Genomic DNA, 57,671 nt, shown 5'->3' with positions numbered 1-57,671 from the left:
AAATATATAATTAAGTAAGACTTTTAAAACAAGTACCCACTTAAAATAAAAATTTTAGAACATGAATGGAGAGTGAAAATATTCACTATGTTTTTCAAAAAAAGGTATATTTTAAGAGGTTTTGCCTACTATGGACATTTTTTTTTGTAAAAAGACATTTTTTTTTCAAAAAAATTGGATGGGAATGCCTGAAAGGGTTGATTTTTCCTAATCAAATCGTTTATACTAGTGCGTGGGACAGAATAAGACTTAAAACAAGATTTGGATACAGTCAGATACTGCACTTCCTAATCTGCTAGGGACAGGGCTAACCATGGCAGAGAAAGGGGGTAGTGTCTTTGTCTATTTATTAACTAAGGATATGTGTTTGGAATCTTGTGGTCAGTCGGGTTTTGTTATTCCGATCAAAAGGTCGGGCGGAAATAATATCTTAAATACATGAAGAAATAATTCAAAAGAGAATCAGGGGGATTTAATCATGGAAAACTTGATGTACTTGGCGCCTGTATTTGGTGTACTCGCGCTGGTGTTCGCCTTCGTTCTTGCGGGGAAGGTTAACCGTGAAGAAGAAGGAACAGAACGTATGGTAGAGATTGCAACTGCCATCAGAGAAGGTGCAAATGCTTTCTTGAAAGCAGAATACCGTATCTTAGTTATTTTTGCAGTGGTTTTATTTGTTTTGATTGGTTTTGGTGTAGACTGGATGACAGCTGGTTGTTTCGTATTTGGTGCACTCCTTTCTACCCTTGCTGGCTACTTTGGTATGTCAGTTGCTACAAAGGCAAACGTTAGAACTGCAAATGCAGCCAGAGTTGGCGGCATGAACAAAGCCCTTTCTATCGCTTTCAGTGGCGGCGCCGTTATGGGTATGTCCGTAGTTGGCCTTGGTTTGCTTGGTGTTGGCACAATCTATGTATTGACACAAAATGCAAACATTTTATTTGGCTTCGGTTTAGGTGCTTCTTCTATCGCTTTGTTCGGCCGTGTTGGTGGTGGTATTTATACAAAGGCTGCTGACGTTGGTGCTGACTTGGTTGGTAAGGTTGAAGCAGGCATTCCAGAGGATGACCCTCGTAACCCTGCGGTTATTGCTGATAACGTTGGTGATAACGTAGGTGATGTTGCAGGTATGGGTGCCGACCTTTTCGAATCTTATGTTGGTTCCGTTATTTCCGCAATTACGCTGGGTGTTATTTACTTCCAGGTGGAAGGTGCAGTGTTCCCATTGGTTTTGGCGGCTGTTGGTATTTTGGCTTCCATTATCGGTACATTCTTTGTAAAGGGCGATGAAAAATCCAACCCTCATAAAGCACTGAAGGCTGGCTCCTACTCTTCCGCAGTATTGGTTGCCATTGCTTCTTTGGTATTAAGCTATTTATTCTTTGGTGATATGAAAGCCGGTATCGCAATTATTTCCGGTTTGGTCGTAGGCCTTATGATTGGTGTTATCACTGAGGTATATACATCAGGTGATTATAAATCCGTAAAGAAAATTGCGGATCAGTCTGAAACAGGCCCTGCAACAACAATTATCAGCGGTTTGGCTGTTGGTATGGAATCTACAGCAATTCCCGTTATTTTAATTGTAATCGGTATTTTTATTGCCCATGCAGTATCAGGTCTTTACGGTATTGCATTGGCGGCAGTTGGTATGCTTTCCACAACAGGTATTACCGTAGCGGTTGATGCTTATGGCCCCATTGCAGATAATGCAGGCGGTATTGCAGAAATGAGTGGTTTGGATCATTCCGTAAGAAATATTACAGATAAGCTTGACTCTGTTGGTAATACAACAGCAGCCATGGGTAAAGGTTTTGCAATTGGTTCTGCTGCATTGACAGCATTGGCGTTGTTTGTATCCTATGCAGAATCCGTTGGTTTGACAGAAATTTCTATTCTTGAGCCAAGAGTAATCATTGGTATGTTTATTGGTGGTATGCTTCCTTTCCTTTTCTCTGCATTTACAATGCAGTCCGTTGGTAAAGCAGCATTCGAGATGATTGAAGAAGTAAGACGTCAGTTCCGTACAATTCCCGGAATTATGGAAGGAACAGGCAAGCCTGACTACAAGAAATGTGTTGAAATTTCCACAACAGCAGCATTGAAGGAAATGTTGGTTCCAGGTATTATGGCTGTAGCCGCACCTTTGGTTGTTGGTATCCTTTTGGGTACATCCGCTTTGGGCGGTTTGTTGGCTGGTTCTTTGGTGACTGGTGTATTGATGGCTATCTTTATGTCCAATGCAGGTGGTGCATGGGATAATGCGAAGAAATATATTGAAGAAGGCAATCATGGTGGCAAAGGCAGTGAAGCACACAAAGCAGCAGTTGTTGGTGACACTGTAGGTGACCCTTTCAAAGATACTTCCGGCCCTTCCATCAACATTTTGATTAAGCTGATGACAGTTGTGTCTTTGGTATTTGCACCTCTGTTTATGTCAATTGGTAGCATTCTGTAATTAATCATTTAATTTTTATTGGAAAGGTTTGGGAAAAAAGTCCTTTCTCAAATGTATCCTCTGTGGCTTAAATGAGCTTTTTCACAGGGTGGCGACTTTGTCGCCACCCTGTTTTGTATGGTTTTAGTTTAGAAATATAGTCAATTTGTAATTGCACAAGCACTCAGGCATTCTTGGAAAGGATAGGAGAACTGTGGGAATTCGATTTTTTTCTACCCATAAAAAAGGGCATATGCTATAATCGGTAATAAGGGGAGTTGAGAAAATGAAAAAATTTACCGGTTTTTTACCTGAGACAATAGATTTTTTATGGGAGCTTAGAATGAACAACAGCAAGGAATGGATGGATCAAAACAGGGAGCGTTACAAGGGTGTATTAAAAACACCCTTTGACCAATTCTCTGCTGTGATTTCTGAGGGGTTTGCTGAGGCCACAGGGGAAAAAATGGACTGGTCAGTATCTCGAATTAATCGTGACATTCGCTATTCCAAAGATAAAAGTCCTTACCGCTCATGCCGTTGGGTGGTCTTGAAAGAGCAGCTTCTGGCAGGGACGGATTGGAAAATGCGTCCTGCATTTTATTTTGAAGTATCACCTGAGGGCTATAACCATGGTATGGGGGTTTATGAGGCAACCCCTGCCTATCTCAATGCATATCGGGAGAAAATACGAAATAAGCCCATTGATTTTTTGAACATTGTTGGGGAAATTGAAAAGAAGAAAGAATTTATTTTGATGGGTGAGGATTATAAAAAGGTGAATGCCTCGGCGTTACCCAAAGAGATAGGCCCATGGTACATTAAGAAAAATTTTTATGTGAGTGAAACAAAAAATATTGAGGATATCATATTTTCGGAAGCACTGCCGCAGATGATTGTTGAAAAGTGGAAGGATTTAGTTCCTCTATATCGGTATTTGAAAGAAATCAAAAGTGAATAAAAAACAAAAGTTCCCTCGGACATGCAAATCGCCAACCGAAGGAACTTTCTTTTTTATTACCCAAAAGCTTTTGCTAAGGATGCAACGGCATTTGCTTTAATCATTGCTTCGCCATGCTCCAGAAGAAAATATTTCGACAAAGTAGTGGAAATGTGTTTTTGACCGAATTCATCTAAAATAAGTTCAATATAATCGTTGTTTTCATCGGCGGTATATGTATCCGCCTGCAAAACGAGGAAAAATCTTTCATTGCTTTTAAATAATGCACTTTCCCCTCTGTAGCAGTCGTCTAAACGCAGGCTGGCATCAATGGCATCGTCCAATGTTTGGAAAGAGAAAATGAGTATATCCTCACCTTCAAGGTCTTTTGTTTCAACCAAATCTAAGGGTTTCTTTTTCCATTTATGCGCCTCTTTGTTTTTAAACAGCAAATCCATAGGATTTTCACTTTTGTTTTTTTGATCAATTTTTGTGACGATAATCATAATGCCGTCAATACCCACTGGTACGGCCTCAACCATCAGAGGGGTGCTTTCATTAATAAAATCGTATTCATCCAAGGCCTGCTCCATAATATCTCGGAAAAGCTTTTGTGTTTTGTCCGAAGGATTGATCAAATCCTCCAGTTTTAAGTCTCGCTCCACTAAGTCGGCCCTAGTAAGGGTTAACTTTAATTGATTTTCACTTACACGTTCTATTTTCATTTAAATCACTTCCTTATCTTTTCAATTAGAAAAACGGGTCGTGTTTTGAATTCCACTATACTTTTTACTTGAAATATAGTATAGTATAATGAATTGGAGAGAAGATGTAAAGAGGGTAATACCGCCATATTTTATTAATTTTAACAAAGAAGGAGTGATAGCTGTAATGAAAAAGCGGCTTATTCCAATAATATTGACTGTTCTTATTTGGGCAGGTATGTATTATTATTACTTACCTCCGTTAAATATTCATTCTCGTGACAGTTGGGTGTTTATTTTAACGATACTTGTGGTAGGGATTATAATTAACTTTTGGACCATATTTCGCGCGGTTTTTTTGGATAGAACAAGTCCCGAGCGGGCGGCGAACAGGAAAATAATGAAAAAGCTTTTGATCGTTCCTGTGGGACTGGCAATATTTTATGTTGTGGGGACCTTACTCTCCTCGCCTATTATTAGGGCGTCTGCATACAATCGACTTTTGACGGTGGAAACCAGCGATTTCGCGACAGATATTCACGAGGTCGACTATAACAAAATACCCATTTTGGATAGTGATTCTGCCGCAAAGCTTGCGGAGAGAGAAATGGGAAGCATGGTTGATATGGTTTCCCAATATGAAGTAAGCTCCTATTTTAACCAAATAAATTATCAAGGCAAACCTGTAAGGGTTACCCCTCTTCGCTACGGTGATTTGATTAAATGGATCACAAACCGCAATACAGGTCTTCCTGCATATATTCAAATTGATATGACAACACAGAATGTTGATCTGGTTAAGTTGCAGCAGGGGATTAAATACTCTCCTTTTGAGCACTTTGGACGAAACTTATATCGTTATGTTCGATTCCGTTATCCAAATGCAATGATTCGCACCACTAATTTTGAAATTGATGAAAGCGGCGTTCCTTATTGGGTCTGTGCTGTTCAGGATAAAACCATCGGTTTGTTCGGCGGTACGGATATCAAAGGTGCTATAGTGGTTAACGCTGTAACAGGCGAGCATGTTTATTATGATATTGCCGATGTGCCTCGTTGGATTGACAAGGTATATGACGCCAACCTTCTGATTGAACAGTACGACTATTACGGCACCTTGAAGAAAGGCTATCTCAATAGTATCTTTGGTCAAAGAGAGTGCTTGAAGAGCACGGAAGGCTACAATTATATCGCTCTTGATGATGACGTTTGGGTATATACCGGTGTTACCTCCATTGGTGGGGATGAATCCAACGTTGGTTTTGTGCTGATGAATTCCAGAACGAAGGAAACGAAGTACTATCAGGTTTCCGGTGCCAAGGAAATTTCCGCTATGTCTTCTGCGGAAGGTCAGGTTCAGCATTTAGGCTATAACGCTACCTTCCCGATTTTATTGAATATTGCCAACGAGCCAACCTATTTCCTCTCCCTGAAGGATGCAGCAGGTCTGGTTAAGAAATATGCTATGGTGAATATCCAAAAATATCAAATTGTTGCTATTGGGGATACCGTGGCTGAATGTGAAAAGGTATACCGCAATTTAATGACCGGCAACGGGATTAATACGATTGATTCTGGCAAGGCTTTGAAAATTAGTGGCACTATTACCATGATGAAGGATATTGTAGCAGACGGAAACACCTACTATTATTTGATGCTGGATGGCAGTGAACAGCTTTTTGAAATTGAGGTAAAAAATCAGCTGGGGATTTTGAAAAAACAAGCCGGAGATACTATTTCTTTAGAATATGTGGCAGAGCCAAACGGTGTGAATGCTGTTATTGATTTAAAATAAATAATAAAAAGTAAGGAAAGCAGCCACTATTCCATTGGTGGCTGTTTTACTGCGTTTATTATATTTTTCTGAAAAAGTTTCCCTTATGTTGACACTTTAATAGGAAGAATGTAAAATAATAAGATATAATGTGATTCTTATGAGCAAAAGTAGGAATCTCCTAATCCAGCGGAGGTAAATTATGAGCGGTGATAAAAACAGCAATACAAACCCAGGTTCTCGAGGTTTGAACGATAACGAATACTATGAAGATTTATATAACGATCTGCCAAAGGAAGTGGTGGATATTTTAATGCAGACACACCCATTAATGAGTAAGGACGCAGACACAGAAGTCAGTCGCTCTAAAAGACGTCCTTCCAGAGAAGATATTGAGGAGGTTCGGGAGGCAAGAATGCAACAGGTAAGCAGCGAAATCAATGAAATTAGAAAGGCGCCTCAGCAAGAGGGGGACCCTACCAGATATGTTTCACGACGTACAAGAAATAATTATGATCCTTCGGGAGAAGATACGAATAATATGACATCTTCAGGGCATAAAATGGAACAGGACGAGTATGACGATGGCATCCAGTATGTAAGTGTAGTGCCTGCTCGCAAAAAGTCAAAAATGGTGGAAGAAGCTTCTCAGCAAACCTTTGTGCCTGCAAAGCGCAAAAAGTTTAGAAAAGAAGAAAACGCTTTTGAGGATTTTACACCCAATGGCAGAGGTCGCTATGAGGAGCTGGATTTTGCAGAGAAAGCCAAGCAGGAAAACTTAGACAGCCTTTATGATGATTATGATGAAGAAGAGGATTATCGCGGCGGGGTTAGTAAGCTGGGTATAATTTTAGGTATCATTGGGCTAATATTAATTGTGTTCCTGATTTTTAAATGTGTCAGCCTAAGCAGTAAGCTGGAGGAGGCACAGAATCAGGTGACTGCCAATGGAGATTTGAGCAGTAAGTATGAAAAAATCCAGCTTGAAAAAATGCAATTGGAAGAAGAATTGGCAGACTTGAAAGGCACAAACCCAGAAAAAAACACGTCTAGCACAGACAATTCCAATACAAATACCCCTAGTGCAAACAATTCTAGTACAAATAAGCCCAATACAACAAACAACAGCTCAGGGAATAGCACAAATGCATCAGAATATGTTGTGCAGGAGGGTGACACTGCGTGGAGTATTGCCCAGAAGGTATTAGGCAATGGTGCTCAATATCAGAAAATTTTGGATGCAAATAACTTAAAGGAAACAGATACCATCAGCGTTGGAACAAAGCTGAAAATTCCTAGATGATAAAAGATAGGAGAATAGAACATGGAAAACGATCTGCAGAAAAAAACTCTGGCAGAATTGAGAGAGATGGCGAGGGAAATGGATGTTAAGTCCATTTCCTCTCTTAAAAAAAGTGAATTGATTGAAAAGATATCAGAAAAGCAGTCTCAGGCGGAACGTGTTGCCGTTAAGCGTGTGACTGCTTATGGTTTTTCTCTGCAGGAGAATCAGGAGCCGGTGAAAAAACCCGAAACGCCCATTGAGGGGAAAGACGAGGGTTATACCCACAGGGAAAGAGTAGTCCAAAGGGAAGAAAAGGCTACGGTAATGGAAAACAGCGTACCCGGCGAGGGAATACTGGAGGTAATGCCCGATGGGTTTGGCTTCCTTAGAACGCAGAATTTTCTTCCCGGGGCTGGAGATATTTATGTGTCTCCTTCCCAAATTAGAAGGTTTAATCTAAAAACAGGGGACGCAGTGAAAGGAAATATTCGAACAGCTAGGGAGGGCGAGAAGTTTGGTGCCCTTTTATTCGTAAAATCGGTCAACGGAGATTTCCCTGATCAGGCGGCGAAACGCCCCAATTTTGAGGATTTAACACCCATTTACCCTGAAGAAAAGCTGCACTTTGAGGTTAGCCGAGAGGAGCTTTCGGGAAGAATTATCGATCTCTGTGCCCCCATTGGTAAGGGACAAAGAGGAATGATTGTGGCACCTCCTAAGGTGGGTAAAACTGTTCTTTTGACACAAATGGCTAATGCCCTAACAAAAAACCACAAAGAAGTACATCTTATCGTACTTTTGATTGATGAACGCCCTGAAGAAGTAACAGATATTCAGCGCTCCATTGAAGGTGAGAATGTTCAGATAGTATACTCTACCTTTGATGAACAGCCCGAGCACCATAAACGAGTGACGGAGATGGTTTTGGAAAGAGCAAAGCGTCTCGTGGAGCAAGGGAAAGACTTGGTTATTCTGTTAGACAGCTTAACAAGATTGGCCAGAGCCTACAACTTGACCATTCCGCCCAGCGGCAGAACCCTTTCCGGCGGTTTGGATCCCGCGGCATTGTATATGCCAAAGCGTTTCTTCGGTGCTGCCCGAAACATTGAAAATGGGGGCAGCTTAACCATATTGGCAACGGCGCTGGTGGATACGGGAAGTAAAATGGACGAGGTTGTCTTTGAAGAATTTAAGGGTACAGGCAATATGGAATTGGTGCTAGATAGAAGACTTTCTGAGCGGCGTATTTTCCCCGCGGTAGATATTAACAAGTCAGGGACAAGACGAGAAGAGAAGCTTCTGACCGAGCAAGAGTTGGAATGCAACTTTACCCTAAGGAAAATGGCATCTACCATGAGCCAGATGGAGATGGTAGAAGGCTTTTATGATTTGATGAGGAAGACCAAAAATAACCAAGAGTTTATGGAGCGCTTACCCTTCTGGGAAAAGACCTTGGGGCTGTTTGATAAGTGATTTGTTTTTTGGAATTTTTTATTGCAAAGGGAAAGAACTTATGATACACTACTGGTGTTGTCTATAAATAATAAAAATTATTGATCAACAAATTTAAAAAATGAGGTGAAAGAAATGAGAGAAGGAATCCATCCCCAGTACAATCAGATTAAAGTAAGATGTAACTGTGGTAACGAATTTGTAACAGGTTCTACAAAGGAAGAAATCAGAGTCGAAGTTTGCTCTAAGTGTCATCCTTTCTACACAGGCAGCCAGAAGTTGCTTTTGGAAGCTGGCGGTAGAGTAGAAAAATTCAACAAAAAATACGGCAGAAAGTAATTTCTGCAAAATTGAAAGAGAAAAGGGATACTTGCTTTCTCTTTTGAATTTAATGAGAATGAGAAATGTGCAGAGAGTTTATCCCTGCACTTTTTTATTTATTTATTTGAGAAAAAGCTGATTTAAGAATCTTTTAGACGAACAGCTACAACTGTTCACGGTATTTCCTTAGAAAAAAACGTGTATTTGAATTTATTCCTTTGAAATGGACAATAAAAAAAGTACCGTATAGTTTCTTGTACCCATCCTTATATAGATAAAATAGTATAAAAGGTTTTGAGGACCTGTAAAGCCATTTTTCTACACAAATTTGACAATTTCAGGTAAATACAGTTTATAATTCTAAAATAATTTTCAGTTTTCTACCTTTTATGATATAATATTTAATTGCAATATAAATTTACAAACGAAAAGAGTTGATACAGTGTCAAATCATGATATGGAAAAGAGAGTGCGCCCCACAAGCATTGGCGGTCAAGCAATCATTGAGGGTGTTATGATGCGTGGGAAACGAATTTATGCCATGGCAGTGAGAAATCCCGCAGGAGGAATTACCATAGAGAAAAACGAATGGGGTGGAATTGCCAACAAAGGCATATTCAAATATCCTATTTTTCGTGGAATTGGGGCTTTTGTGGATTCCCTGATTACAGGTACAAAAATATTAATGCATTCTGCGGAAATTGCCGGGGAGGATTGGGCGGAGGAAGAGCTTTCTCCCTTTGAAAAGTATTTGCAGAACAAATTCGGCGATAAAATTAACGATATTTTGATTTATTTTAGCGTTACCGTATCTTTAATTTTGGGTATGGGCTTGTTTTTTGTACTTCCTGTATGGCTGGGCAGTTTTTTTAAAACGATTGTACCGGTATGGGCATTAGGCGTTATCGAGGGACTTTTGAGAATCGCCATATTTTTGTTGTATTTATTTTTGATTTCAAGAATGAAAGAAATCAAAAGAGTTTTTCAATACCATGGTGCAGAACATAAGACCATTAACTGTTTTGAAAGTGGTAAGGAATTGACAGTGGAAAACATAATGCCTTGCACACGACTGCACAAGCGTTGCGGAACCAGTTTTTTGCTATTTGTTATGATTATCAGTATGATTGTGTTCTTTTTTGTGCGGACTGACTCTGTGGCATTACGATTGGTTTCTAGGATATTTTTAGTACCCTTTATTGCGGGTATTTCCTATGAAGTCATTCGATGGGCAGGGAAATCCGAAAGCAAGCTTGTTGCAGCAATCAGCTATCCCGGGCTATGTTTACAGAAAATAACAACAGCGGAACCGGATGAATCCCAAATCGAAACTGCAATTGCGGCGATGAAGGGAGTACTGGAAGATGAAGAAGAATAAGACTATTGCCAATGCTTTGCTGGAAGGCAAGCACCGTCTACAGTTGGCAGGTAAAGATAATTATGCCTTCGAAGCAGAACTTTTATTGATGGAAGTATGCCAAATAAGTCGGGTGCAGCTGTTTACTCATGGAGAAAAAATGATTTTGCCTGAAGAAGAAGCTCGATATAATGATTATTTGAATCAAAGAGAATCAAACCGTCCCTTGCAGTATATTTTAGGGCAATGTGAATTTATGGGGTTACCCTTTTATGTTGGAGAGGGGGTATTGATTCCTCGTGGAGATACGGAGCTTTTGGTGGAAACGGTGTTGTCGATGTCCAAGGAGAATAATATACAACAGGTGATTGATTTAGGCACGGGAAGTGGTTGCATCCCCATTTGTCTTGCCCATTATGGAAAGATGAATTGCCTAGGTGTGGATATCAGTCCTAAGGCTTTGTCTTTCGCAAGGAAAAATGCTGAGAAAAATCAAGCTGTGGTGGAGTGGTTGGAAAGCGACCTGTTTGACAAGGTTCCCCCATCGTGGAAGGGAAGCTTTGATGCCATCATCTCCAATCCGCCATACATAGCAAAGGCGGAAATTGGAACGTTGATGCCAGAGGTTCGGGATTTCGAGCCGAAAAATGCATTGGATGGTGGAGAAGATGGTTTAGCATTTTATCAGCGTATTATAAAGGATAGCCGTCACTGGTTAAAAAATGGAGGTTGGCTGTTTTTTGAAATTGGCTACGACCAAGGTAAGGCATTGCTTTCAATGATGATGGAGGCAGGGTTTTCTCAATGCACGTTGCGGAAAGACTTGGCAGGCTTAGATAGAGTTGTTTTTGGAAAATTAAAAGAGAATATAGATGAGGTGTAACCATGTTTGATCGATTGGCGGAGATTGAGAGCAAATACAACGATTTGGCGGATCAGGTAAACGACCCTGAAATGATTGCCAACCAATCGGAATGGCGCAAGCGCATGAAGGAATATAGCGATATGTCCCCTGTGATAGAGGCATATCAGGAATATAAAAAAGTAAAGGCCGCTGTGGAAGAGGGGCTGGAGCTTTTGAACGACAAGCTTGACGAGGATTTTCGTGAGCTGGTAAAAGAGGAATTTGCCCAGAATAAGGAGCGCTTGGAAGAACTGAAGCAGGAAATTACTATTTTGCTTCTGCCCAAGGACCCTAATGATGAAAAGAACGTTATTGTTGAGATCAGAGGTGGTGCCGGTGGAGACGAAGCTGCATTGTTCGCCGGAGATTTATTCCGTATGTATGCCCGCTATGCCGAGGACAGACGATGGAAGGTAGAGTTGATGAATGCCAGTGAAAGTGATTTGGGCGGCTTCAAAGAGGTCTCCTTTATGATAACGGGAAAGGGTGCATATTCCCGCATGAAATATGAAAGTGGTGTGCATCGGGTACAGCGTATTCCTACTACAGAAAGCGGCGGGCGTATTCATACCTCTACGGTAACGGTTGCGGTTATGCCGGAGGCGGAGGAAGTGGACGTTCATATTGATATGAACGAAGTTCGGGTGGATGTATTCCGTGCTTCGGGTAATGGCGGACAGTGCGTAAATACCACAGACTCGGCAGTGCGTATGACCCATTTGCCCACAGGCATTGTGGTTTCCTGCCAGAACGAAAAATCCCAGTTGAAAAACAAGGAACAGGCATTAAAGGTTTTATATGCCCGGGTTTATGAAAGGGAAAGACAGGCTCATGATGCTGCAATTTCTGCAGACCGCCGTTCTCAGGTTGGAACGGGAGACAGAAGTGAACGCATTCGTACCTATAATTTTCCCCAGGGTCGGATTACCGATCATAGAATCGGCTTGACCTTGTATAAGATAGATAGTATATTAGACGGAGATTTGGATGAACTAATGAATGCTTTGATTACCACAGACCGCATGGAAAAAATGCAGGCGGGTGGATTGGAGGAATAAAGAAAGAAGTGAAATTATGAAAGAAATTTGGCAGCTTTTTATTACATTTTGCAGAATTGGAGCCTTTACCTTTGGTGGAGGCTATGCTATGCTGCCCTTATTGCAAAGGGAAGTGGTTACCAAACGAGGATGGGCAACGGAGGATGAAATTCTCGATTATTTTGCCATTGGCCAATGTACCCCAGGTGTTATTTTTGTGAATACAGCTTCTTTTGTAGGTTATAAGCGTAAGGGTGTTTTAGGGGCTATTGCGGCAACAACGGGAAGCGTATTCCCTTCTCTGATTATTATTATGATTATCGCGGCAGTATTAAGGAATTTTGCCCAGTTGGCGGCTGTTCAGCATGCTTTTGGCGCGATTCGTGTGGTTGTAGGCGTCTTAATTGTAAATGCAGTTGTGGGAATGTGGAAAAAATCTGTGGTGGATAAAGTTTGTGCCATAATCGCTGTAGTAGCCTTTTTGCTTTCCGCAATTTTGGAGGTATCGCCTATTTGGATTGTTCTTGGGGCTGGGCTCCTTGGTCTAGCAGCTCCTATCATAAAGGGGGCTGGGGCAAAATGACACAGTGGTTACTTTTATTTTATGAATTCTTTAAGATAGGGTTGTTCTCTGTGGGTGGCGGATTGGCAACTTTGCCATTTTTGTATAAGCTTGCGGATAAATATGACTGGTTTAATACCGGCATGATTGCTGATATGGTGGCAATTTCCGAATCTACACCGGGGCCTTTGGGAGTAAACATGGCAACCTATACAGGGTTTCATTTTGGCGGTGTTTTTGGCGGAATTGTTGCTACCGCTGGTTTGGTTTTTCCTTCCGTTGTAATTATTATCATTATTTCAAAATTTCTTCAAAGATTTCGCAATAATACCCATGTGGAAGATATATTTTATTTATTGAGACCTGCGGTAACGGGATTGATTGGGTCGGCGGGTTTTGGGGTACTGCTTACAGCACTACTTCACGTAAATGAGATTACGGAACTTTCTATGGAAAATTTTCTTGGTTTCATTGGGATAAAGGAATGTATCCTGTTTGTGGTAATGCTTTTTTTGACAAATAAATTTCAAAAGCACCCAGTGGTTTATATCGCAGTGGGGGCGGCAATAGGTATCATATTTGCATTTTGATGCGGAATGAAAGGCTTTTTCCACCCATATGATAGAGTATATGGAATAAGGGGGAAGGTCGAATGAGTCTATGGCTGTCGATTCCTGTGTATTGGGTGCTGCTGTGGGCAGCGAGTAGGCGTAAGAGAGCCTATCCGTTGCCCTTTCGTTTTCTGGAGGGAGCGATATTAGCATATCTTTGTTTCTTGTTTTTGCCTCCTGCTTTTTTGGAAAATTTGGTTTGGGCCGGCTTGGGTGCAATATTGGGAATTACAATGGGCGTTTGGGTAGAAAACAGATTCCCCGACCAGGGGCGAAGTAGAGAGTTTAGAAGTGCCGCAATATTTACAGCGGCTTTTTTATTCGAGGTCTATTCCAATGGGTCATGGACCATGACCAGAGGTATCATTGGAGGTATTGCTCTATATTGTGCCAGCAGTGGATTGTTTCCTGAGGGCATGTCTTTAAAGGAAACTCTTTTTACTGCTTTGGGAGGGATTTTGGGATTTATTTTAGGTGTTGCAATTTGTTTTCTTTAAAAGAGAAGGATATTTGCAAAATTGGGTATGCTTTGATATAGTAAATAAAAAGTGCCGAGAAAAATACAATAGAGAAGGGCATTCCATTAAAGGAGGTTTCTTATGGGGCAAATTGGAATAGAAAAAGAAACATTAAAGATGATGATAAGGGAAAATGTAAAGACACTTTACAGAAAAAATCTTGAAACTGCATCGGCAGAAGAAATTTATCAGGCGGCAGTATTTTCTCTGCGGGATCTGATTACGGACAAATGGATTAAAACCCACGATACTTATAGTGAGAAGAACGCGAAGATTGTTTATTATCTTTCTATGGAATTTTTAATGGGACGTTTTTTGGGAAATGCGTTGATTAATATGGGGATGAATACTGTAATTAAAGAGGTTTTTGCTGAACTTGGCATTGATTATAATACAGTGGAGGAAGCTGAGCCGGATCCCGGTCTTGGCAATGGTGGCCTAGGACGACTGGCTGCATGTTTTTTAGATTCTCTATCTACTTTGGAGTTGCCTGCATATGGCTGCGGTATTCGCTACCATTATGGAATTTTTGAGCAGAAAGTTGAAAATGGATATCAAGTGGAGGCGCCGGATAACTGGCTGGAGGACGGAGACCCTTGGGGGATACGGAGAAATGAGTATGCAGTGGAAATAAAATTTGGCGGGCATGTACGAGCAATGCTGAAAGAAAACGGAGGGTATCGCTTTGTACAAGAGGGTTACCAGTCTGTTATGGCTATTCCCTATGATTATCCTGTGGTGGGATACGGCAATAATACAGTGAACACCTTACGTCTATGGGATGCACGAGCAAAAAACAGAATTGATTTAAAATACTTTAACGAAGGAAACTATCAAAAGGCTGCGGAAGAAGAAACTCTGGCGAAAACCTTAACGGATGTGCTTTATCCTGCGGATGAACATTATCAAGGGAAGGAATTGCGGTTGCGTCAACAGTTTTTCTTTATTTCTGCAACGGTTCAAAGGGTGGTTGCAAGATTCAAAGAAAACCATGGGGATTTTAATTTGTTACCGGAGAAAGTTGCCTTTCAGCTAAACGATACTCATCCTAGCATTGCCGTAGCTGAATTAATGCGGGTTTTGGTGGACGAAAACGATTTACCTTGGGATCAGGCGTGGGAGATTACTCAAAAAGTGTGTGCCTACACAAACCATACCATCATGTCTGAGGCGCTGGAAAAATGGCCATTAGATTTATTCAGTCGTCTATTGCCCCGAATTTATCAAATTGTTGAGGAAATTAACCGCCGTTTTTGCCTTGAACTGACTGAGAAGTACGGAAATAATCCGGAAAAAATTCGTCGCTTGGCTATTATTGCTGATGGACAGATTCGTATGGCATATATGGCCATTGTTGGAAGTCATTCTGTAAATGGCGTTGCAGCTCTTCACACCGAGATATTGAAGAATCAGGAGTTAAAAGATTTTTATAAGTTATACCCCGAAAAATTTAACAATAAGACCAATGGAATTACTCAAAGAAGATGGCTGTTGCATGCAAATCCTCAACTGGCAGAGCTAATTACAGAAAAAATCGGTGATGGCTGGATTACAGATTTGGCGCAACTGGAGAAAATCTTGCCATATGTAGAGGATGAAGAATTTCAAAAGAGATTTATGGAAATTAAACGAGCAAATAAGGTTGCTTTGGCGAAATATATAAAATCTGCAAAAGGAATTGATATCAATCCTGACAGTATTTTTGATATTCAAGTGAAGCGACTGCATGAGTATAAGCGCCAGCTTTTGAACGTTCTGCATATTATTGGGCTTTATAACAAATTGAAGATGAATCCCGGATTGGATATGGTACCAAGAACCTATATTTTTGGAGCAAAGGCAGCAGCGGGATACCGCAGAGCAAAACTAATTATAAAGCTTATCAACAGCGTTGGGGACGTGGTGAATAACGATGAAAGCATTTGTGGCAAGATTAAGGTTGTTTTCTTGGAAAATTACCGTGTCTCTTTGGCTGAACGGTTAATTCCTGCGGCGGATGTCAGTGAGCAGATTTCTACAGCAGGCAAAGAAGCTTCAGGAACTGGTAATATGAAGTTTATGCTAAACGGGGCATTGACTGTAGGGACAATGGACGGTGCAAATGTTGAGATTTTCGACGAGGTTGGAGAAGAAAATATCTTTATATTTGGCATGAGTGCTGAAGAGGTGCAGGAAAAATATAATGGTGAATATGATCCATGGAGTGTTTATAATATGAATCAAGAGGTTCGTATGGCAATGACTGCCTTGATTGACGGCACATTTTCCAATGATACCTGTCTTTTTAGGGAATTGTACGATGCACTGCTGAATGGATTTGGTGGAAGCAAAGCGGATGAGTATTTTGTACTTGAGGATTATGCTGATTATCAACGGGCTCAAATGGCTGTGGACTATGCTTATCGAGACAAGGAACGATGGGCAAGGATGGCAATTTATAACACAGCCAAAAGTGGCAAATTTTCCAGTGACCGTACGATTAAAGAATATGCCAAAGAGATTTGGAGTTTACCTTCGGTTCCAATTGAGTTTTAAAATGAACTTCCGCTTTTCATAAGCGGAAGTTTTTGTTATGGAAAAGAAAACTACGGTTTAGAAGTGGTTCAAAAAAGCCTACGGCGAAGAGATGATAAAAAAACTCCCTTCATTATAATTAAATTTGTAGTAAGCAAACTGCAAAGAAAATAATAATGAAGGGAGTTTTAATGTTGTTTGAAAAACAAATCGTATATCCCATCAAAAGTGGAATTGCAAATGAAACATTGTGTTTGTACATTATAAAGGGGATATAAATACTTGTGGAATGGGTAGTGCATGGATAATTCCATGAATGCCCATTAAGACATAAAACTACAATATTAGAGTTAATTTTCTTGATCTTAATAAAGGATTAAGAATTGAAATAGGGGAAAGGTGGGACATTTTCCGCAAAGTTTATTGTATGCCAGAACTACTTACTTTCAGAAAGATGAGATATCGTAAACCTAATAAAATCAAGGGTTCTATCGAGTTTTTTAAAGAAAACACTGTGGTTTATTTATAAATATTTAGAATTGTTTTTATTATTCAAATACTATAATTAGACGACATTTTGTCGAATTATAGGACATAATGCGGTAGATTGAGTGTTCACAACGAATTTTTTGTGCTATAGTTGGATTGCAAAAAACAAGGAGGGAATGTAATATGAAACGTAAATTTGGTAAAGGTTGTATTGTAGCTGTATGTTTGGGTCTTGCACTCGCATTTAGTGGTTGTACTAAGAAAGAGGAAGCTCCTGAGGCACCTGCACAGGAAACACCTGCTGAAGGCGAAGCACCTGCTGATGCAACAGCACCTGCTGATGAAGCAACACCTGCTGAAGGCGAAGCACCTGCTGATGCAACAGCACCTGCTGCTGATGCTACAGCACCTGCTGCAGACGCAGCTGCACCTGCTGATGCAGCACCCGCAACACCTGCTCAATAAGAAGCGCTTAAAAAACAAGGCATCCCGATTACGGGGTGCCTTGTTTTTTACGGTATATGAAATTAAAAAGGGAAAATTGTAAAAAAGTGTTGACAAGTTTAAATTATTCTGTATAATAAGAAAAGTCACTGCGAAATGCAGTTGAAAAAGGCAACATAATTAAGGCGAATTAAGCAAATGATTCGAAGAAAAGAAAGAAAAAACTTTGAGAAAATGCTTGACAAGCCATAATGAATATGTTAAGATAATCTTCGCTGACAACGAAAAAAACGTCGGCAAAAAACAATTGATCCTTGAAAACTAAACAGTAGAGATACAAACACACAACCCATAGTCAATTCAGCTTTTTCCGCTTTGCGGAACAAGCAAAAGAAGACAAAGAGTTTACCGATTTCGAAAAAATTGGAAAGTAAGCCAGACATTAAGACTGGCAGGACAAAACTTTAATATAAGAGTTTGATCCTGGCTCAGGATGAACGCTGGCGGCGTGCTTAACACATGCAAGTCGAGCGGAAATATGTAATCGGAGAGCTTCGGCAGGAAGATTACATATTTTAGCGGCGGACGGGTGAGTAACGTGTGGGCAACCTGCCCTGTACTGTGGAATAATCACTGGAAACGGTGACTAATACCGCATGTCATTGCGAGAGGGCATCCTCTTGCAAGAAAAGGATTTATTCGGTACAGGATGGGCCCGCATCTGATTAGCTAGTTGGTGAGATAACAGCCCACCAAGGCAACGATCAGTAGCCGACCTGAGAGGGTGATCGGCCACATTGGGACTGAGACACGGCCCAAACTCCTACGGGAGGCAGCAGTGGGGAATATTGCACAATGGGCGAAAGCCTGATGCAGCAACGCCGCGTGAAGGAAGAAGGGTTTCGGCTCGTAAACTTCTATCAACAGGGACGAAAAAAATGACGGTACCTGAATAAGAAGCCCCGGCTAACTACGTGCCAGCAGCCGCGGTAATACGTAGGGGGCAAGCGTTATCCGGAATTACTGGGTGTAAAGGGAGAGTAGGCGGCATGGTAAGTTAGATGTGAAAGCCCGAGGCTTAACCTCGGGATTGCATTTAAAACTATCAAGCTAGAGTACAGGAGAGGTAAGTGGAATTCCTAGTGTAGCGGTGAAATGCGTAGATATTAGGAAGAACACCAGTGGCGAAGGCGACTTACTGGACTGAAACTGACGCTGAGGCTCGAAAGCGTGGGGAGCGAACAGGATTAGATACCCTGGTAGTCCACGCCGTAAACGATGAGTGCTAGGTGTCGGGGGGGAACCCTCGGTGCCGCAGCTAACGCAATAAGCACTCCACCTGGGGAGTACGATCGCAAGATTGAAACTCAAAGGAATTGACGGGGGCCCGCACAAGCGGTGGAGCATGTGGTTTAATTCGAAGCAACGCGAAGAACCTTACCAAGGCTTGACATCCCTCTGACCGGTGTAGAGATACACCTTCTCTTCGGAGCAGAGGTGACAGGTGGTGCATGGTTGTCGTCAGCTCGTGTCGTGAGATGTTGGGTTAAGTCCCGCAACGAGCGCAACCCCTATTCTTAGTAGCCATCATTCAGTTGGGCACTCTAGGGAGACTGCCGTGGATAACACGGAGGAAGGTGGGGATGACGTCAAATCATCATGCCCCTTATGTCTTGGGCTACACACGTGCTACAATGGCTGGTAACAAAGTGACGCAAAACGGCGACGTCGAGCAAATCACAAAAACCCAGTCCCAGTTCGGATTGTAGTCTGCAACTCGACTACATGAAGCTGGAATCGCTAGTAATCGCGAATCAGAATGTCGCGGTGAATACGTTCCCGGGCCTTGTACACACCGCCCGTCACACCATGGGAGTTGGAAGCACCCGAAGTCGGTGACCTGACCGTAAGGAAGGAGCCGCCGAAGGTGAAGCCAGCGACTGGGGTGAAGTCGTAACAAGGTAGCCGTATCGGAAGGTGCGGCTGGATCACCTCCTTTCTATGGAGTATTGGTTGTTAATGTATACTACTGTTTGGTTTTGAAGGATCAAACCTTCAAACACACAAATCTTCGGTGATGATGCGCTTAGGGGACACACCCGTTCCCATTCCGAACACGACGGTTAAGACCTGAGCGGTCGATGATACTTGGTGGGAAGCTGCCTGGGAAAGTAGATGGTTGCCGAAGTCCTATGGGCTCATAGCTCAGCCGGTTAGAGCGCACGCCTGATAAGCGTGAGGTCGGTGGTTCGAGTCCACTTGAGCCCATTTTGAGTGTGTTATAGTTGAATAAGGGGAATTAGCTCAGCTGGGAGAGCACCTGCCTTGCAAGCAGGGGGTCACGAGTTCGAATCTCGTATTCTCCATTTACCGGCTCCAATGAGTCGGGATGCACCTTGAAAACTGAATACAAGAAAAAAGAGTCAATCGAGAAAAAGTAAAATTTTCTTTATAAATAAAAGTAACAAAGTGTTGGCAGACGATGTCAACAAAACCGTAGTATCGCTACTACGAAACATTCCAAAGAACAAGCTATTGTTTTGAATTTATTCAAAGCAAAAAACTGGTCAAGCAAGAAAGAGCACAAGGAGAATGCCTTGGCACTAGGAGCCGATGAAAGACGTGATAAGCTGCGATAAGCTTCGGGGAGGCGCAAATAGCCATCGATCCGGAGATTTCTGAATGGGGAAACCTACTTGAGCAAACCTCAAGTATCCATACGTAAATACATAGCGTATGGAAGGGAACGCTGTGAACTGAAACATCTAAGTAGCAGCAGGAGGAGAAAGAAAACTCGATTTCCTAAGTAGCGGCGAGCGAAAGGGAAAGAGGCCAAACCGAAGGACCTAGTTCTTCGGGGTTGCGGACTGTATAAGGTATTGGCAAGAGATAGTCGAACTGTTTTGGGAAAGCAGACCAAAGACGGTGAAAGTCCGGTAGACGAAATTTTGAGCCAGCTGACAGAATCCAGAGTACCACGGGACACGAGAAACCCTGTGGGAAGCCGGGGGGACCACCCCCCAAGCCTAAATACTCCCTAGTGACCGATAGTGAAGCAGTACTGTGAAGGAAAGGTGAAAAGAACCCCGGGAGGGGAGTGAAAGAGAACCTGAAACCTTGTGCTTACAAACAGTCAGAGGGCTTTGTGCCTGATGGCGTACTTTTTGTAGAACGGTCCGGCGAGTTACTAATGCTAGCAAGGTTAAGTGGTCAGAAGCCACGGAGCCGAAGGGAAACCAAGTCTGAATAGGGCGTATAGTTAGTATTAGTAGACCCGAAACCGGGTGACCTATCCATGTCCAGGTTGAAGGAGCCGTAAAAGGCTTTGGAGGACCGAACACACATCTGTTGAAAAAGGTGGTGATGAGGTGTGGATAGCGGAGAAATTCCAATCGAACTCGGAGATAGCTGGTTCTCCTCGAAATAGCTTTAGGGCTAGCCTCGAGAGGAGTCTAACGGAGGTAAAGCACTGAACTGACGCGGGGCCCAAAAAGGTTACCAACTCATATCAAACTAAGAATGCCGTAGAGATACCCTCGGGAGTCAGTCTGCGTGAGATAAGTCGCGTGGACAAAAGGGAAAGAGCCCAGACCGACAGCTAAGGTCCCAAAGTACGTGTTAAGTGGAAAAGGATGTGGGATTTCATAGACAACTAGGATGTTGGCTTAGAAGCAGCCACTCATTTAAAGAGTGCGTAATAGCTCACTAGTCGAGAAAACCTGCGCCGAAAATGTAACGGGGCTAAAACACGTCACCGAAGCTACGGATTTCCTACGAAGAGTAGGAAGTGGTAGAGGAGCATCCTGCAAGGACGAAGCCAAAGTGAAAACAATGGTGGACGAAACAGGAGAGAGAATGCCGGAATGAGTAGCGAGATACATGTGAGAAACATGTAGGCCGAATATCTAAGGTTTCCTGAGTAAAGCTAATCTTCTCAGGGTTAGTCGGGGCCTAAGGCGAGGACGAAAGTCGTAGTCGATGGACAACAGGTTGATATTCCTGTACTACGTATAATCAGAACTGTGGGGACGCAGGAGGATAGGAAAACCGGGGAATGGAAATACCCGGCTAAGCACAAAGTCAAGGGAGATAGGCAAATCCGTTTTCTGATGATGAAGTGCGATGGGGACTGAAAAAAAGTAGGGAAGTTTCCGAATCCACACTGCCAAGAAAAGCCGCTATTGTATTATACGTACCCGTACCGTAAACCGACACAGGTAGATGAGGAGAAAATCCACAGGCCGACGGGAGAAGTGTTGTTAAGGAACTCGGCAAAATAACCCCGTAACTTAGGGATAAGGGGAGCCACGAAAGTGGCCGCAGAAAAGAGGCTCAAGCGACTGTTTAGCAAAAACATAGGTCTATGCGAAACCGTAAGGTGATGTATATGGGCTGACACCTGCCCGGTGCTGGAAGGTTAAGAGGAGAGGTTAGCGTAAGCGAAGCTTTGAATTCAAGCCCCAGTAAACGGCGGCCGTAACTATAACGGTCCTAAGGTAGCGAAATTCCTTGTCAGGTAAGTTCTGACCCGCACGAAAGGTGTAACGATTTGAGCACTGTCTCGACAACACGCCCGGTGAAATTGAAGAACCAGTGAAGATACTGGTTACCCGCAACAGGACGGAAAGACCCCATGGAGCTTTACTGCAGCCTGATACTGGGATTCGATGATATATGTACAGGATAGGAGGGAGGCTATGAAGCCAGGACGCTAGTCTTGGTGGAGCCGCCGGTGGGATACCTCTCTTATGTCATTGGATTTCTAACCCATGTCCATTATCTGGATAGGGGACAATGTCAGGCGGGCAGTTTGACTGGGGCGGTCGCCTCCTAAAAGGTAACGGAGGCGCTCGAAGGTCACCTCAGAATGATTGGAAACCATTCAAAGAGTGTAAAGGCAAAAGGTGGCTTGACTGCGACAGCGACGGCTGGAGCAGGTACGAAAGTAGGACTTAGTGATCCGGTGGTAATAAGTGGGAATGCCATCGCTCAACGGATAAAAGCTACCCTGGGGATAACAGGCTTATCTCCCCCAAGAGTTCACATCGACGGGGAGGTTTGGCACCTCGATGTCGGCTCATCGCATCCTGGGGCTGAAGTAGGTCCCAAGGGTTGGGCTGTTCGCCCATTAAAGCGGTACGCGAGCTGGGTTCAGAACGTCGTGAGACAGTTCGGTCCCTATCCGTTGTGGGCGCTGGAAATTTGAGAGGAGCTGTCCTTAGTACGAGAGGACCGGGATGGACGTACCTCTGGTGTACCGGTTGCAGACCAACTGCACAGCCGGGTAGCTATGTATGGAACGGATAAACGCTGAAGGCATCTAAGCGTGAAGCCGCCCTCAAGATAAGATTTCCCATTCTTCGGAAGTAAGGTCCCTTGAAGATAACGAGGTAGATAGGTTGGAGGTGTAAGCATGGTAACATGTTCAGCTGACCAATACTAATAGACCGAGGGCTTGACCAATAATTCGATTGATGATAAAATGTCTTGTATTCAGTTTTGAAGGTGTATCTTCGCTTTGCGAAATACCTTATAGGGGTATAGTTCAGTCGGTAGAACGTTGGTCTCCAAAACCAAATGTCGAGGGTTCGAGTCCTTCTGCCCCTGTCATTTAATAATTTATCCAGCAACCATATTCTAATGTGGCTTAGTAGCTCAGTTGGTTAGAGCGCCGGCCTGTCACGCCGGAGGTCGAGGGTTCGAGCCCCTTCTGAGTCGTTTATGGGAGTTTAGCTCAGCTGGGAGAGCATCTGCCTTACAAGCAGAGGGTCACAGGTTCGAGCCCTGTAACTCCCATATTTAAACCACTTCTTAAATTTAAGAAGTGGTTTTTACTTTTATTCAAAATGAGAAATAAGTTCATCATATTAAAATAGGAGAAGGAAATGAAGTCAAATTGTGATACATGTCTATACTTTAGTTATGACGAAGTATATGATGAATATTATTGCCAAGTGAATTTAGATGAAGATGAAATGGAACGATTCTTGAGGGACGAAAATAGTGAATGTCCCTATTATCGTTTGGAAAATGAATATAAAACGGTTCAAAAGCAAATCTGAGGGGAAAAGAAATGTTGTTGGAATGGTTAAATATAGATTTTCTCAGTGGCAAAATGGATAGAAGTCCATGAAATAATGGATTTAGGATGTTTTAGCTTTTGGTCCAGAACGGATCATGAGCTTTCTTTGGTTTGCCCCACGGCTCTATTACCAAAAGACGCTGAGGTACGTGAAGACGGATGGTGCTGTTTTCGTATTGTGGGTCAAATGGAATTTTCCATGGTAGGAATTTTGGCAAAAATATCAGCATGTTTAGCGGAAAGAGAAGGATATAGCTTTGGGGAAAGGATGTAGCATAGTTATCCTATTATAATGAACGACAATATTATTATAAGAAAAGATTTCTAAGTCTCTATGAGGAAAGATCATCATCAAAAGCATATTTTAAAGATTATCCTAAGCCTGAAAATTTGGGCTTATTTTTTTGCCTGAAATTTTAGAGCAAACTTTTCCAGATTTTTTATAATTCCTAAATTTACCTTTTCTTTTGTCTTGCTATTTTTGGAGAAATTTGTATACTTTTATATAGAGAGGTAACAATTTGTCATCATAAAATAATTGCACAGAGAGGTAAATAGTTTTGAATGAAGTTGTAAAAGATTGGGCAAATGTAATTGTTAGGGCAGCAATTATCATAATGATATTATTTTTCTTTTTATGGCCAGTGAAACTAGAGGGAAGTTCTATGGATCCTACCTTAAATGATGGTGATATTATCTGTATGAGCCGCTTTTTCGTTCAGATGGGATGGTATGAAAAAGGTGATATTATCGTTTTTCAGTACAATGATAGCGGAAAGGAGAAAACAGTTTTAAAGAGGATTGTGGCTACTGAGGGGGATCATATTAGACTGCTTCCTGATGGCTCCGTTGAAATTAATGGTAAAATACTGGAAGAGGATTATATAGACGAACCTACCAAGGGTATTGTGGATATGACAATACCGCAAGGTACCGTGTTTGTTTTGGGTGATAATCGAGATTTAAGTTATGATAGCCGCCAAATGGGTGTGATTTCCTGTGATGATTTGACAGGAAAGGCTGTATTTCGCTGGTTTCCTATTTCGGAATTGAGCTGCTTTTAAAACCAGAAGTACTTTTGCTTTGGTTTTTCATCAGAGAAATAAAATATGAAGTTCAAAGAGAGATTAGAAATAAGATTTTTTCGCCAACATCAAGCAAATAGGAAGAATAAAGGCTGATTCCTTTTGAGATGAATGGAATGATTTTATATGAGCGAGCAAGTAAAACCCTAGTTTTTCTTGTAATGGTGCCAGTATTCCTTGGATTTTTCTTGTCAATTGAAATATCTTTCACTCTGAACCTTTACCATTGAATGAACACTCCCTAGACAATTTATTAATAAAGTGAGGTCCTGTTATACATGTTTTCTTCAAACATTGTATAATGGGATTTTTTTATTTCGCTTTTTCCCTACAGAATAAAAAAGTAAAACAACATTTTTATGGGAAACCCTTATTTTTAGGAATACAATAGAAGAATTTCAATATATTTATATATAGACAAAGGGTGGATGGTGACCGAAAAAAAGGAAAAGCCCGAAATCAGTGTCTGAAAACTGCCGCAAGAATAGCGAAGGAGGTTTTTTATGCCGATGGAATGGGAAAGAGAAGAAATTGTATTGAAGCAGCAGGGTGGGAAACAAGCCTCCCAAATCTTGCTGGAAGGGGATATCATCGCGCCTGACAGCAAGCCTGACGTAAATGAAGTTTTGTGTTGCCATGGAAAAGTAAAAATGAAGGATGTAAGAGTGGGGGACGATCGCATCAACGTTTCGGGCGACTTGGATCTTACAATTCTATATTCTTCTGAAAAGGGTGACGATGCAGTATATGCGATGAAATCCAGTTTACCCATTGAGGATATCATCTACATGGATGGATTGGAAAAGGATATGCAGGTAAAACTAACTACAACATTGGAACATTTGGATTGCCAAGTAATCAATGATAGAAAGTTAGGAATAAAGGCAGTCATTGGATTGACAGCAAATGCAGAACGTGTACATAAAGTTAATGTTGTTGCACCTGGCGACAGCGGTGGAATGGCCTTTTTGGAAGGTAAGCTTCGCATGGAGGAAGTAGTTGCTGAGAAAAAAGAAGGATTCACGGTGAAAGAGGAAATTACATTACCTCAAACGGCACCGGCTGTTGGAGAGATTTTGAGTTGCGATTTTTATTTGACAGATCAAGAAGTTCGTCCAATGGATGGCAAGGTAATGATTCGCAGTAATCTTATTGTTAATATTTTATATACGGATGACCAGGGGACAGGAACTGTGCATTCATGGAGCGAAAAAATACCTTTTAACGGATATTTAGAAGCGGATAAGATTACGCCAAAAAGTGTGGTTGATGTAAATTTAACTATCGACGATGCCTCAATTAAAACCTGTCTTGATGACGATGGTGAGCCTAGAATTTTAGATATGAATGTATCTATTATGAGCGAGATGTCAGCATGGGATGCAACAGAGAAAACTGTGGTTACCGATGCCTATGCACCGGGTATGGAAACAGAAGTTATGCGGGAAACCGTGATTTATCCCGTTTGCATTTGCAGAGCAAAAAATCAATTTTCTTTAAAAGAGAAAATTACATTGGATCAAAGTGAGCTTCCTATGCTGCAGGCAGGGAAAACATGGGGAACACTACATATTCAGGACGTAAGCCCCCAAGAAGATATGATTCAAGTTGAGGGTGTTTTGAATGTGGAGATTATGTATTTATGCCAAGAGGATGATCATGCGGTTTGTATGGCAAATAAGGGAATTCCCTTTAACCAAAAAATTGAAATGAAGGGTGTTATGCCCTCTGATGAGGTAAGTACAAAAGGCAGACTTGAGGAGATGGATTTTCAGATTTTATCCGATCGAGAGGGTGAGTTATACGCATCTATTGTGCTTGAGGCAGATGCGAAAAGACAAGAAACCGCTCAGCTTGTTACGGATATTCGCCTAAAAAATACCGATATATCCCAAAAGCCTATGGCAGGCGCTGTAATTTATACTGTGCAGCCAGGAGATAGTTTATGGAAGATTGCAAAACACTTTGATACCACAATTGATCGTATTTTAATGGTTAACGACATTGAAGATCCTGATAAAATTTATCCAGGCCAGAAGTTATTGATTATCAAAATGATGCGATAACAGTATTATATGCGGGTTATTTCAACGATTTTTTTGAATTCCACCGCCTTTTTAGGCGGTGGATGCATATGAAAAAATATAAGAGGCGTACAAGATGTAATTTTAAGCATCATTTCCCTGCTTTCTTAAACTAAAAACACTTTGTGATAAGACGTAGTGGGATTGACTTAATTTGAGTATCTAAAAGGCCTTCTCAGCAATGGAAGTTGTTGGACGGATATTTTTATCAAGAGACATAGAGAGAGCTGTTATGCACCGTTTTATGAGAAAATAAAGCTATTTTATATAAGAATGGGATATGTCCCATCTTTGGGCAGACAGAGATACTGTCTGTTTTTTTGTGCTTTGCATAAAAAGAAGGGTTAAATTGAGAAAAAGCTCTTTACTTTAGCGTGGTAATGTGATAATATAATAAAGAGTTAAGGCCATAGGCCTTAGTTGTAGAAAAAATGAAAAAGGGGAAATGTAGTATGAAAAAATATTTGGGAATATTTGTAGCAATGCTAATGAGTGTTTCTGTGTTGGTGGGTTGTGGCAGCACTAATGGAAAAGCCAACGCAACTCCTGGACAAGATGCTACAGCGGCTGAACGTACAAAATTGATTGTTGGTTTTGATGCTGAGTATCCTCCTTATGGATACCGTAATGATGCGGGAGATTATGTTGGGTTTGACTTGGATTTGGCTGCAGAGGTCTGTCAGCGTCATGGTTGGGAATTGGTGAAACAACCAATTGATTGGGATGCCAAGGATATGGAACTAAACAGTGGTTCCATTGATTGTATTTGGAATGGCTTTACTATGACAGGCAGAGAGGATAGCTACACTTTCTCTGATCCTTATGTAGACAACAGCATTGTTTTTGTAGTGAAAGCAGACTCCGGCATTAAAACAAAAGCTGATTTGGCTGGAAAGGTTGTTATGACTCAGGCAGATTCTTCTGCATTAACTGCTTTGACAAATCAGGAGGATAACGATGAAAACCTTGCATTAGCGGCAAGCTTTGCTTCCTTGGAACAATCAAAAGATTATAATTCAGCTTTTATGAATTTGGAAGCCGGTTCCATTGATGCCATTGCTGTTGATATCGGTGTGGCGCAGTATCAATTAACCTCACGTGGAGATACATTTGCAAAGTTGGAGGAGCCTTTGTCTACAGAGCAGTATGCGGTGGGCTTTAAGAAGGGCAACACAGAACTTCGTGATCAGGTTCAGGAAACCTTATATGAAATGTTAAAAGATGGTACCATTGATACCATTGCAGCAAATTATAAGGATTATAATTTAGATCAAATGATTTGCCTTGGAAAGTAATTTGGTGTAAAATAAACGGGTGATTCAAGCGTGTCGGAAATCCGGCACGCTTATCCTTGCTTTTTCGAGGATATGTAAAAATTGCAAAATATGGGGGTTTTCTTATGGGTTCGGCCGAATATTTCAATATCATATACCAGCTTGGGGATGGCATGCTGGCAACACTGCTTATTTTTGTTTTAACATTGGTGTTTTCTATGCCATTAGGTCTTTTGGTGGCCTTTGCCCGCATGTCAAAATGGACACCCTTTGGGTTTTTGCTTCAAAAAGATGGTTCTGCGGGGAGAATGATTTCCAATGACAATCGCAAGACAAAATTATTGTTTTTATTTAATTCAATTAAAAGAATTTTGTGCAGTTGGACTGGGAACTTTAAGCCGATTCAGTTTTTGGCAAAAATATATATTTCTATTTTAAGGGGTACGCCCTTAATGCTTCAGCTTTTGGTGGTTTATTTTGCACCATACTATGTTTTTGGAATTAACTTAAGTAAAGAATATAGACTGATTGCAGTTTTAATTGGTTTTTCAATTAATTATGCGGCTTATTTTGCTGAAATCTATCGCTCTGGTATTGAATCCATTCCTGTTGGACAGTACGAGGCGTCCTCAGTTTTGGGTTATAATAAATATCAGACCTTTTTTAAGATTGTTTTCCCTCAAATGGTAAAGCGCATTTTGCCACCTGTGACCAATGAGATTATTACATTGGTTAAGGATACAGCTATGGCTTTTGTTTTAAATTACACAGAAATGTTTACGCTGGCAAAGCAAATTGCGGCGGCAAAAACCACGATTATTCCTCTATTCATTGCAGGTGCTTTCTACTTTGTATTTAATGCGGTAGTGGCTCATGTGATGGAGCGGGTGGAAAGAGCTTTGAGCTATTATCGTTAAGGGAGGGATAAACATGAAGGTATTAGAAATAAATCACTGTAATAAGAAATTCGGAGATAATGAAGTTTTGAAAGATATTTCCCTTTCTGTTTCAGAGGGACAAGTTGTATCAATTATTGGGCCATCGGGTTCTGGAAAATCTACCTTGTTGCGTTGTGCAACCCTATTGGAAACCATGGATGGAGGAGATTTGATTTATCTGGGCAACTATGCTGCTAAGTCAGACGATAATGGAGTATCCAGCTATGTGGATGAAAATAAGCTTAGAGAGATTAAAAAACATTTTGGGCTTGTGTTCCAAAATTTTAATTTATTTCCCCATTACTCTGTGATGAAGAATATTACAGAACCTCCCATTCTAATTGGGAAACGGCCCAAGGAGGAGGTTTTTGCTGAGGCAAGGGTGCTTTTGGCGAAGATGGGTCTTTCTGAAAAGGAAGATGCTTATCCCCATCAGCTTTCCGGCGGACAGCAGCAGCGTGTATCTATTGCCCGTGCATTGGCAATGAAGCCGAAAATTTTGTTCTTTGATGAACCAACATCTGCCCTTGACCCTGAACTGACAGGGGAAATTTTGAAGGTAATTAAGGATTTGGCGGCAGAGCATATGACCATGGTTATTGTAACCCATGAGATGTCCTTTGCAAGAGACGTCTCCAACCATATTATTTTTATGGACGGCGGTGTGATTGTGGAAGAGGGAGCACCTGAGGAAGTAATCAATAATCCCAAGCAGGAAAGAACAAAAGCATTTTTGGGACGTTTTCAACAGTAAGGTGGGAATTTTGTGGAAATTGACTTTATAAAAACCAGTCCAACGGAAAATATGACGATTTTAGTGGAAACTCCGCTTTCTGAGGAGCAACATCTAGAGGTGGCGGAAAAGCTAATGGCTTACAATAGCATTTATGGGGAGCAGGTGGGCTTTATTCAAGAGCCCAAGAATAAACATGCGGCAAAGGCATTACGCATGATGGCAGGGGAATTTTGTGGAAATGCTACCCTTTCCTTGGCGGCTTGCCTGATGGAGCAGAAGCAACTGCCCCTAAATGCAACAGAAACTGTTTTACTGGAGGTATCCGGTGCCAAGAATTTAGTTTCATGTGAAATTCAAAAGATAGAGTCGGGATATTTGGGGAAGGTTGACATGCCCTTGCCCTTTTCTGTGGATTGGGAGACATTTTTCATAGGAAGTAAAGCGTTCACACTCCCTGTGGTTCGTTTTGAAGGCATTGCCCATATTATTGTAGAGCGTAAATTATGGGGTGAAAATGCCAGAATGAAGGCGGAGCAGGCTTCTTCACTATGGGCAGATAGCATGCCTGATGCTTTTGGAATCCTTCTGTGGGATGGAGAAACCAGAGAGTTGGAGCCACTGATTTGCGTGAAAGGTACAAGCCTCATCTGGGAAAGGGGCTGTGGAAGCGGCACCTCTGCAATTGGTATATTTTTAGCAATACAAGCGAGGAGTACTGTTTCCGTAGATTGCAATCAGCCGGGAGGTACCATGGGGGTACAGGTTGTTATGACGGATGGGAAGATGACGGCGCTTCAAATTACAGGTCACGTTTCCATTGTGGCTAAGGGAAAAGCATATATTTAACGATAAGGGTGTATTGGCGAAAGCCGATACACTTATTTTGTCTCTCTACATTTATCAGGAACTACTCTTCCTTTGGGGGCTTTTGAAATGAATTTTTGAAAAGCAATCTCGTAGTGAGCAAAAACTGACATGGTTATACCCATGAATAAATGGGGCAAGAATTTAAACAAAATAAAAAAGGAAGAGCTATTTTTATAAATAGTACTTCCCTTTCAGACCTTCCTAATGGGAATCCGCAGGCTGGGCGTTGCCCATTCGAGGAAAATAGGGCGTTTCAATACCTTTGCCCTCAGGAGCGCATTTATTTGTCCTAAGCTAACTTAAAAAAGCTTGAAGGAACTGAGTTTTTTCAAAGAGTATCGATTTTATCCACACCAAAAAGGAAGGGCTATTTTTCAACGAATAGAACTTCCTTTTTGTTACTATTTCTGAAATAACTTTTTTAACATTGCAACGGAGTCACTCGAGGAGGACAATGCTTCCTGATTGCTCATAGTAGCCAGCTTTAGTTCCTCACGCATAATCATAATATCTTTTGGCGCGTCGATAGAAATTTTTACTTTATCAGCGGTAATATCCTGTATGGTGATTTTAATATCTTCGCCTATATAGATAGATTGACCAATTTTTCTTTGCAATACCAGCATATCAGCCCTCCTTAGGAATAAGATCCTTAAATGGGTATTTAAAGGGATATTCCGAGTTTTCCAATATAATTTGTTTTGCCAATCTGGTTTCTGTATTTACAATCACAGGACACCTCAAATTTGTTGTGCTCTGGGGAATGGAGTCCAGAAGGACACAAATATTATAAACGGTCAGATTGTCCGCATCCTTAAGTTTTAAATCTTGAATATCTGCTTCTGATAGTGAAACATTGTAATCATGAATAAAATTATAGGGATTTATCATCACAAAAGCGATATCTGCATCTTCAATGCTTTGAAGACAAACTGGAGAGTTTTCATGGTCATCAAAGCGGATTAAAAGAAATTTTTTATATTTCTCAAATCCAAAAAGCCCATTATTGAAAATAATAACATCATTGTCTTCATATGTCATATTGGAAAAATACTTTGTTACCAGTTCCATTTATTCACCTCGTTTGATTAATCATGCTCTTAAATCGGTAATCGGAACGTATTCGGGGTCTGCACTTGGCGGAACATATATAGGGCTTCCTATGTATTCAATTACAACATCCGGTCGCTGTGTAATGGAAATTTCAATATTGCCGGGAATAAACTCAAAGTTTCCATTCATAACCTTCCAGTCAAAATTAAGTTTATCCAATTGGTATTCTATCATAATTTCCGGCTTAGACCAATTCAATTCGGGCCTTGCGGTAGGGGTAAAGGTTATTCCCACGTTGGTGTTTACCTCTGTTTTTGAAGCAGCAATTTTACTAATGACATCTTCACCTATTTTTGCATTTAAAAATAGTTTTCCTTCCCTTGCATAAGCGGCGGTTGCCTCATAGGCGGCCATTTTACCTTTTTCTGCGGCATCCTTAATGCTCGTTCTTGCTGTTGGATTTACAGAATTATAACATTCAAAGGAATCAATATCTAATTTAATGGGGTTGCTTTTTATTTTCAAACCGCCATCATCTCTGGAAATTTCCAACTGTGCGTTTGAATTATTATATTCTAGACGTGCATTGTTTACTGTCATTTCAAATTTTAAAGGTACCGTGGTGATTTTCAATAAAGGTTCCACCGTTTTTGCCCTCCCTTCTACGCATTTGAATGTTTGTTATCTCATAAAATCTATAAAAGATTGGCTAAGAATACTGTTTCCAACCTTTAATGCAGAATTATACGCATATTGCGCCCAGGAATAATCTGTAATTGCTGCAGCCAAGTCAACATTTTCAACAGAAACGATTTTCTCATTTAATGTAAATTGGTTATCTTCCAAACGTGTTTGGGTCAATTCCAAAAAGTTGCTTTTTGTACCAATAGAGGTGATGAAGTCTGCCAGCTTACTTGATGATTCCGTAAATTGCTTGCTAAGTCCATCCAACTTTTGGGAATCAGCAGGATCTTTTTCCAATTCATCGGCGATACTGCCCAGTATATTCACCAAATTTTGTTCCTTGCCATCGCTTTGACCAAAGCCAAGGGCATTCAGACCGGATACAGCAACATTAAAAGCACTGTTAGTATCGATTTTTCCACTGGTAAAGGATAAACCAAATCCTAAGTCAACATAAACCGTTGCGTTAGTCATTTCCTTTAATTTTGTTTGCACGGCAGGGTCGGTGCTTGATACATCCAGCCCAAAGTATTGGAGCTTTCCATCTACCATTTCGAAGGGAGTAGAGTCAGTTGTTTGCCCACCAAACAAGAAGGATTCACCCAGCTTTGAATTTGCAGACATAACGATGGATTCTTGCATCTGTCTAAGGCTTGTTGCAATGGTTTTTCTTGATTCCAAGCTAGTGGTTCCTGTAATACCTTCCAAGATAAGAGCATTTGCTTTTTTTGCAATAGTGCTCATTTCAATTGCACTGCTCTCTACAGCATCAAATTGAGAAGACGCATCTTTTACGTTTTCGATATGATCCCCGGTTTCGATATATTCTTTTCTTAATTTATATGCAACTGCTGCGGAAGCGGGATCTTCAGATGCCTTCATGAAATTCCGCTTTGTAAGCACCCGATTTCTTGCTGTATCTAATTCAGCTGTAGTCTTTGAGAGGTTTGTTTGATAATTGCTCAAAACCTGATTTGTTGTTATTCTCATTTAAAGCAACTCCTTTTCATTATCGTCCAACAACGCCCATTTTATTAATGATGGTTTCCAAGGCCTCATCTAGCGTTGTCATTAATCTTGCGGCAGCCGCAAAGGATTTTTGATATTTTAACAAATTCATGCCTTCTTCATCTAAACTAACGGAAGAAATGGCATTTTTTGCACTTGAAATTTCGTTGGCAACGGACACATGATTTTCCAATAGCGTTTTTGATGATTTTATGTCAATACCCAATGTGGTATTCAGATTAGAAACAAATGAGTGAAAAGTACCAGTAAAGATTGTCACATCATCGGCAGGCAAAGCTCCTTTTTTTATAAAAGGCTGATCTGATTTTAGGGCATCAATCATTTTTAGAATATTTTCCTGTGCACCGGAGGCAGGCGTAGAACCGTCTGCATTGACGGATTTCGTTAAGCCATATTCAGAGTTTGCCCAGCCTGATGCAACACAGATATTTTTCGCTGTAATGGTTGTGCTACCATCGGAGGTACCAAACATATCATGTAATGTACCGCTGGGAAGGCCTGTATTATTAATATCATTAAAGGTTGAAGCAAGAGTATTTGCCATAAGGTCTAACATTTTTTGATAGTAACCAATACCGCGAAAAGAATCTTTGTTAGTATCAAATGCCCCGTTGGAATTCAGAAACTCTAAAGAGCCTTTTAAAGACCCGCTGGTCAGTTCTTTAAAAACATCGGTTCCAATTACGGCTCCACTGCTATTTTTAACGGGATTTCCCTCAGCATCTAAAATATTCAGCTGGGTTGTTCCCGCTGGCATATCGAGGCTTACATGGTCCAAATGATTTAAGAGGTTTATTGTATTATTTGCACCAACCAAATCAATTTTTAATTCGTCAATGGTTAAACTATCGGAGATTTTGGTTGGAACATAGGTCACGTCAATTTTCATATAGCCTGCCAAGTTATCAATCAAAACGTTTCTTTGGTCAATCAATTCCAAGGCTGGTGTACCATTAATTTGACCATCCTTAATTGACTTGTTTAATTCTGATATATTCTTTAAAATATTATTGATTTCCGGAACCTCAACTTGTTTCAGATTATATTCCTGATTGGAGCGGATGGTTTCCAATTGCTTTGCGCATTGGTTCAAATATTTTGTCAATGAGTCCGCAGAGGATTTAACCATATTTTCATATTCTTGGCTGCTAACCTGTCCGGCCAGCTTTTGCAGCATGGTGTTCAGATCACTCAGCTGTGTTTGAATACCGTCAGTGGCAATTTCATCCAAAACAGATTCAATTTCTTTCAGTCCTCCCAATTTCACGTCAGCCTCGCCAACCTTGGCCACTTCGTTTCGGAATCTGATATCCAGGTAGGGGTCTCTCACTTGGGAAATACCTGTAACCAGTACGCCATAACCTACATTGGCCACAGTTGCATAGCGCCCGCTGTTTTGAAGGTTTAAGCTGATTTGGTCAACTACCTGTCTTGTATAACCTTTTGTATTAATATTTGAAATATTCTGTCCTGTTACATCCAGCCCATACTGACTTGCGCGAAGGCCTAACTGGGCGGTAGTAAAAGCGCCAAACGTAGAACGCATGAAGTTTTCCCCCTTTGGTAATAAATCAAGAGTTAAGCAAATCTATTTTTTAAATTATTCCCAGAGGGTGCTTGTTGGGTTTCTGGGTTTTGACCTAATTTGCTAAGTGTCGTGTTGATGATGTGTAAATTAACATCGAGAGCAATTTTCACGCTGTCGTTAATTGCATGAAATTCATCTGTGGTTTTCTGAAGCTTTGCGAAAAGCTTACTACTTTCTTCCTTTTGCTCTGCAGGAAGGCGTGATATAATTTCTTTGTAAGTAAGACCATCAAAGCCCAAGGCTGAAAGGATTTGCTCCCGCTTTTTATCCAGCCCTTTTAGTTTTAACACCAAAACCTGTTCATTCTTAATACAGTTATTTAAGGCTTCTAAATTTTTGGAAGTAACGGATTCCAGCTTATCCTTTTCGATTGCAATAAGTGCTTCCAATAACTCAATTAAATGAATCACAATATTATGAAAATCAATTATGGTTGTCATTTTTTTCAGTCCTTTTCAATAGTTAACTTAACAGCATTTTTTTTGCAATTTGGTCGATATCAATTTGATAAGTTCCTTCTTCGATTTGTTGCTTCAGATCAGAAATTTTTTCCTCAGAGGTAGGCGCTGCTACTTCTTTTGAAATTTTATTTTTCAGCGCGTCAATAAAGCTATTCTGTTCTGGTGTTTCAGCTTTACCACAGATTATAATTTCATCATAATTTTTGGCTCTAGAAACAGAAGGGCTTTGTGAGGAGACATGGGTGCTTTTATCTTTATTTGCTGCATTTGATTGCAGATTAAAAAAATGGTTTCCGGTGACTTTCATAAAAATTTCCCCTTATTTATAGTAACGTAGTTATATTAACTGACAATTGTACTCACTTAATTATATCGGCAATTTAGCTATATAAATAATATTATTTGGATAAAAATTATAATCTGGATTTCTTTTCTGTTAAACTGCAAATTTGTTTAGTTATGTATGATGCTGATAGCACAGTAGTTAACAGGTTACATCTATTAAAATGAGTTCCAATAATTTTTGAAAATTTGATGCAAATAAAAAAGCCGAAAAACGCAGACTATTTCCTCGTTACGGAGACTCTGATTTTCGGCTTGTTTTGATTATAAATAACTTATGATTCAGGCGGAAGCAGTGGCTTATTCTTTATGTTAAAGGGTGGCCAAGTGCCTGCGTAAAACCAAGGGAATATTTTCATTGGAGGCTTCAATCATAACAGCCCCTATATTTTTTGCTACCATGGGCATTCCATAGACAACACAAGATTCTTTATTTTGTCCGATGGTGTATGCACCTTGTTGGCGCATATTCAAAAGCCCTTGGGCGCCATCTCTGCCCATTCCTGTCATGATAATACCCACAGCATTTTTTTTTGCAACTTCTGCCACGGAATTGAACAAAACATCCACGGAGGGTCTGTGGCCGCTTACTTTATCTGCCTGAAAGCATTTAACAACGTAATTAGAACCCAGCTTCGCAAGCTTCATATGGAAATCTCCAGGGGCAATTAGAACCAATCCATTTTTCACAATATCCCCATCCACGGCTTCTCGAACTTCCATTTTGCATATGCGGTTTAGCCTTTCGGCATACATTTTAGTAAAACCGGGGGGCATATGCTGCACAATCAAAATGCTCGGGGTATCTTCCGGCAAATCCTTGATTACGGAAATGGTGGCCTCTGTACCTCCTGTAGATGCGCCTAAAGCGATAACTGTTGTGTTTACCAGCCTAGACGAATTGATTGGTGCAAAACTTGGCTTTGCAGTTGCGGAAATTTTACTTGTACCTGTTATCGGCGTCACTTTTGCTCGGCTTGCAATGGTTATTTTTGCGGCGAGCTCTTCGATAAAGGCGGAAATGGTGTCGGATTTGGATAGCTCCGGCTTTTTCACAAATTCCACTGCACCGGCAGCCAGAGCATCAAACACGCTGATATTGAGGGCGGAAACCAAAACAACAGGAATCGGGCGTTCCGGAAGAAGCTGCTTTAAAAACTCAATGCCGTTTATTTTTGGCATTTCCACATCCAGCGTAACAACGTCAGGTTTAAGTTGGGGTATTTTTTCTTTCGCCTCAAAGGCATCTCTAGCATACCCCAAAACCTCAATATGGTCAAATTCAGCAAGCTTTTTTGTAAGTACTCCTCGGAAAAACAGTGAGTCGTCTACGACCAATACCTTGATTTTTTCATTCATAGAGAGCTACCTTTCTTTTTTAGGAATTCCTTATATTTTTCTGTATACTGCAGGCACAACATATTTATATTTTGTGCTATGCTTATTAATGGTTTCTGAAAGTCCAATAATAAGATATCCTCCAGGATTTGTAGAATCATAGAAGCGGTCTACCAAAGCATCCTTTGTGGGCTGATTGAAGTAGATCATAACGTTCCGACAGAAAATAACATCAAACGGAATTCTAAAATGTATGGGATCCATTAAATTAAACGTTTTATAGATAACGTTCGCCTTTAATTCAGGGGTTACTTCATATTGATCTGTATTAGCAACACGGTTAAAATATTTTCGCACCCATTCATTTGGCATATCCTTTAAGGAATCCCCGGGATAAAGTCCTTTTTGCGCTTGCAGAAGAACTTTTTGAGAAATATCCGTTGCTAAAATGCGGGTATCCCAATTGGGGGCATCCTTGCCCAAAAATTCTTTTATTAAAATAGAAAGAGTATAAGGTTCCTGACCTGTTGAACATCCTGCACTCCAAACACTTAAGACTTTATCCTTTTTATTCTTTACGAGAGAAGGTAGGATATTATGTGAAAAAAAATCAAAATGAGTCTTCTCTCGCATAAAATATGTGTAGTTTGTTGTTAGTTTATTCAACAGAACTTCCACATCTTTTTCCGTGGACTTAGTCAGGATAAAATCTACATAGTCAGAAAAATCATTGAAGCCCATGGAAAGCAGTGTTGAATTCAAACGTCCCTCGATGAGTTGCTTCTTCTTGGAAAGATTAATTCCGTACTTTTTTTGAATAAAAGTATAAAGACGGATGAAGTCATTTTCGTTTAAAGTATTCATGGATTAACCACCTTATTATTTATTGCTGATCAACCCTTGGCAATCCAAGGAGAACATAACGGTTCCGTCACTCAGATTTGTCATGCCATTGATAAAGTCCAAATTTTTGGAAGGAGGGTCGGAAAGCTTATTGGTCACATTGATTACCTGTAAAACAGTATCCACCAGAACGCCAATGGAAATTGAGTCGATTTCCAAAATGATGACACATGTGATAGCAACATCCTCATTTACGGGTTTATTCATAATTTGGCGAATGTCTATAATTGGGACAATCTGCCCTCTAAGGTTCATAATACCTTTTACATATGACGGAACCATGGGCAAAGAGGTAATGCCCGGATTTGTAATGATTTCAACTACATTATCGATTGGGATGCCATATACCAATTCGGCAGATATAAATGTAAGATATTTGTTTAAGTTTTCATCCGCCTCTGTTAAGTTAAATTCGTCATCCAACAGTTCGTGGGTCAGACTTTTTTCCATATTCATTGAAACATTCCCCCCTTATAATGAATTTTCAAATGCTGTTTGCAGGCTAAGCGCATCTAAGATAATACTGATATTTCCATCACCCAGAATAGTACAGCCTGCGATTCCGGAGTTTTTAATATTAAAACCGTTCAGGTATGGTGGCAGAGGTTTAACAACCACTTGCTGTTCCCCGATAAAAGAATCCACAAACAGGCAATAGGAGATATCGCTAGCTTCAACCCATACTAAAATACCTTCTTCAATATCCGTAACTTCTGTTTCCAAATTGTAAAGTTTATGCAGTCTAACAATAGAGTAATAATTTCCCATGCGCTCAATCATTTCATGACCCAAAGAATCATAAATGATTTCATCTTGCGTACATTTGAAAGACTGTCTGATATTTGTGATGGGGAGAGTGAAGGTAGATTTACCTACGGCGATTTCCATGCCATCCACAATTGCCAAAGTTAAGGGGATTTTCAGCGTAATACAAGTGCCTTCGCCCAATTCGCTTTCAATGGAAACGATACCGCCAACCTTTTCAATATTCTGTTTTACTACATCCATGCCAACGCCTCGACCGGAGAATTCGGTAACGATTTCGTTTGTGGAAAAACCGGGGGCAAGAAGAAGCATGAGAATTTCTCTTTTTGAATATTCACTTTCGGGTTTCGTTAAAATGCCGTTCCTTTTTGCTTTTTCCAATACCTTTTCTGTATTTACGCCGACGCCGTCATCAGAAATTGTAATCATAATATCGCTGCCGGTATGCTTTGCTTCCAAAACGATTTCGCCCTGAGGCTCCTTGCCGGTGGCAAGTCTTTCTTCTACAGTTTCTTCAATGCCGTGATCCATAGCATTTCTGACGATATGGATTAATGGGTCGTTGATACTGTCTACAATTGTTTTATCCAATTCGGTATTTTCACCGATAATGGTAAGGCGTACATCCTTATTCAAGCTTTGGCCCATATCCCGGACAATGCGGTTCATCTTATTAAATACACCGGAAATGGGAACCATACGCATGGACATAGCAATATCTTGCAGTTCATCTGTCAGTTTTCTAAGTTGTCTGGTTGATTTCAAAAAATTATCCAGCTTCAATCCCTTTAAATCGGGGGAGGAGGTGACCATGGATTCGGTTATAACAATTTCTCCCACGATTGCCATTAGGCTGTCTAATTTTGATAAATTTACACTGATAATGCTTTGCTTTGTCTGTTGTGTCTGCGTAGCAGGGGGGTTACTTCCTTTAGCTGGTTTGCTTTGGCTTGGAGTCACACTCTGGGTGGATTCCTTTAGCTGTAATTCCGGTTTTGCTTCCTCAGCTTTTGCAGCCTCAACAGTGGGATTGGCAATAACTTCGAAGGATGCAATGTTTGGTGCACTTTTTATTGCAGCTATGGTTACATCCATAACAGATTCATCATCCAAGAAGATGAAAAAACCATGATCAATAATATAATTGCAGGTCTCTGAATTATGCTCCACATCCTCAGGGTAAAACTTAAAATTGTTACCGATGGCGTCGGATATTGCATTTTTTACAATAAAAGCACGCAAATGCTCCATACCGCTGCCATCATCAAAAAGGATCTTAATGATATAAGGAGATGTGGTTGCGGGAATAGATTGCAAAACAGCACTATTCTGTGTTACGTTATTTTCAGCGGGTGCGTTTGTCATTTCAGCGGCTTCCAAGGTGCTTGGCTCATCTGCATTCAATTTTTCAATAAAAGTATTAATATCGTTTATAAAATGGTCGATATTATCAGAGATAGGTTCATTTTGCTCGATTTTTGCCACTTCTGTGCGCATAAAATCATTCGTTCTTAAAATTAAATTAAAAAGTTCTTTGCGCATCCCTTCAGACAAGGAATCGGTTGTATTGTTTTGCCTGAAGATGAAGAAAAGGTCTTCAAATCTATGGGCAACTTTAGAGATAGAATCAAATTCCATCATTGCCGAGGAACCTTTGATTGTGTGCATGATTCGGAAGATTTCATCAATATCTGGGGAGGAGAAAGCCTTTGCCTTTTCCGCCTCAAGCATGATGTTTTCCAGCTGCTCCAGTAGAGAATTTGTTTCGAAAAGATACATATCGATCATACTATCCATGCCGTTGTTCATTTTTGAGCACCACCTTAGTAAAGAATATGTTATACCATTTTTTATACCTTTTGGTTAATTATACTACATATTTAATTCGACAAAAAGAGGGAAAATATAATAGTTTAGTGGAAAGGATGTGAATTAATGTCAAATATTATGAAAGTCACTACTCCTGTATCGGGATATGAAAATGCTTCCAGAACGAATCCCATCACAACAAGTGATCCTAATATTAATAATATAACAAATATTAATAAAGTGACAAGACCTGACAGTAAATCTACGAATGCAGATTATCAGCAGAATGAGTTTGTACAAAACCATAGGTCAAATTATGAAGGTTTTTTGCGTGCCTTAAAAGAAACACCTTCCATGACGGAGCTGATGGGGGATTTGTTGTTTGTAAAACTGGGGAACATGGTAAATTCAGGGATTGATGAAAATTTTGCAGAAGAAATTTCTCGTTTTCTTGAGATGATCAAGCTCTCCAAGGAAGAGCTTGGGGTGCATTTGAAAAATCAGGCGGATGGTGCAACAAAGTTTTCTGGAGCTTTTTTCGATTTTTTAAGAGGAGCCCTTGCCCAATCGAATTCCTCAGATTTAAATTTTAAAATACTGGACTTATTAAAAAAATATAACGATTTTACTTCCAGCAAGCATATTTTGAATAGCATTGTCATTGATTTATCCAATTTATCCAAAAGCCTGCCCAAAAGTTATTCTGTTCAGCTTTTGGAAATTACAAAGCTTTTGGATCAAAATGCAAAGCCTGGGGATGTGTCAAAAAATCTAGAAATACTAAAAAAAGAAATGATTCCCTTCTTATCGAAATATATTAGTTATACAAATGATTTTGGTCGGGTCAGAGATATCATCTCCTCTTTGATGTTAAACATTGCTCGCTATGAAAATGCAAATAAAAATGGATTTATTGATGCATTTGAAGGCATTATGAATTATAATGTAATAAAGGATAAGCTTGGCAATATAGATTCCCAAACATTTGCTGACGTGCTGGTGCAGATGCACGGGGAGGATGGCAAGGGAAACGAGTATAACCAAAAGCTGATTGATATTTTGGAAAGAGGAATAAAAGGAGAGGCTGGCTACGAAAATATAGATATGTTTAAGGGGATTTTATCCTCAATGCTTTTAAACGAAAGCGTATATGTGCCGTTGATGCACATGACCCTGCCCTTAAATGTGGATGGGACAATGATGTTTTCTGAGCTTTGGATTGATCCTGATGATGAGGAGGGGAAGACAGGGGAGGATGAGAGAAAGGCAAAATTGTTGATTAAGTTCGATATAAAAGACGTAGGTTTTTTTGACTTAATTATACTGCATAGCAAAGGGAAAATCGATATGCAATTGTTCTGTCCGGAAAAAGTGCTTGCGCTGGATAAAGGAATCCGCGCAGGGCTGACAGAGATTATGGAGCGAAATGGGCTTGCAATTAAATCCATTTCTGTAGAAAAAAGCAAAGCGCCAATCAGCATATCAGAAGTATTTCCTAAAATTTATGAAAGGAAAAATACTGTCAATGTCAAGATATAGTGGTAAAATTAACAAAAAGGCTGTAGCTTTGAAATATGACAGCGATCAAGTGGCCCCAGTGATTGTGGCTTCGGGTATGGGCCATGTGGCTGAAAAAATTGTGGAGCTTGCCGCTGAAAACAGTGTGCCTGTTTATGAGGATACCTCCTTGGCTACGATTTTATCCAGACTTGAGCTTGGCGCAGAGGTTCCGGAGGAACTATATAAAGCAATTGTTGATATATATGTATATTTTTTAAAGTTTTCACCGTCAAATATACGGAATGACTCTGAAACAGATACGACAAAGGGCTAGCGCCTAGAGGCAAACGTACAAAATAGAGAGGAATCGCTTGGAGGGATAGACAATGTCAATTAAGTGTATTTTATTGGACGAACAAAATAATTTAATTGATTATGCGGATTTGAGTTTTTTGGGGAGTGGTGTTACTTTTTTGGTTCCCTATGAAGAGGTTACGCTAAATCAGTTTCATGAAGGAGAAAAGGTTGTTTTTCAGGTGGAGGATAAGTTTAATCAGATTTTTGATGCTGATATCACTGAAATTTCCTATGGCAAGCTTCATTTACAGGAAGTGAGAAATTTAGCACCGTTATTACATAGAGATGTTCGGGTTGAGGTTGATATGAAAACAACGATTTTCTACACCAAGAATGGGAAGGATATTCCTGTTGAGGTTCAACTTAGAGATTTAAGTTGTGGCGGTATGTGCATTGTTTGCAAGGAAGAACTGAGTGCGGAAAATGAATTTGAGTTTTTGACCAATTGGATAGATACACCAATTTTGGTGAAGTTCAAGATTTTACGCAGAGAGGAGGCAAGTTATAATCAATTTGCCTACGGATGCGAATTTCTTGGTCTGTTAAGAACTGAGGAGTGCTTGTTAAGGGCAAGTGTATTTAAGATACAAGCAATCAACTACAGACGAAAAAGGATGGATGAAAATGATGCAGTTTAAGAGATCGTTGCACAGTAAAATGAAGAGAATGGCCGCACTTGCTTTGACTGTAGCCATGACTGTGACGAGTTTTAGCTTTGTACATACGGAAAACGCATATGCTGCTTCGTTTAATATGGGGAACGAGAACCATTGGGCGGAATCCTTTATGCGTAATTTATATAACAGAGGGCTTATGAGTGGGGATAAAAATGGAAATATGAATCCCGATAAGCCCATAACTCGAGCAGAATTTATATCAATTATTAATCGTACCTTCGGTTATACCAAAACAGGAAAAACCCCCTTTAAAGATATTAAAGGAACTGAATGGTATGCCAAGGATATTGCTATTGCTTATAACCAAGGGTATTTTTCCGGCGATGGAAAAGGAACTGCCAATGCCAAAGCACTGTTGACTCGAGAGCAGGCCATTGCTTTATTGGGCAGAAATTTGCAGATTCAGGAATCACCGGGAATGACCTCTTCTTTTGCAGATAACAACAATATTGCAAACTGGAGCAGGGGCTTTGTAAATACATCGGCATCAAAAGGCTTTATTTCGGGCTATAGGGACAATACCTTTAAGCCAGGAAATAATATCACCAGAGCTGAGGTGGCAAAGGTCCTTACAGATGCTGTTGGTGAACTGGTGAACCATTCGGGTACAAGAACTTTAGGCACGCAAAATGGAAATGTAACCATAGCTGCTTCCGGGGTCACCCTGAAGGATACTGTAATTAGGGGAGACCTTTATATTACAGGGGGTGTTGGCCTTGGGAGCACGGTTTTTGACAATGTGCTTGTTTTGGGTGAAGTAATTGTAAACGGAACAGGGGAAAGTCAGGCGGGTAAAAGCAGTATAACCTTTAAAGATTGTACCATTACCAACCTTATTATCCCCGATACAAAGGGTTCCATTAAGTCTATTAAGTTAACGGGGAATACAATTGTTGATGAAACCCTAGTGAAAACCAATGCCTATCTGGAGGAAATGGCCAGCAAAGGCGGTGGTTTTAAGAATGTTGTATTGAATGGACCAGCAAAAACAGCACTTCACTTGGCAGGACTATTTGATAAGGTAACAGTAAAGGGATCTCAAAATAATCTGTATGTGGACAAGGATACCGTGGAAAACCTGGTGATTGATGAAGAGGCTGTAAACAGCAAGGTTTTCTTAGATAGCAATACCTATGTAAATGGTGCGTATTTGGATGTAGGTGTGGATATTTCCGGTACCGGTGAAATTGGATATCTAAAAGTAAACTCCGCAGGCAGTAAGATTGAAATGCTACCTGATGATATTGAGGTAAGACCAGGCTTAACCGCCAATGTAAAAGGAAAAAACATGACAAGCAAGGATGCGGATGAGGCATCCTCAGGCCCTAAAATTTTAGTGGATTATCCGGAAATGGAGGATGTTGGTCCTGCAGATGCAGTGGCAAAATTTAAAACAAATAAGCCCGGCGTTATCTATTGGGCGATTACTCGCTATGAGGATGGCAGAACCAGCATAGATGAGCTGATTAAGCCCGGAAAGTATAATACGGAAATCAAGAAAAATGGTTCTATTCCAGTGGAGTCAGATAAGGAATACACTGTAAGAATTACAGGCCTTGAAATGAACATGGAGTATACGCTGTCAGCAGTTTTGGTGGATGACAGAGATGATAGAAGTGCCAGAAAAACGGCTAATTTTACCACCAAGGATAACAGTAAGCCCGGCTTCTTATCCGGATATCCCCGAATAAAGTCGGTTACAGATGTGGCAGCTGCCATTGAATATGTTACTTTAAAAGACAGTGATATGTATTGGGCGGTGTATGAAAAGGGATATCCTGCGCCGGATGCAAAAGGTCTCAAATCTCAAAAGCTCTATGGAGCGGTGAAAAATGGCATAAAAACAAAGTGTTTGAAATATGAGGGGGGAACCCTTGATATTTCAGGCTTGAAGGAATTAAGCAGCTATGATTGCTATATTTTGTTGTCCGACGGTACCAACGAATCTTCGGTGACAAGACTTTCCTTTAACACAACTGATGCTACTCCACCACAGTTTAACTTAGGTTATCCCAAAATTACCGCTACGGATAAAACAAGCACTGAAATTGGGGTTAGCCTGAACGAAGAAGGGTTTGTTTATTATGCAATTTACGAGGGTGGAACTTCGTTCCCTGTAAAAGAGCGGCCTGATGCAGACCCACCTCTCATTTCCTCTGATGATGCAAAGCAGCAGGTAATCAAAGGTAAGGGCGCTGAAAAGATTGGTAAGTCCACAAATATGAAGGCTGATACGGTGAGCTTAATCAAATTATCCGGTTTAAAGCCTGAATCGGAGTATGATGTGTATCTTGTTGCTCAGGATAAGAGTGGTAATTTATCGGAAATTAAGAAAATTTCCATTGAAGCTAAGCCTGAATTTATAACAGGTTATCCCAGAGTACAGTCGATAAAAAATTTATCTGCCGACATCGCGGTAAATGTAACTAAAAATTGTAAAGCATATTGGGCCATTCTTCCTAAGGGTAGTATCGCTCCCACGGAAGTGAATCTGAAAGCACAAGTAATTTCCGGTGCGACCAATATGGGAGTTCTTGAAGACTGCAAGAAGAACGAGGAGAAAGTTTTAACGGTAAATGGCTTAAAGGAATTTGCTGAGTATGATTTTTATATCCTTGTTACCGATGGGTTGACAAGCTCGGCAATTGCCAAGCTTCAAATTCAAACGGCAGATTTAACACCTCCCGTTTTTGCCAATGGATATCCTGCATTGGACAAGGTGGCGGATAAATCCTTGGATGTTAAGTTTAAGGTAAATGAAAACGCAACGATTTATTATGTATTGTGCAAAAAAGGCGATACCTTCCCCCTTCCTGCAACTCCCGGTGGAGCGCAGCCAACACTGGATTCCGATGAGGCGAAAAATCAGGTTGTGTTGGGCAATAGCGGTCTAAAGAACGGTAAGGTGACTGCGAAACAAAATACAGAGGGAAAAATCAGTATCACAGGATTGGCGGCGGAAACGCCATATAACCTTTATATTGTAGCGCAAGACGGTTTTAATAATATTTCCAATGTAATTTACATGGATGTGAAAACAGCAGACTTCACTGCGCCTAAAGCTGTTTTGGAGTTTGAAGAAACCATTAGCGGCGATGTGGTTGCAGGAAGCGAAATTCGCATCAAATTCAGTGAAGAGGTTGTAGATAACGCTACGAAGAAAAAGCTCTCTACGTTGGATAAATCCGAGCTTGAGAAAAATATTACTTTGTATGATTTGTCTGCATTAAGAAGGCCTGTAGTTCCAATTGATTTCTCCAAGGTTCTGGTAGAGGATATTGATGGGAAAACTGTGGTTACCTTCCCCAAAGGAATATTGGGATTAAACAGCGGAAATTCATATGAATTTGAGCTAAATAAAATTGCGGACACCTCGGGAAACAGAATGGATGAGAAAACCCTTTTGCCTTCCTTTAATACCGTGGCACCTATGGTAGAGATTATGGAAACGGTTTCCTCGGCGGATATAGACATGTCCTTTGAGCTCACACCTCAGGTTACAGAAACAAACGATAATATTTTTTATGACATTGTGTTCCAGAGTAATGAAAAAGTAGGCTTTGAGGTATATGAAAAGCCTAAGGGCAGTGCAAACTTTACAAAAGTTACTTCTGGAGGGAAAAGTATTGTTATCGTGGAAAAGGGTAAGTCAGTATCACTTCAAAATATAAAGGATAAAATTTTTGGGGACCCTGATGAAGATAATCAGTATAACTATGAAAGATTTAAAGATTTAAAGCAGACGGAATACGGAATAAAGATTGTTTCAATCAATGGAGATACGGTGAAAAAAGGTTGGTCCAGCACAGTTATTTTCGGCGTTAAATGCATTATAGGCGGCAGTTCAGCCTTGAGCCCTGTTTCCGATAATCCAACGGATCGACTTACGGAAGCCATTGGTGCAGGAAAGGTTACAGTGGTAAACTATCCTAAAGATTTCAGTGTGAAGGTGTACTTCACAGATACCATCATTCCGGATTTTGCAACAGGATATCCTGCTCTTGTAAACGCAGAAGGGGCTAGCAAGGTGGGGGATACCCTGATTAGACCGTTGGTAATGGTAACAAAGCAATCAACCTTCTATTACCTGATTGCAAAAGAAGGAACAGTGGTAAATCCTACGACGGATGGTATTATGAATGGAACATACAAACCCCAAGATGGCGTTTATGGCAGCTTTCCTATTTTAAGTGCAGAGACAGAGTACGAGTTTAGAATTGAAGGCCTAAAGCCCAATGTGAACTATGTAATGTATTGCTTCTTGAAGGGAACACCGGCGGCAACTTCCCCGATGAAGGAAATTAAATTTACTACCGTTTCTGTTGCAGCTCCAAAGCTGAATAGTGCATATATCAGGGATAGGTTGGAGAATTCTGCAATTATTGATATTGCCCTTGATAAGGAAGCAGATATTGATTGGATTGTGTTTAATAAGCAGTCCATGCCTTTGGAAACGGTAATTGATGGAGATTTTATCCGAAAGAGAGAGGAAAATATCGCATACAGACCCATTGATTTTGGCTCTGCTTCGGCAAAAATCAGTAAGGGAGACACATTAGCCAGAGCAACCATTACCATTAATAATATAGAGAGAAATGTATATTACAATTTCTATGCAGTGGCAAAAAGCCCTGCTGGTGGTGGCGATTCTACTATTATTAAGGTAATCAATATTACGCCGGCGGATAAATCAAAACCAACAGTAATTGCAGATACAGTTATTACAAATTACGGAGATATTTATGCACAAACACCGTATAAGGGTACGTTAACCTTAACTTTCTCTGAGCCAATGTTCTATCTTCCTGAGGAAGAGGCGGCTTTAAAGCCGTTGGATGTTACTGTGTTCAAACAGGGACTGGAGATTGGACTTGCTGAAAATGAAGATTCAGGGAATATGAAACTTGAAGTAATATCCTATAAAACTGCAAGTACAGATTCAGGTGAAAGGGCATTAACCTCTGTTACCATAAGGTTTAGTGGTATTTACAATAATTCGGTAATAAATTTCCCTTATGCGTTATCTGATAAGAATACAAATATTGCTGGATTTTTGTATATGAAATTTGTAGATAAGGAATTAGAGGGTGGAATTAGGGCCAAATCCTTCTGGACACAGCAATTTATTTCGTAAGAGAAAAGCAGAAGTACTACGTTTTGGAAGTCGTCAATACCACAAAGGTTCTTTTCAGGCAGACAAATTTAATTGTCTGCCTGTTTTTTTGTTTACTAGTGTAAAGCTTTTATAACTTTTAATAAGCTTAGAAATTGTTTATGGAGGTTACACAGATATAGAAGCTTTGGAATAGAAATGATTTCTGTTGTTTTCAGTTGGGTATGAACACTGTATGAATGATTAACAAGAAAAAAATATCACCATACAGGAAATTGAATCCGATTCCAAACTTTTATAAAAAGAAAAAGCCCTAGAAACCTTGGTTTCTAGGGCTCTTCTTTCTGCACTCTACAGGATTCGAACCTGCGGCCTTTCGGTCCGGAGCCGAACGCTCTATCCCCTGAGCTAAGAGTGCATAAACTGCACTGTATATTTTACATGGATTAAGATGGGATGTCAAACGATTATTATGTTATTTTTTGTGAAATATTTGAGAAAATCTTGATTTCAAGCAAATTGACGTTTTACAACAGCATTTATTACAGACGGAGGGTATTTTTACCAATACAAAAATGTATTTTTTTGTTATTATCAGTGATGTTATTGTATAAAATCGGAGAACGAATTATATAGGAAGGAACAAATAACAAACCCTTCCGGTTAGATAATAAATATTCAAAAACTAATTATTAAATGAGAGGCCTTTCTATTGAAAAAGAGGGGGCATTATGCTACTATAGATATGTTATTAGCTGAATTTGGCATATATTGACGATGTATGCATAGAAGTGGGTATTTATTAGTAAATGTAATGTTCTGGTAAAATCCTAGCTTTTGTTGGGTAGTGTATATCACCTATAGAAATTATGCATTATTTAGCTATAAAATTGCAAAAAAATCATGATAAAAACTTCCTATGCTATAAATTTTTTATCCAAATCAGGAAGTTATATAATATGAAAAAGATAAAAGCTTAGCTCTAATTTTACAAGTTTCAAATGGTAAGAATGAGGTAAGTCATTATGTTTAAGGGGGTGATTGCTTGAATACTACGCCTGTTTCAGTAAATTTGAATATTTCTGAAAATAGTAAAGTGGAATTACGGCCAAAGAACGGCAAATCAGAGGATAGCTTTAAAGACATGATAAAAAATGTATCATCAAGGAAATCCCCTGAAATCAAAAGTCAGGCGAATAATGCCAAGAAGGACTTGAAGGATGCAAGCAATGAAGTTGCACAGGGAGGAAAGGGAACAACCAAAGGCAAGGAAGTAACTGATGACAAAGGGGTAACTATGGATGAGGGAAGCAGTGTTAACGAGTTAGCTGCATTCATTGCATCGTCTACTGTTATGCTTGACCCAATTCAGTTGGCAAAATTGGTCAGAGTTCCTGCGGGGGAACAAGCCCCTGTGGACACGCTTGCTGCGGCACAAGGGGATATGCAAAAGGCCATACAGGAAGTAAATATGGATGGCTTGCAAACAATTCCTGTTCCAATGGGAATTGAAGAAAAACAAACAAGGGGAGTTGTTCCGCTTGAATATGCGGCGCAACCGGTGATGGAAAATGAGACCCATGAGGGTACTCAACCCTTGCAAAAACAGGATTTCACACTGAAAGCTGTTGCGGAAAATCCTCATGAAACGGTTGAAATAAAACAAGGCGCATTCCCGAAGGAGCAGAATACGGAAGGCGCTTTCTCTGAGGAAAACAGGAATATTGAAAGCAGTTCTATAGTAACAGACTTAAAACCACTGAGAGCTGAGGGGTCCGATGATTCTGTAGTGATGATTAAAGTGGGAGATCCCTCTTTAGACACCTCTTGGAAACAGGTTGCTGAAGAAATTGGAAATATGGTGGTTGAAAAGGTCAACAATGAGATACAAAAGGTTAGCATTAAGCTAAATCCTAAAGACTTGGGAGAGATTGCGGTGGAATTTGCTATGAAGAATGGCAAAATATCTGTTTCCCTAAATTGTAGCAACGAGAGTACAAGAACACTGCTGGCTACAAATTTGGATTCTTTGTCAAAGGTAGTTCAGTCTAGCCTGATGCAGGAAGCAAATGTGAATATTTCTTATGATAAGGCAGAAGGACAAAATACAAACCGTGAAAATTTTGATGGAAGAGGCCAGGGGCAATATCAAGGGGATTCCAACAACAGGAATAAAGAGCAAGAGCAAGCAGATTTGGATTTTGCTCAAAAACTTCGTTTAGGCATTGAAAATATTGAAACGATGGAGGTGTAAGGGTGGCTTCTGTTAATAATTATATGACAAATATTCCCACCAGTGCTACGACAAAAGCCAATAGTGAGCAAACCAGCAAGGCAACGGGAAAAAGCACTTTGGACATGGAAGATTTTTTTAAACTCTTTGCTGCCCAACTGCAAAACCAAGATATGACAAACCCCATGGATACAAGCGAGTTTATGAATCAGATGATTATGATGTCCACAATACAATCAATCACTGATATTACCAATGTTTCATTAATTTCTTATGCGGCTTCTCTAGTAGGGAAGGATGTCACCGTAGCGCAGATAGGCAGCGGTGGAAAGTTAACGGAAGTTTATGGAACGGTCACTGCCACAGGTATGTATTCTGGAGAGCAGGTCGTGTTTGTGGATGGAAAAAGTTATAAATTATCAGCCATTATGTCCGTCGGAAAACTTCCTGAGAAAGATACTTCTGAACCTACAAGTAGTGAGACGAATGGCACCGGAGGAAATGGAACAGGTGCAGAGGGTGATTAATCTGCTTGATGGTCCCAGAGAAGTCAAAAAGCAATGAGATATGCATAAAAATAATGTAAATTCGATAGCAATGCGAAAGGAGATTTCATAGTATGGTAAAGTCAATGTTTTCGGGTATTGCAGGGCTCCGAGCACATCAGCAAAAAATGGACGTTATCGGTAACAATATCGCAAACGTAAATACTTTTGGTTATAAAGCCGGAAGAGTAACTTTTAAGGAATCTATATATCAAACAACATCCTCCTCCAGTGGCGGTAATGATGTTTTTGGTGGTTCCAACCCTTCCCAGGTTGGTTATGGTTCTCAGGTAGGAACCATTGACCTTATGTTTTCCAGTGGCTCTTATGCACCAACTGATAGCTCCATGGATTGTATGATTGATGGACAGGGATTTTTTATTGTAGGCCAAAAGAATGGCGAAACTGAAATAAAGACAGACCCCAAGGAAATGTCTGCTGCAATGTCCAAGTATACACTCTCCAGAGTAGGTAACTTTACCTTTGATGGTGATGGATTCCTTGTTGATGGAAGCAGCAATGTAATCTATGGGTTTATGTATAAAGATGGTGCGCTGAATGAGGGTACGTTACAACCAATCCGTGTGCCTTATGTTGACAAGGATGGCAAACTTCTTACTCCTGGGGATAGTTCTGGAACACCTTTGAAGCTGAACAGTATCAGTATTTCTAAAACGGGTGAAATTACAGGTACCGACTCCGCAGGCAAAACAGTGAGTGTTGGTATGATTGCTATCGCAAATGTACCTAACCCCAATGCCCTTGAGAAAACACAGGGACCCTACTACTCCATTCGTGAAAACACAGGTTATATTGTACCATATAAACCTGGTGAAGGTACGACAGGAAAAATTTTGAACTATGGTTTGGAAATGTCAAATGTAGACTTAGCAAAGGAATTCTCTGAAATGATAACAACTCAGAGAGGGTTTCAAGCAAATACAAGAATTATTACCGTTACAGACCAAATGCTTGAAGAGCTTGTAAATATTAAACGATAATTTTACTAGAGTGCAGACCGCTGCCATATGGGCTGCGGTTTACTACTCTTAAAGTGAGTTTTAAAAACAAGACTGATTTTGTAAGTGGTTATTATTTGTGGGGTATTGGTTAAATGAGTTTTCATGAAAGTGTAGAATTCTATGATATACAAACGTATTGCGTATGAAAAGTTAGAATTGCTTTAGGATATTTTGAAAAGACCTTTGGCGTTGGGCAATAGATTATATTTTATCAGCGTTTTAGGGATTACTGAACTAAATGTGGACATCTCAGGAGGATAAGATGATAAAATTAACAAAGCTTAACGGAGAAAAATTTGTTTTAAATTGTGAGCAGATCATTGCGATTGAGAGCATTCCGGAATCCAAAATACTGCTTAATAATTTAAGCTTTTATATAGTGCGTGAAACGCCGGATGAGATCATTGAAAAGAGTATTAAATATCTATCAGCAATACACACCATGAATTTAAATCAAGATGCTTAAAATCTAGGTAATTTGAAAAAATAGTTTTGGAGGCGCAATATGGACTTAACAACGTTCATAGGGATTATAGCAGGTCTGGTGCTTGTTCTTTACGGTATTGGCATAAAAGATCTTGGGAACTTTTGGGATTTACAGAGCATAATTATAGTAATTGGTGGAACTTATGCTGCTTTAATTGCCAGTTATCCTGCAAGGGTGCTGAAACAGCTGCCGAAGCAGTTTAAGATATTGTTAAAAAATCCATATAATGCTATGGAATTCATAGATCAATTATATGAGCTGGCGATTATTGCTCGTAAAAGCGGACTGCTAGCCTTGGAAGAAAAGGCAAATACCATGCAAGATCCCTTTTTTCGAGAAGGACTGATGCTGATTGTGGATTCTACCACACCACAGCAGGTAAGTGAAATTTTGAATAACACATTGGATTATATTTCAGAGAGACACAGTGAGATTATTGAATTTTATGAAAAAGGTGCGGGCTATGCACCGGCGTTTGGTATGGTGGGAACGCTGATTGGTTTGGTGAATATGTTAAAATCCATGAATATGGATCAAGGTGCAGATGGCATTAGCCAGAACATGGCCATTGCATTGATTACAACCTTCTATGGATCTTTACTGGCGAATATGTTCTTTATGCCTATTGCAAAGAAATTGCAGGTTCGCAGCGACGAAGAGTTCTTGTGCAGGAAAATTATTATTGAAGGTATTTTAGCAATTCAGGCTGGTGAAAACCCAAATTTCTTAAAAGAAAAGCTGATTGCTTATTTACCACAATACGAAAAAACCAAAAACCAGAAAAAAGGCAAAGGTGGAGCAGCAGAAGAAGAATAAAAATACCGCTATTCAGCGTGTCGGAGGTTTGGGAACTGCATAAGTTTTATTACAGTGCAAAGGGAACTCAAGGAATTGAAAACATCCTCCATTATGGGAAAAGAAAGAATAATTTTACGAACTGTAGTCGTTTGACGTTCGCCAATCCACCGCTTTTGAAAGGATGAATGCTTGTGAAAATAATTCAAATTAAGCATAGGCGACGACGGAGTACAAAGGAGGATAAGACAATGAAGAAAAAAAGGAGTGGAGGCGTTTCTAACGAATGGCTGAACACCTATAGTGATATGGTGACACTTCTCCTATGTTTCTTTGTATTGCTCTATTCAATATCATCTGTTGATAGTGCAAAGTGGAAAATGATTGTGAAAAGCTTTAATCCAACAGATGCAGAAGTGAGTCAGATTGTTGAAAACGCAGAGGAAACCGATGGAAACTATGATGTGGAAGGCAATGTTTTAGGCAATGGTGAGGATTATCAGTTTGCTGATGACTTTGACGAAATGTATTATAAATTGTCAAAGTATGTCGAGGTAAATGGTCTTTCTGCTGATGTTGAAGTTACCAAGGGTGATGGGTATACATTTATTACGTTCCGAAACAATATCTTTTTTGATGGTGACAGCTATGTGCTAAAGCAAGAGGGGAAAAATGTTCTGGATCAATTGTGTAAAATCATTAAAGATGTTAATAACTCTATTGGTGAAATACAAATATTGGGACATACCTCTCAAGCAAGTCCTACAGAACCAAACGAGATTCAAAGCGATAGATTTTTATCATCAGACAGAGCAGCAGAAGTGCTTGTTTATATGCAAAAGAAAAATATTATTGATCCTGATAAGCTAGTTTCCATTGGTTTTGGTCAGTTTAGACCTATCAGCTCTTTCGATACCAGAGAGAGCAGAGCGAAAAACAGGCGAGTTGAGATAATAATTTCCAAAAATGACAGTGTTGTTAGATCACTGGATAACTATTATAATGAAGTATATGGTACTGGTGAAGCAAAGGCACAAAATTAAGTAATTATGTTCTAGATAAAAAGAAGAAACCAAAAAAGTGCTTATAATAATGATTTTTGGGAAATTAGGAATATCGTTATATGTTTCAATCTTCCTTATTTACAGAATTCAAAACAATTTTGCAAATCTTCGAAAAGGGAAAGCATAAACGACCTAATAAAATATGGTAGGGGTGAACGCAAAAGATGTCTGAAGTATTAAGCCAGAGTCAGATTGATGCACTTCTTGCATCAGTAGTTGGTGGAGGCAGCATTGAGAAAGAAGTCTCTAAGGATGCTGGCGAGAAATACCGTAAATATGATTTCTACAGTCCCAAGAAATACACGAAGGACAAATTGAATATAATAAAAAACACCCATGAGAACTATTGCAGGCTTGTTTCTTCCAGACTGAATAGCTTGCTTAGGGCATCCAGCCAAGTTACTCTTATTACTGTGGAAGAGGAGCGCTATTATGAATTTAGTAATGCTTTATCAGATAATGATGCATTGACGCTGATCAATGCATCATTGCTAAGTAAAGATGGCGGCGGCACGGTTATCATGCATATTACTACACCACTGATGCTCAGTATGATTGACCGAATGCTGGGGGGGAAGGGCGAAGAGCCCCAAAATGTATCTTCTCAGTATGCTTATACAGATATAGAGCTTTTACTTTACGAGAATATTACAAAATATCTGGTTGGCGTAATGAAAGATGGATGGGCAAATTATCTTGAAATTGACTTTGGAATTGAAAAGATTGAGACCTCCCACGGATTGATGCAGGAAATAGGGATGGATGAAATTGTAGTCATTGTTGTAATTGAGGTAATTATTAATAATGTTGCAGGCAAAATTAATGTTTGTATCCCAAGTACATTGCTAACGAATATTTTTGGGATACTGGATAACAAAAAATCTCCCAATAGCAGATCGTCTGGTGGAGCTGTTGACCATACTTCACGAGATATCTTTGAATCCATCAAGGAATCAGATCTGGAAATTACTGCTAGGATTGGTGATGCTACTGTAATGTTGCAAGATATTTATGATCTTAAGAAGGGCGATATTATTAATTTAAATAGGCCCCAAAACTCATTTGTTGATGTTTTTGTTGAGGACAATATCTGGTTCAATGGAAAATTGGGTGTTCATAATAAAAATATGGCAGTGAGAATAAGTGAAATAAATAAGAACTAGGAAAAGCCAAAGGGGGGATTAATTGTTATGGCCGATAAGATTTTTAACTCTTTAGAGATGGACGCCATTGGCGAAATTCTAAACATCAGCCTTGGGGCATCTGCTACAGCAGTTTCAACTATGCTCGACAGAAGAGTTGATATTACTGTTCCAACTGTAATGGTATCAAGCAAAGAAAGCTTTGAGTTTACATATATGGAGCCGGCAGTTGCGGTGGAAATAACTTATGTTACGGGGTTAAGCGGCAATAATATTATGTTGCTGAAACGACACGATGTTAAGGTGATTGTTGAGATTCTGATGGGATCGGAAATCCCAGAAGAGGAATTTGAGCTAAATGACATCAATATGAGTGCAATACGCGAGGTAATGAATCAGATGATGGGGTCATCCTCTACCGCCTTGGCGGAACTGTTGGGAGAGCCTGTTAATATTTCTACACCGACCTCGTTTGAAATTAATACAGTGGCTGAATTTGCTGAAAAGTACTTACTGGATGACCAGCCAATGGTTGTGGTAAGGTTTTCACTGAAAGTGGAAGACTCTTTGGAAAGCGAATTTTTAAACATTATGACGGTAGATTTGGCAAGAAAGCTGCTGTCATGTTTTGGACTGCCAATTGGAGACTTGCCGGATGATTCTCAGGATGCTGTGCCTGAACCACCTGCACCTGCGGTGGAAACCCAGGAAATGAACTATCAAAACTTCCAAGAATCTGAGCCTGAGGAGAAGTCATCTTCAGGAGGAATGATGAGCCAGGAGGAGATTGAGAAATTAATGTCTCAAAGCTTTCAAAGTGCTACTCCCGGCGATACCCAGCCTGAACCGGCAAAAACACCGTCGGCGGAATCATCTTCCGGAGGAAAGCTGAGTCAGGAGGAAATTGAAAAACTGCTGTCTCAAAGCTTTCAGAGTAATACTCCTGTTACCCAACCTGAACCGGTTAAAACAGAGGTAAGTCAGAATAATGTGGTTGCACCTGTGGTGGAAAATACGCCTGCAAGGCCTGCGCCACAACCAAGCTATGCGCCACAGCAAAGTTATGCGCCTGGGGCAAACACCTCTCCGGCGCAACCCAAGGTGATTAATGTCAAGCCAAATGCTGATTTAAACAGAGGGGAAAGCTTGCTGGATCAGGAGCGTAAGGAAAACTTAGATTTGATTATGGGTGTACCACTGGAGATTTCTGTGGAAATTGGTCGCACAAAGAAAAATGTTCGAGAAATTCTCGAATACAATAAGGGATCATTGATTGTATTGGATAAGCTTGCTGGTGAGCAGGTTGATATCTATGTAAATGGTCAGTGTATTGCAAAGGGCGACGTGGTTGTCGTTGATGATAATTTTGGTGTGCGTGTAACAGAGGTTTTAAAGAAAATATAAGTTGGCAATGACAATAGAAAAAATGAAAAAAGATAGGAAAAGAAAGGAATGGTTATAATGGCTAAAATTTTATTGGTGGATGACGCTTCTTTCATGAGAATGATGATTAAAGATGCACTGACAAAAAACGGTTATAGTGACATCTATGAAGCGGCAGACGGTGTAGAGGCAGTTGCGAAGTATACAGAAATTCACCCTGATTTGGTAATTATGGATATTACCATGCCTAATATGGATGGTTTGGGTGCACTAAAAGCAATCAAACAGATGGATCCTTCTGCAAATGTGGTAATGTGTTCTGCTATGGGTCAGGAAGCAATGGTAATTGAGGCAATCAAATCTGGCGCTAAGGATTTCATTGTAAAACCCTTTAAGCCTGATAGAATTTTGAAGACAGTAACAACTGTACTGGGGTAAGCTAGACAGGAGGAGAGTCTGATTTTTGAAGATTTTTTTATGATTTTTTTGACCTTTCTATCAGTCATCTTAATTTTATTTCTGAGCTATTGGTTTACAAAGTATGTGGGTACGAAGACAATGAAATTCAGAGCTTCACGACACATGGAAATTGTAGATAGATTATCCATTTCCCAGGATAAATCTGTTGTTGTTTTAAAAGTGCAGAAAAATTATTATTTGTTGTCTTTATCCCCCAATGGGGTCGGACTTATTAAAGAATTAGATAATATAGATGAAGAAGCTTTTCAAATGTCGGAAGAGCTTCATAGTAAAGGCGAATATGACTTCAAGGAAGTCTTGTCCCAGTATTTACCGGGAAGAAAGAAATAAAATTCATGAATACATAGGAAACACAGGGGATGAAATGTATTTAGTGTACGAGGGAGTTTATCATGAATGATGCTTTTATCAATATAAACGGCGGACAGATTCAATCATTAGAAATGATATTAATGATAACTGTTCTTACAATGCTGCCTTCCATTG

At 40.2% G+C, this 57,671-nt stretch carries 49 protein-coding genes, 6 tRNA genes and 3 rRNA genes (1 of these 58 only partly in view); 45 read left to right on the top strand and 13 right to left on the bottom strand.

The window, feature by feature from the left end; translation table 11 throughout:
* The first annotated feature begins 478 nt into the window (after positions 1-478).
* Both CPRO_RS14130 and CPRO_RS14125 read left to right on the top strand, forming a co-directional pair.
* Entirely contained in the window at positions 479-2,458 is a 1,980-nt protein-coding gene (locus CPRO_RS14130; protein ID WP_066053235.1) for a sodium-translocating pyrophosphatase, read from the top strand.
* A gap of 265 nt (positions 2,459-2,723) precedes the next feature.
* Complete coding sequence (locus CPRO_RS14125) at positions 2,724-3,398, top strand: DUF2461 domain-containing protein (RefSeq protein ID WP_066053232.1); 675 nt, start codon at positions 2,724-2,726, stop codon at positions 3,396-3,398.
* Positions 3,399-3,454: 56 nt separating this feature from the next.
* Here CPRO_RS14125 and CPRO_RS14120 read toward each other — a convergent pair whose 3' ends face one another.
* On the bottom strand, positions 3,455-4,102 hold the full coding sequence (locus CPRO_RS14120) for an adaptor protein MecA (RefSeq protein WP_066053229.1): 648 nt from the start codon (positions 4,100-4,102) through the stop codon (positions 3,455-3,457).
* A gap of 166 nt (positions 4,103-4,268) precedes the next feature.
* On the opposite strand from CPRO_RS14120, the gene CPRO_RS14115 reads away from it, so the two are divergent.
* The 28 genes from CPRO_RS14115 to CPRO_RS13985 all read left to right on the top strand — a co-directional run bounded on the left by CPRO_RS14115 (position 4,269) and on the right by CPRO_RS13985 (position 30,394).
* Complete coding sequence (locus tag CPRO_RS14115) at positions 4,269-5,876, top strand: hypothetical protein (protein ID WP_066053226.1); 1,608 nt, start codon at positions 4,269-4,271, stop codon at positions 5,874-5,876.
* A gap of 181 nt (positions 5,877-6,057) precedes the next feature.
* Positions 6,058-7,158, top strand: a complete 1,101-nt coding sequence (locus CPRO_RS14110; protein WP_066053223.1) for a LysM peptidoglycan-binding domain-containing protein — start codon at positions 6,058-6,060, stop codon at positions 7,156-7,158.
* Positions 7,159-7,179: 21 nt separating this feature from the next.
* The gene (gene rho, locus CPRO_RS14105; protein WP_066053220.1) at positions 7,180-8,613 is read left to right on the top strand and encodes a transcription termination factor Rho; all 1,434 of its coding nucleotides are present in this window, start codon (positions 7,180-7,182) and stop codon (positions 8,611-8,613) included.
* A gap of 114 nt (positions 8,614-8,727) precedes the next feature.
* Entirely contained in the window at positions 8,728-8,931 is a 204-nt protein-coding gene (rpmE, locus tag CPRO_RS14100; protein WP_066053217.1) for a 50S ribosomal protein L31, read from the top strand.
* A 424-nt stretch (positions 8,932-9,355) separates the two neighbouring features.
* A complete protein-coding gene (locus CPRO_RS14095; protein ID WP_236782359.1) occupies positions 9,356-10,291 on the top strand; it encodes a DUF1385 domain-containing protein in 936 nt (311 codons plus the stop codon).
* Entirely contained in the window at positions 10,278-11,153 is an 876-nt protein-coding gene (prmC, locus tag CPRO_RS14090; RefSeq protein WP_066053214.1) for a peptide chain release factor N(5)-glutamine methyltransferase, read from the top strand. The genes CPRO_RS14095 and prmC overlap by 14 nt, the downstream gene beginning before the upstream one ends.
* 2 nt (positions 11,154-11,155) lie before the next feature.
* Entirely contained in the window at positions 11,156-12,232 is a 1,077-nt protein-coding gene (prfA, locus tag CPRO_RS14085) for a peptide chain release factor 1 (protein ID WP_066053211.1), read from the top strand.
* Between the two features lie 16 nt (positions 12,233-12,248).
* Positions 12,249-12,794, top strand: a complete 546-nt coding sequence (locus CPRO_RS14080) for a chromate transporter (protein ID WP_066053209.1) — start codon at positions 12,249-12,251, stop codon at positions 12,792-12,794.
* Positions 12,791-13,363, top strand: a complete 573-nt coding sequence (locus CPRO_RS14075; protein WP_066053206.1) for a chromate transporter — start codon at positions 12,791-12,793, stop codon at positions 13,361-13,363. Before CPRO_RS14080 ends, CPRO_RS14075 begins: the two co-directional genes overlap by 4 nt.
* A gap of 62 nt (positions 13,364-13,425) precedes the next feature.
* Entirely contained in the window at positions 13,426-13,881 is a 456-nt protein-coding gene (locus tag CPRO_RS14070; RefSeq protein WP_066053203.1) for a hypothetical protein, read from the top strand.
* A 102-nt stretch (positions 13,882-13,983) separates the two neighbouring features.
* Complete coding sequence (locus CPRO_RS14065; protein WP_066053200.1) at positions 13,984-16,437, top strand: glycogen/starch/alpha-glucan phosphorylase; 2,454 nt, start codon at positions 13,984-13,986, stop codon at positions 16,435-16,437.
* 651 nt (positions 16,438-17,088) lie between these two features.
* Positions 17,089-17,370 (top strand): hypothetical protein, encoded by a 282-nt coding sequence (locus CPRO_RS14060; RefSeq protein ID WP_066053198.1) that lies wholly within the window; start codon positions 17,089-17,091, stop codon positions 17,368-17,370.
* 444 nt (positions 17,371-17,814) lie between these two features.
* Positions 17,815-19,348, top strand: a 16S ribosomal RNA gene (locus CPRO_RS14055).
* 71 nt (positions 19,349-19,419) lie between these two features.
* Positions 19,420-19,537 (top strand): 5S ribosomal RNA (rrf, locus tag CPRO_RS14050).
* A gap of 6 nt (positions 19,538-19,543) precedes the next feature.
* A tRNA-Ile gene (locus CPRO_RS14045) sits at positions 19,544-19,617 on the top strand.
* 25 nt (positions 19,618-19,642) lie between these two features.
* Positions 19,643-19,715 (top strand) — tRNA-Ala (locus CPRO_RS14040).
* A 199-nt stretch (positions 19,716-19,914) separates the two neighbouring features.
* A 23S ribosomal RNA gene (locus tag CPRO_RS14035) occupies positions 19,915-22,812 on the top strand.
* The 16S, 23S and 5S rRNA genes sit together here with 5 tRNA genes alongside, the layout of an rRNA operon.
* Before the next feature lie 71 nt (positions 22,813-22,883).
* Positions 22,884-22,956: transfer RNA gene (locus tag CPRO_RS14030), tRNA-Trp, on the top strand.
* 37 nt (positions 22,957-22,993) lie between these two features.
* Positions 22,994-23,067 (top strand) — tRNA-Asp (locus CPRO_RS14025).
* Positions 23,068-23,072: 5 nt separating this feature from the next.
* Positions 23,073-23,145: transfer RNA gene (locus CPRO_RS14020), tRNA-Val, on the top strand.
* Between the two features lie 89 nt (positions 23,146-23,234).
* Positions 23,235-23,411, top strand: a complete 177-nt coding sequence (locus CPRO_RS15630) for a DUF6472 family protein (protein WP_200777689.1) — start codon at positions 23,235-23,237, stop codon at positions 23,409-23,411.
* A gap of 75 nt (positions 23,412-23,486) precedes the next feature.
* Complete coding sequence (locus CPRO_RS14015) at positions 23,487-23,705, top strand: ACT domain-containing protein (RefSeq protein ID WP_066053195.1); 219 nt, start codon at positions 23,487-23,489, stop codon at positions 23,703-23,705.
* Between the two features lie 286 nt (positions 23,706-23,991).
* Positions 23,992-24,495: a signal peptidase I gene (lepB, locus tag CPRO_RS14010; RefSeq protein WP_066053192.1), complete on the top strand. Its 504-nt coding sequence runs from the start codon at positions 23,992-23,994 to the stop codon at positions 24,493-24,495.
* Positions 24,496-25,019: 524 nt separating this feature from the next.
* On the top strand, positions 25,020-26,582 hold the full coding sequence (locus CPRO_RS14005; protein ID WP_066053189.1) for a DUF3794 and LysM peptidoglycan-binding domain-containing protein: 1,563 nt from the start codon (positions 25,020-25,022) through the stop codon (positions 26,580-26,582).
* A gap of 470 nt (positions 26,583-27,052) precedes the next feature.
* A complete protein-coding gene (locus CPRO_RS14000) occupies positions 27,053-27,895 on the top strand; it encodes an amino acid ABC transporter substrate-binding protein (RefSeq protein ID WP_066053185.1) in 843 nt (280 codons plus the stop codon).
* A 104-nt stretch (positions 27,896-27,999) separates the two neighbouring features.
* Entirely contained in the window at positions 28,000-28,791 is a 792-nt protein-coding gene (locus CPRO_RS13995) for an amino acid ABC transporter permease (RefSeq protein WP_066053182.1), read from the top strand.
* Between the two features lie 13 nt (positions 28,792-28,804).
* Positions 28,805-29,566, top strand: a complete 762-nt coding sequence (locus CPRO_RS13990) for an amino acid ABC transporter ATP-binding protein (RefSeq protein ID WP_066053179.1) — start codon at positions 28,805-28,807, stop codon at positions 29,564-29,566.
* A gap of 12 nt (positions 29,567-29,578) precedes the next feature.
* The gene (locus CPRO_RS13985) at positions 29,579-30,394 is read left to right on the top strand and encodes a histidine racemase CntK family protein (RefSeq protein ID WP_082754381.1); all 816 of its coding nucleotides are present in this window, start codon (positions 29,579-29,581) and stop codon (positions 30,392-30,394) included.
* A 422-nt stretch (positions 30,395-30,816) separates the two neighbouring features.
* Here CPRO_RS13985 and CPRO_RS13980 read toward each other — a convergent pair whose 3' ends face one another.
* The 11 genes from CPRO_RS13980 to CPRO_RS13930 all read right to left on the bottom strand — a co-directional run bounded on the left by CPRO_RS13980 (position 30,817) and on the right by CPRO_RS13930 (position 40,387).
* Positions 30,817-31,041, bottom strand: coding sequence for a carbon storage regulator (locus CPRO_RS13980; RefSeq protein WP_066053177.1), 225 nt, complete (start codon positions 31,039-31,041; stop codon positions 30,817-30,819).
* Between the two features lies 1 nt (position 31,042).
* Entirely contained in the window at positions 31,043-31,486 is a 444-nt protein-coding gene (gene fliW, locus CPRO_RS13975) for a flagellar assembly protein FliW (protein WP_066053174.1), read from the bottom strand.
* 21 nt (positions 31,487-31,507) lie between these two features.
* A complete protein-coding gene (locus CPRO_RS13970) occupies positions 31,508-32,113 on the bottom strand; it encodes a DUF6470 family protein (protein ID WP_066053172.1) in 606 nt (201 codons plus the stop codon).
* Between the two features lie 36 nt (positions 32,114-32,149).
* On the bottom strand, positions 32,150-33,142 hold the full coding sequence (locus CPRO_RS13965; protein WP_066053170.1) for a flagellin N-terminal helical domain-containing protein: 993 nt from the start codon (positions 33,140-33,142) through the stop codon (positions 32,150-32,152).
* Between the two features lie 19 nt (positions 33,143-33,161).
* A complete protein-coding gene (flgK, locus tag CPRO_RS13960; RefSeq protein WP_066053168.1) occupies positions 33,162-34,727 on the bottom strand; it encodes a flagellar hook-associated protein FlgK in 1,566 nt (521 codons plus the stop codon).
* A gap of 32 nt (positions 34,728-34,759) precedes the next feature.
* On the bottom strand, positions 34,760-35,209 hold the full coding sequence (locus tag CPRO_RS13955; protein ID WP_066053165.1) for a flagellar protein FlgN: 450 nt from the start codon (positions 35,207-35,209) through the stop codon (positions 34,760-34,762).
* Positions 35,210-35,231: 22 nt separating this feature from the next.
* Positions 35,232-35,537, bottom strand: a complete 306-nt coding sequence (locus CPRO_RS13950) for a flagellar biosynthesis anti-sigma factor FlgM (RefSeq protein ID WP_066053162.1) — start codon at positions 35,535-35,537, stop codon at positions 35,232-35,234.
* Positions 35,538-35,884: 347 nt separating this feature from the next.
* Positions 35,885-36,931 carry a protein-glutamate methylesterase/protein-glutamine glutaminase gene (locus CPRO_RS13945; protein ID WP_066053157.1) on the bottom strand — a complete coding sequence of 349 codons (1,047 nt, stop codon included), beginning with the start codon at positions 36,929-36,931 and terminating at the stop codon, positions 35,885-35,887.
* 30 nt (positions 36,932-36,961) lie between these two features.
* Positions 36,962-37,774, bottom strand: coding sequence for a CheR family methyltransferase (locus CPRO_RS13940; protein WP_066053155.1), 813 nt, complete (start codon positions 37,772-37,774; stop codon positions 36,962-36,964).
* Between the two features lie 15 nt (positions 37,775-37,789).
* Positions 37,790-38,269, bottom strand: a complete 480-nt coding sequence (locus CPRO_RS13935) for a chemotaxis protein CheW (RefSeq protein WP_236782358.1) — start codon at positions 38,267-38,269, stop codon at positions 37,790-37,792.
* 15 nt (positions 38,270-38,284) lie between these two features.
* The gene (locus CPRO_RS13930) at positions 38,285-40,387 is read right to left on the bottom strand and encodes a chemotaxis protein CheA (RefSeq protein ID WP_200777688.1); all 2,103 of its coding nucleotides are present in this window, start codon (positions 40,385-40,387) and stop codon (positions 38,285-38,287) included.
* A gap of 126 nt (positions 40,388-40,513) precedes the next feature.
* Here CPRO_RS13930 and CPRO_RS13925 point away from each other — a divergent pair, with 126 nt between their 5' ends.
* The 4 genes from CPRO_RS13925 to CPRO_RS13910 are packed head-to-tail and all read left to right on the top strand — an operon-like array spanning position 40,514 to position 48,055.
* On the top strand, positions 40,514-41,926 hold the full coding sequence (locus tag CPRO_RS13925; RefSeq protein WP_066053152.1) for a hypothetical protein: 1,413 nt from the start codon (positions 40,514-40,516) through the stop codon (positions 41,924-41,926).
* The gene (locus CPRO_RS13920) at positions 41,913-42,221 is read left to right on the top strand and encodes an EscU/YscU/HrcU family type III secretion system export apparatus switch protein (protein WP_066053150.1); all 309 of its coding nucleotides are present in this window, start codon (positions 41,913-41,915) and stop codon (positions 42,219-42,221) included. The genes CPRO_RS13925 and CPRO_RS13920 overlap by 14 nt, the downstream gene beginning before the upstream one ends.
* A gap of 52 nt (positions 42,222-42,273) precedes the next feature.
* Complete coding sequence (locus CPRO_RS13915) at positions 42,274-42,882, top strand: PilZ domain-containing protein (protein ID WP_066053147.1); 609 nt, start codon at positions 42,274-42,276, stop codon at positions 42,880-42,882.
* Entirely contained in the window at positions 42,869-48,055 is a 5,187-nt protein-coding gene (locus CPRO_RS13910; RefSeq protein ID WP_066053144.1) for an S-layer homology domain-containing protein, read from the top strand. The genes CPRO_RS13915 and CPRO_RS13910 overlap by 14 nt, the downstream gene beginning before the upstream one ends.
* 324 nt (positions 48,056-48,379) lie before the next feature.
* Here the strand turns inward: CPRO_RS13910 and CPRO_RS13905 are convergent.
* Positions 48,380-48,452 (bottom strand) — tRNA-Arg (locus CPRO_RS13905).
* 627 nt (positions 48,453-49,079) lie between these two features.
* On the opposite strand from CPRO_RS13905, the gene CPRO_RS13900 reads away from it, so the two are divergent.
* From CPRO_RS13900 to fliP, 11 genes are all read left to right on the top strand, one after another.
* Positions 49,080-50,288, top strand: a complete 1,209-nt coding sequence (locus tag CPRO_RS13900) for a flagellar hook-length control protein FliK (protein WP_066053142.1) — start codon at positions 49,080-49,082, stop codon at positions 50,286-50,288.
* Between the two features lie 2 nt (positions 50,289-50,290).
* Positions 50,291-50,794, top strand: a complete 504-nt coding sequence (locus tag CPRO_RS13895; RefSeq protein ID WP_066053138.1) for a flagellar hook assembly protein FlgD — start codon at positions 50,291-50,293, stop codon at positions 50,792-50,794.
* Between the two features lie 92 nt (positions 50,795-50,886).
* Positions 50,887-51,813: a flagellar hook-basal body complex protein gene (locus CPRO_RS13890; RefSeq protein WP_066053135.1), complete on the top strand. Its 927-nt coding sequence runs from the start codon at positions 50,887-50,889 to the stop codon at positions 51,811-51,813.
* Positions 51,814-52,096: 283 nt separating this feature from the next.
* On the top strand, positions 52,097-52,300 hold the full coding sequence (locus CPRO_RS13885) for a flagellar FlbD family protein (protein WP_066053132.1): 204 nt from the start codon (positions 52,097-52,099) through the stop codon (positions 52,298-52,300).
* Positions 52,301-52,339: 39 nt separating this feature from the next.
* On the top strand, positions 52,340-53,137 hold the full coding sequence (locus tag CPRO_RS13880; protein WP_066053129.1) for a motility protein A: 798 nt from the start codon (positions 52,340-52,342) through the stop codon (positions 53,135-53,137).
* Between the two features lie 230 nt (positions 53,138-53,367).
* A complete protein-coding gene (locus CPRO_RS13875; RefSeq protein WP_066053126.1) occupies positions 53,368-54,159 on the top strand; it encodes an OmpA/MotB family protein in 792 nt (263 codons plus the stop codon).
* 185 nt (positions 54,160-54,344) lie between these two features.
* Positions 54,345-55,343: a flagellar motor switch protein FliM gene (locus tag CPRO_RS13870; RefSeq protein ID WP_066053123.1), complete on the top strand. Its 999-nt coding sequence runs from the start codon at positions 54,345-54,347 to the stop codon at positions 55,341-55,343.
* A 27-nt stretch (positions 55,344-55,370) separates the two neighbouring features.
* Positions 55,371-56,726, top strand: a complete 1,356-nt coding sequence (fliN, locus tag CPRO_RS13865) for a flagellar motor switch protein FliN (RefSeq protein WP_066053121.1) — start codon at positions 55,371-55,373, stop codon at positions 56,724-56,726.
* Positions 56,727-56,783: 57 nt separating this feature from the next.
* Positions 56,784-57,143, top strand: coding sequence for a response regulator (locus tag CPRO_RS13860; RefSeq protein ID WP_066054098.1), 360 nt, complete (start codon positions 56,784-56,786; stop codon positions 57,141-57,143).
* A 39-nt stretch (positions 57,144-57,182) separates the two neighbouring features.
* Positions 57,183-57,515: a flagellar biosynthetic protein FliO gene (locus tag CPRO_RS13855; protein WP_066053118.1), complete on the top strand. Its 333-nt coding sequence runs from the start codon at positions 57,183-57,185 to the stop codon at positions 57,513-57,515.
* A gap of 62 nt (positions 57,516-57,577) precedes the next feature.
* Positions 57,578-57,671, top strand: partial view of a flagellar type III secretion system pore protein FliP gene (gene fliP / locus CPRO_RS13850; protein WP_066053115.1) — the beginning only. Its footprint extends 563 nt past the window's final position; only the first 94 of its 657 coding nucleotides appear in the window; its start codon is at positions 57,578-57,580; its stop codon lies off the right edge, out of view.

Source organism: Anaerotignum propionicum DSM 1682, assembly GCF_001561955.1.
In the GTDB taxonomy this organism is placed as follows: Bacteria; Bacillota; Clostridia; order Lachnospirales; family Anaerotignaceae; genus Chakrabartyella; species Chakrabartyella propionicum.
This window is presented reverse-complemented; position numbering and strand designations above follow the sequence as displayed.

Excerpts from the sequence above, each read along its gene's own strand:
- CPRO_RS15630 (WP_200777689.1), top strand. The coding sequence starts at position 23,235 with ATGAAGTCAAATTGTGATACATGTCTATACTTTAGTTATGACGAAGTA.
- CPRO_RS13880 (WP_066053129.1), top strand. The coding sequence starts at position 52,340 with ATGGACTTAACAACGTTCATAGGGATTATAGCAGGTCTGGTGCTTGTT.
- CPRO_RS13915 (WP_066053147.1), top strand. The coding sequence starts at position 42,274 with ATGTCAATTAAGTGTATTTTATTGGACGAACAAAATAATTTAATTGAT.
- CPRO_RS13930 (WP_200777688.1), bottom strand. The coding sequence starts at position 40,387 with ATGAACAACGGCATGGATAGTATGATCGATATGTATCTTTTCGAAACA.
- rpmE (WP_066053217.1), top strand. The coding sequence starts at position 8,728 with ATGAGAGAAGGAATCCATCCCCAGTACAATCAGATTAAAGTAAGATGT.
- CPRO_RS13940 (WP_066053155.1), bottom strand. The coding sequence starts at position 37,774 with ATGAATACTTTAAACGAAAATGACTTCATCCGTCTTTATACTTTTATT.
- CPRO_RS14110 (WP_066053223.1), top strand. The coding sequence starts at position 6,058 with ATGAGCGGTGATAAAAACAGCAATACAAACCCAGGTTCTCGAGGTTTG.
- CPRO_RS13995 (WP_066053182.1), top strand. The coding sequence starts at position 28,000 with ATGGGTTCGGCCGAATATTTCAATATCATATACCAGCTTGGGGATGGC.
- CPRO_RS14065 (WP_066053200.1), top strand. The coding sequence starts at position 13,984 with ATGGGGCAAATTGGAATAGAAAAAGAAACATTAAAGATGATGATAAGG.
- CPRO_RS13885 (WP_066053132.1), top strand. The coding sequence starts at position 52,097 with ATGATAAAATTAACAAAGCTTAACGGAGAAAAATTTGTTTTAAATTGT.
- CPRO_RS13870 (WP_066053123.1), top strand. The coding sequence starts at position 54,345 with ATGTCTGAAGTATTAAGCCAGAGTCAGATTGATGCACTTCTTGCATCA.
- CPRO_RS14125 (WP_066053232.1), top strand. The coding sequence starts at position 2,724 with ATGAAAAAATTTACCGGTTTTTTACCTGAGACAATAGATTTTTTATGG.
- CPRO_RS13950 (WP_066053162.1), bottom strand. The coding sequence starts at position 35,537 with ATGAAAGTCACCGGAAACCATTTTTTTAATCTGCAATCAAATGCAGCA.
- CPRO_RS13890 (WP_066053135.1), top strand. The coding sequence starts at position 50,887 with ATGGTAAAGTCAATGTTTTCGGGTATTGCAGGGCTCCGAGCACATCAG.
- CPRO_RS13980 (WP_066053177.1), bottom strand. The coding sequence starts at position 31,041 with ATGCTGGTATTGCAAAGAAAAATTGGTCAATCTATCTATATAGGCGAA.
- CPRO_RS13935 (WP_236782358.1), bottom strand. The coding sequence starts at position 38,269 with ATGAATATGGAAAAAAGTCTGACCCACGAACTGTTGGATGACGAATTT.
- CPRO_RS13990 (WP_066053179.1), top strand. The coding sequence starts at position 28,805 with ATGAAGGTATTAGAAATAAATCACTGTAATAAGAAATTCGGAGATAAT.
- CPRO_RS14005 (WP_066053189.1), top strand. The coding sequence starts at position 25,020 with ATGCCGATGGAATGGGAAAGAGAAGAAATTGTATTGAAGCAGCAGGGT.
- CPRO_RS13855 (WP_066053118.1), top strand. The coding sequence starts at position 57,183 with ATGATTTTTTTGACCTTTCTATCAGTCATCTTAATTTTATTTCTGAGC.
- CPRO_RS14000 (WP_066053185.1), top strand. The coding sequence starts at position 27,053 with ATGAAAAAATATTTGGGAATATTTGTAGCAATGCTAATGAGTGTTTCT.
- CPRO_RS14115 (WP_066053226.1), top strand. The coding sequence starts at position 4,269 with ATGAAAAAGCGGCTTATTCCAATAATATTGACTGTTCTTATTTGGGCA.
- CPRO_RS14060 (WP_066053198.1), top strand. The coding sequence starts at position 17,089 with ATGAAACGTAAATTTGGTAAAGGTTGTATTGTAGCTGTATGTTTGGGT.
- prmC (WP_066053214.1), top strand. The coding sequence starts at position 10,278 with ATGAAGAAGAATAAGACTATTGCCAATGCTTTGCTGGAAGGCAAGCAC.
- CPRO_RS14070 (WP_066053203.1), top strand. The coding sequence starts at position 13,426 with ATGAGTCTATGGCTGTCGATTCCTGTGTATTGGGTGCTGCTGTGGGCA.
- fliN (WP_066053121.1), top strand. The coding sequence starts at position 55,371 with ATGGCCGATAAGATTTTTAACTCTTTAGAGATGGACGCCATTGGCGAA.
- CPRO_RS13925 (WP_066053152.1), top strand. The coding sequence starts at position 40,514 with ATGTCAAATATTATGAAAGTCACTACTCCTGTATCGGGATATGAAAAT.
- CPRO_RS14015 (WP_066053195.1), top strand. The coding sequence starts at position 23,487 with ATGGATTTAGGATGTTTTAGCTTTTGGTCCAGAACGGATCATGAGCTT.
- CPRO_RS14080 (WP_066053209.1), top strand. The coding sequence starts at position 12,249 with ATGAAAGAAATTTGGCAGCTTTTTATTACATTTTGCAGAATTGGAGCC.
- fliW (WP_066053174.1), bottom strand. The coding sequence starts at position 31,486 with ATGGAACTGGTAACAAAGTATTTTTCCAATATGACATATGAAGACAAT.
- CPRO_RS14075 (WP_066053206.1), top strand. The coding sequence starts at position 12,791 with ATGACACAGTGGTTACTTTTATTTTATGAATTCTTTAAGATAGGGTTG.
- prfA (WP_066053211.1), top strand. The coding sequence starts at position 11,156 with ATGTTTGATCGATTGGCGGAGATTGAGAGCAAATACAACGATTTGGCG.
- CPRO_RS14130 (WP_066053235.1), top strand. The coding sequence starts at position 479 with ATGGAAAACTTGATGTACTTGGCGCCTGTATTTGGTGTACTCGCGCTG.
- flgK (WP_066053168.1), bottom strand. The coding sequence starts at position 34,727 with ATGCGTTCTACGTTTGGCGCTTTTACTACCGCCCAGTTAGGCCTTCGC.
- CPRO_RS13955 (WP_066053165.1), bottom strand. The coding sequence starts at position 35,209 with ATGACAACCATAATTGATTTTCATAATATTGTGATTCATTTAATTGAG.
- CPRO_RS13860 (WP_066054098.1), top strand. The coding sequence starts at position 56,784 with ATGGCTAAAATTTTATTGGTGGATGACGCTTCTTTCATGAGAATGATG.
- CPRO_RS13910 (WP_066053144.1), top strand. The coding sequence starts at position 42,869 with ATGATGCAGTTTAAGAGATCGTTGCACAGTAAAATGAAGAGAATGGCC.
- CPRO_RS14120 (WP_066053229.1), bottom strand. The coding sequence starts at position 4,102 with ATGAAAATAGAACGTGTAAGTGAAAATCAATTAAAGTTAACCCTTACT.
- CPRO_RS13920 (WP_066053150.1), top strand. The coding sequence starts at position 41,913 with ATGTCAAGATATAGTGGTAAAATTAACAAAAAGGCTGTAGCTTTGAAA.
- CPRO_RS13875 (WP_066053126.1), top strand. The coding sequence starts at position 53,368 with ATGAAGAAAAAAAGGAGTGGAGGCGTTTCTAACGAATGGCTGAACACC.
- CPRO_RS13965 (WP_066053170.1), bottom strand. The coding sequence starts at position 33,142 with ATGAGAATAACAACAAATCAGGTTTTGAGCAATTATCAAACAAACCTC.
- rho (WP_066053220.1), top strand. The coding sequence starts at position 7,180 with ATGGAAAACGATCTGCAGAAAAAAACTCTGGCAGAATTGAGAGAGATG.
- CPRO_RS13945 (WP_066053157.1), bottom strand. The coding sequence starts at position 36,931 with ATGAATGAAAAAATCAAGGTATTGGTCGTAGACGACTCACTGTTTTTC.